The 57,215-nt window shown below is 66.8% G+C and carries 44 protein-coding genes and 2 pseudogenes; 22 read left to right on the plus strand and 24 right to left on the minus strand.

Features of this window, described 5'->3' with window-relative positions:
- Positions 1 to 249: pseudogene (locus AC3WJI_RS11640) on the minus strand (chromosome partitioning protein ParA); the annotation flags it as partial.
- A 71-nt stretch (positions 250 to 320) separates the two neighbouring features.
- Between AC3WJI_RS11640 and hflK the strand changes: the two are divergent.
- From hflK to AC3WJI_RS11670, 6 genes are all read left to right on the plus strand, one after another.
- The gene (gene hflK / locus AC3WJI_RS11645; protein ID WP_492757435.1) at positions 321 to 1,445 is read left to right on the plus strand and encodes a protease modulator HflK; all 1,125 of its coding nucleotides are present in this window, start codon (positions 321 to 323) and stop codon (positions 1,443 to 1,445) included.
- On the plus strand, positions 1,442 to 2,299 hold the full coding sequence (gene hflC, locus AC3WJI_RS11650; RefSeq protein WP_492757436.1) for a protease modulator HflC: 858 nt from the start codon (positions 1,442 to 1,444) through the stop codon (positions 2,297 to 2,299). Before hflK ends, hflC begins: the two co-directional genes overlap by 4 nt.
- 94 nt (positions 2,300 to 2,393) lie before the next feature.
- On the plus strand, positions 2,394 to 3,920 hold the full coding sequence (locus AC3WJI_RS11655; RefSeq protein ID WP_492757437.1) for a Do family serine endopeptidase: 1,527 nt from the start codon (positions 2,394 to 2,396) through the stop codon (positions 3,918 to 3,920).
- A 69-nt stretch (positions 3,921 to 3,989) separates the two neighbouring features.
- Positions 3,990 to 5,600, plus strand: a complete 1,611-nt coding sequence (locus AC3WJI_RS11660; RefSeq protein WP_492757438.1) for a helicase HerA-like domain-containing protein — start codon at positions 3,990 to 3,992, stop codon at positions 5,598 to 5,600.
- A gap of 222 nt (positions 5,601 to 5,822) precedes the next feature.
- The gene (locus tag AC3WJI_RS11665; RefSeq protein WP_492757439.1) at positions 5,823 to 7,844 is read left to right on the plus strand and encodes an OPT family oligopeptide transporter; all 2,022 of its coding nucleotides are present in this window, start codon (positions 5,823 to 5,825) and stop codon (positions 7,842 to 7,844) included.
- 50 nt (positions 7,845 to 7,894) lie between these two features.
- Positions 7,895 to 8,308: a hypothetical protein gene (locus tag AC3WJI_RS11670; protein ID WP_492757440.1), complete on the plus strand. Its 414-nt coding sequence runs from the start codon at positions 7,895 to 7,897 to the stop codon at positions 8,306 to 8,308.
- Between the two features lie 79 nt (positions 8,309 to 8,387).
- Here AC3WJI_RS11670 and AC3WJI_RS11675 read toward each other — a convergent pair whose 3' ends face one another.
- The 3 genes from AC3WJI_RS11675 to queF form a co-directional block, all read right to left on the minus strand.
- Complete coding sequence (locus AC3WJI_RS11675; protein WP_492757441.1) at positions 8,388 to 9,674, minus strand: glycoside hydrolase family 130 protein; 1,287 nt, start codon at positions 9,672 to 9,674, stop codon at positions 8,388 to 8,390.
- Positions 9,675 to 9,713: 39 nt separating this feature from the next.
- The gene (locus AC3WJI_RS11680) at positions 9,714 to 11,990 is read right to left on the minus strand and encodes a glycosyltransferase family 4 protein (RefSeq protein WP_492757442.1); all 2,277 of its coding nucleotides are present in this window, start codon (positions 11,988 to 11,990) and stop codon (positions 9,714 to 9,716) included.
- A 141-nt stretch (positions 11,991 to 12,131) separates the two neighbouring features.
- Positions 12,132 to 12,617, minus strand: coding sequence for a preQ(1) synthase (gene queF / locus AC3WJI_RS11685; protein ID WP_492757443.1), 486 nt, complete (start codon positions 12,615 to 12,617; stop codon positions 12,132 to 12,134).
- 13 nt (positions 12,618 to 12,630) lie between these two features.
- Here queF and AC3WJI_RS11690 point away from each other — a divergent pair, with 13 nt between their 5' ends.
- The 4 genes from AC3WJI_RS11690 (at position 12,631) to AC3WJI_RS11705 (ending at position 17,301) form a co-directional block, all read left to right on the plus strand.
- Complete coding sequence (locus tag AC3WJI_RS11690) at positions 12,631 to 13,464, plus strand: sulfurtransferase (protein ID WP_492757444.1); 834 nt, start codon at positions 12,631 to 12,633, stop codon at positions 13,462 to 13,464.
- Positions 13,461 to 14,645: a cystathionine beta-lyase gene (gene metC / locus AC3WJI_RS11695; protein ID WP_492757445.1), complete on the plus strand. Its 1,185-nt coding sequence runs from the start codon at positions 13,461 to 13,463 to the stop codon at positions 14,643 to 14,645. The genes AC3WJI_RS11690 and metC overlap by 4 nt, the downstream gene beginning before the upstream one ends.
- Positions 14,645 to 15,922, plus strand: a complete 1,278-nt coding sequence (locus tag AC3WJI_RS11700) for a mechanosensitive ion channel family protein (protein ID WP_492757446.1) — start codon at positions 14,645 to 14,647, stop codon at positions 15,920 to 15,922. Before metC ends, AC3WJI_RS11700 begins: the two co-directional genes overlap by 1 nt.
- Before the next feature lie 188 nt (positions 15,923 to 16,110).
- A complete protein-coding gene (locus AC3WJI_RS11705) occupies positions 16,111 to 17,301 on the plus strand; it encodes a GNAT family N-acetyltransferase (protein WP_492757447.1) in 1,191 nt (396 codons plus the stop codon).
- 129 nt (positions 17,302 to 17,430) lie between these two features.
- Here AC3WJI_RS11705 and AC3WJI_RS11710 read toward each other — a convergent pair whose 3' ends face one another.
- The 8 genes from AC3WJI_RS11710 to AC3WJI_RS11745 form a co-directional block, all read right to left on the minus strand.
- The gene (locus AC3WJI_RS11710; protein ID WP_492757448.1) at positions 17,431 to 19,119 is read right to left on the minus strand and encodes a hypothetical protein; all 1,689 of its coding nucleotides are present in this window, start codon (positions 19,117 to 19,119) and stop codon (positions 17,431 to 17,433) included.
- A gap of 61 nt (positions 19,120 to 19,180) precedes the next feature.
- Positions 19,181 to 20,710, minus strand: coding sequence for a hypothetical protein (locus AC3WJI_RS11715; protein WP_492757449.1), 1,530 nt, complete (start codon positions 20,708 to 20,710; stop codon positions 19,181 to 19,183).
- Positions 20,707 to 22,443 carry a hypothetical protein gene (locus AC3WJI_RS11720; RefSeq protein WP_492757450.1) on the minus strand — a complete coding sequence of 579 codons (1,737 nt, stop codon included), beginning with the start codon at positions 22,441 to 22,443 and terminating at the stop codon, positions 20,707 to 20,709. The genes AC3WJI_RS11715 and AC3WJI_RS11720 overlap by 4 nt, the downstream gene beginning before the upstream one ends.
- A gap of 65 nt (positions 22,444 to 22,508) precedes the next feature.
- Entirely contained in the window at positions 22,509 to 23,726 is a 1,218-nt protein-coding gene (locus tag AC3WJI_RS11725; protein WP_492757451.1) for an argininosuccinate synthase, read from the minus strand.
- Between the two features lie 171 nt (positions 23,727 to 23,897).
- The gene (locus AC3WJI_RS11730) at positions 23,898 to 25,148 is read right to left on the minus strand and encodes a class I SAM-dependent methyltransferase (protein ID WP_492757452.1); all 1,251 of its coding nucleotides are present in this window, start codon (positions 25,146 to 25,148) and stop codon (positions 23,898 to 23,900) included.
- Between the two features lie 83 nt (positions 25,149 to 25,231).
- Positions 25,232 to 25,963 carry a molybdopterin-dependent oxidoreductase gene (locus AC3WJI_RS11735; RefSeq protein WP_492757453.1) on the minus strand — a complete coding sequence of 244 codons (732 nt, stop codon included), beginning with the start codon at positions 25,961 to 25,963 and terminating at the stop codon, positions 25,232 to 25,234.
- On the minus strand, positions 25,960 to 26,667 hold the full coding sequence (locus tag AC3WJI_RS11740) for a cytochrome b/b6 domain-containing protein (protein ID WP_492757454.1): 708 nt from the start codon (positions 26,665 to 26,667) through the stop codon (positions 25,960 to 25,962). Before AC3WJI_RS11740 ends, AC3WJI_RS11735 begins: the two co-directional genes overlap by 4 nt.
- A 15-nt stretch (positions 26,668 to 26,682) precedes the next feature.
- Positions 26,683 to 27,420 carry a sulfite exporter TauE/SafE family protein gene (locus AC3WJI_RS11745; RefSeq protein ID WP_492757455.1) on the minus strand — a complete coding sequence of 246 codons (738 nt, stop codon included), beginning with the start codon at positions 27,418 to 27,420 and terminating at the stop codon, positions 26,683 to 26,685.
- 153 nt (positions 27,421 to 27,573) lie between these two features.
- On the opposite strand from AC3WJI_RS11745, the gene AC3WJI_RS11750 reads away from it, so the two are divergent.
- A complete protein-coding gene (locus AC3WJI_RS11750) occupies positions 27,574 to 28,164 on the plus strand; it encodes a hypothetical protein (RefSeq protein WP_492757456.1) in 591 nt (196 codons plus the stop codon).
- A 1-nt stretch (position 28,165) separates the two neighbouring features.
- On the opposite strand, the pseudogene AC3WJI_RS11755 reads toward AC3WJI_RS11750, so the two are convergent.
- A pseudogene (locus tag AC3WJI_RS11755) lies at positions 28,166 to 28,591 on the minus strand (SgcJ/EcaC family oxidoreductase); the annotation flags it as partial.
- Positions 28,592 to 28,759: 168 nt separating this feature from the next.
- Positions 28,760 to 29,968, minus strand: a complete 1,209-nt coding sequence (rlmN, locus tag AC3WJI_RS11760) for a dual-specificity RNA methyltransferase RlmN (RefSeq protein WP_492757457.1) — start codon at positions 29,966 to 29,968, stop codon at positions 28,760 to 28,762.
- Between the two features lie 174 nt (positions 29,969 to 30,142).
- On the opposite strand from rlmN, the gene AC3WJI_RS11765 reads away from it, so the two are divergent.
- Positions 30,143 to 30,568: a DUF4168 domain-containing protein gene (locus tag AC3WJI_RS11765; protein ID WP_492757458.1), complete on the plus strand. Its 426-nt coding sequence runs from the start codon at positions 30,143 to 30,145 to the stop codon at positions 30,566 to 30,568.
- A 45-nt stretch (positions 30,569 to 30,613) separates the two neighbouring features.
- Here the strand turns inward: AC3WJI_RS11765 and AC3WJI_RS11770 are convergent, their stop codons facing one another.
- Positions 30,614 to 31,531: an NAD(P)H-binding protein gene (locus AC3WJI_RS11770; protein WP_492757459.1), complete on the minus strand. Its 918-nt coding sequence runs from the start codon at positions 31,529 to 31,531 to the stop codon at positions 30,614 to 30,616.
- A 91-nt stretch (positions 31,532 to 31,622) separates the two neighbouring features.
- Between AC3WJI_RS11770 and AC3WJI_RS11775 the strand changes: the two genes are divergently transcribed.
- The gene (locus AC3WJI_RS11775; RefSeq protein WP_492757460.1) at positions 31,623 to 32,519 is read left to right on the plus strand and encodes a LysR family transcriptional regulator; all 897 of its coding nucleotides are present in this window, start codon (positions 31,623 to 31,625) and stop codon (positions 32,517 to 32,519) included.
- A 170-nt stretch (positions 32,520 to 32,689) separates the two neighbouring features.
- On the opposite strand, the gene AC3WJI_RS11780 is transcribed toward AC3WJI_RS11775, so the two are convergent.
- Positions 32,690 to 34,948: an NADP-dependent malic enzyme gene (locus tag AC3WJI_RS11780; protein ID WP_492757461.1), complete on the minus strand. Its 2,259-nt coding sequence runs from the start codon at positions 34,946 to 34,948 to the stop codon at positions 32,690 to 32,692.
- 344 nt (positions 34,949 to 35,292) lie between these two features.
- Between AC3WJI_RS11780 and mutS the strand changes: the two genes are divergently transcribed.
- From mutS to AC3WJI_RS11800, 4 genes are all read left to right on the plus strand, one after another.
- Entirely contained in the window at positions 35,293 to 37,875 is a 2,583-nt protein-coding gene (mutS, locus tag AC3WJI_RS11785; protein WP_492757477.1) for a DNA mismatch repair protein MutS, read from the plus strand.
- A gap of 175 nt (positions 37,876 to 38,050) precedes the next feature.
- Positions 38,051 to 38,860 carry an ATP-binding protein gene (locus tag AC3WJI_RS11790; RefSeq protein ID WP_492757462.1) on the plus strand — a complete coding sequence of 270 codons (810 nt, stop codon included), beginning with the start codon at positions 38,051 to 38,053 and terminating at the stop codon, positions 38,858 to 38,860.
- Positions 38,861 to 38,937: 77 nt separating this feature from the next.
- Entirely contained in the window at positions 38,938 to 39,951 is a 1,014-nt protein-coding gene (locus tag AC3WJI_RS11795; protein ID WP_492757463.1) for a sensor histidine kinase, read from the plus strand.
- A 55-nt stretch (positions 39,952 to 40,006) separates the two neighbouring features.
- Positions 40,007 to 42,328 carry a GH92 family glycosyl hydrolase gene (locus AC3WJI_RS11800; RefSeq protein WP_492757464.1) on the plus strand — a complete coding sequence of 774 codons (2,322 nt, stop codon included), beginning with the start codon at positions 40,007 to 40,009 and terminating at the stop codon, positions 42,326 to 42,328.
- Here AC3WJI_RS11800 and AC3WJI_RS11805 read toward each other — a convergent pair.
- A complete protein-coding gene (locus tag AC3WJI_RS11805; RefSeq protein WP_492757465.1) occupies positions 42,325 to 43,227 on the minus strand; it encodes a LysR family transcriptional regulator in 903 nt (300 codons plus the stop codon). The two genes, AC3WJI_RS11800 and AC3WJI_RS11805, sit on opposite strands and share 4 nt — an antisense overlap.
- A 95-nt stretch (positions 43,228 to 43,322) precedes the next feature.
- Between AC3WJI_RS11805 and AC3WJI_RS11810 the strand changes: the two genes are divergently transcribed.
- Positions 43,323 to 44,147 (plus strand): oxidoreductase, encoded by an 825-nt coding sequence (locus AC3WJI_RS11810; RefSeq protein WP_492757466.1) that lies wholly within the window; start codon positions 43,323 to 43,325, stop codon positions 44,145 to 44,147.
- 22 nt (positions 44,148 to 44,169) lie between these two features.
- On the opposite strand, the gene murA is transcribed toward AC3WJI_RS11810, so the two are convergent.
- A complete protein-coding gene (murA, locus tag AC3WJI_RS11815; RefSeq protein ID WP_492757467.1) occupies positions 44,170 to 45,453 on the minus strand; it encodes a UDP-N-acetylglucosamine 1-carboxyvinyltransferase in 1,284 nt (427 codons plus the stop codon).
- A gap of 151 nt (positions 45,454 to 45,604) precedes the next feature.
- Between murA and AC3WJI_RS11820 the strand changes: the two genes are divergently transcribed.
- The gene (locus tag AC3WJI_RS11820) at positions 45,605 to 46,315 is read left to right on the plus strand and encodes a Crp/Fnr family transcriptional regulator (protein WP_492757468.1); all 711 of its coding nucleotides are present in this window, start codon (positions 45,605 to 45,607) and stop codon (positions 46,313 to 46,315) included.
- A gap of 100 nt (positions 46,316 to 46,415) precedes the next feature.
- On the opposite strand, the gene clpS is transcribed toward AC3WJI_RS11820, so the two are convergent.
- From clpS to AC3WJI_RS11835, 3 genes are all read right to left on the minus strand, one after another.
- Positions 46,416 to 46,748, minus strand: coding sequence for an ATP-dependent Clp protease adapter ClpS (clpS, locus tag AC3WJI_RS11825; RefSeq protein ID WP_492757478.1), 333 nt, complete (start codon positions 46,746 to 46,748; stop codon positions 46,416 to 46,418).
- Positions 46,749 to 46,921: 173 nt separating this feature from the next.
- Complete coding sequence (locus AC3WJI_RS11830; protein ID WP_492757469.1) at positions 46,922 to 47,689, minus strand: phasin family protein; 768 nt, start codon at positions 47,687 to 47,689, stop codon at positions 46,922 to 46,924.
- Between the two features lie 115 nt (positions 47,690 to 47,804).
- Positions 47,805 to 49,535, minus strand: coding sequence for a PHA/PHB synthase family protein (locus AC3WJI_RS11835; protein WP_492757470.1), 1,731 nt, complete (start codon positions 49,533 to 49,535; stop codon positions 47,805 to 47,807).
- A gap of 131 nt (positions 49,536 to 49,666) precedes the next feature.
- On the opposite strand from AC3WJI_RS11835, the gene AC3WJI_RS11840 reads away from it, so the two are divergent.
- Positions 49,667 to 50,875: an LL-diaminopimelate aminotransferase gene (locus AC3WJI_RS11840; RefSeq protein WP_492757471.1), complete on the plus strand. Its 1,209-nt coding sequence runs from the start codon at positions 49,667 to 49,669 to the stop codon at positions 50,873 to 50,875.
- Positions 50,876 to 51,227: 352 nt separating this feature from the next.
- Here the strand turns inward: AC3WJI_RS11840 and AC3WJI_RS11845 are convergent, their stop codons facing one another.
- Both AC3WJI_RS11845 and AC3WJI_RS11850 read right to left on the minus strand, forming a co-directional pair.
- Positions 51,228 to 51,584 (minus strand): GntR family transcriptional regulator, encoded by a 357-nt coding sequence (locus AC3WJI_RS11845; protein WP_492757472.1) that lies wholly within the window; start codon positions 51,582 to 51,584, stop codon positions 51,228 to 51,230.
- Positions 51,585 to 51,621: 37 nt separating this feature from the next.
- A complete protein-coding gene (locus AC3WJI_RS11850; protein ID WP_492757473.1) occupies positions 51,622 to 52,203 on the minus strand; it encodes a nitroreductase family protein in 582 nt (193 codons plus the stop codon).
- A gap of 354 nt (positions 52,204 to 52,557) precedes the next feature.
- On the opposite strand from AC3WJI_RS11850, the gene AC3WJI_RS11855 reads away from it, so the two are divergent.
- Both AC3WJI_RS11855 and AC3WJI_RS11860 read left to right on the plus strand, forming a co-directional pair.
- Positions 52,558 to 54,351 (plus strand): peptide MFS transporter, encoded by a 1,794-nt coding sequence (locus AC3WJI_RS11855; protein ID WP_492757474.1) that lies wholly within the window; start codon positions 52,558 to 52,560, stop codon positions 54,349 to 54,351.
- A complete protein-coding gene (locus AC3WJI_RS11860) occupies positions 54,338 to 54,751 on the plus strand; it encodes a GFA family protein (protein WP_492757475.1) in 414 nt (137 codons plus the stop codon). The genes AC3WJI_RS11855 and AC3WJI_RS11860 overlap by 14 nt, the downstream gene beginning before the upstream one ends.
- 315 nt (positions 54,752 to 55,066) lie before the next feature.
- Here AC3WJI_RS11860 and AC3WJI_RS11865 read toward each other — a convergent pair whose 3' ends face one another.
- Positions 55,067 to 57,106, minus strand: a complete 2,040-nt coding sequence (locus tag AC3WJI_RS11865; protein ID WP_492757476.1) for a M13 family metallopeptidase — start codon at positions 57,104 to 57,106, stop codon at positions 55,067 to 55,069.
- Between the last annotated feature and the right edge of the window lie 109 nt (positions 57,107 to 57,215).

A 57,215-nucleotide genomic window follows, 5' to 3' on the forward strand; every position in this document is an offset into this window, starting at 1 on the left:
GCCCTTCCCACTGGCCACCGCGATCAGCCGCCGCGTGCGGCGCTCGCTGGTGAGCAGCACGCGGACCTCGGTGACGCCCGGCACGCCCTCGGCGACGCGGCGGACATCGGCCTCGAGCTCGGCCCGCGCCGCCTCGGCCAGGCCGGTCACGTCGAGCACGATGCTCGCCTTGCCGTCCTCGATTCGGGCGCTGGCGCGGCCCGCCGCGATCGGCGCGAGCGCCGCCTTCAGGTCTTGGACATGATTCATTACGCGCCAGATAGGGTCACAATCGGCGGCTGCCACTGTAAATCCGCGCATGCGTCCTTATAAAGACACGCATGGTGAACCTATCGGGCTGGCGCGGACTGGCCGGCATCTTCAAGAACGAGGCCCCCAAGAGTCCGTGGGGCAGTGGCGGCGGAAGCGGCGGCGGTTCCGGTAACGGCGGCGGCTCGGGCAATGGCGGAGGCTCGGGCCCGCGCAACCCCTGGTCGTTCCCGCCCGACGGCAAGCGCCCGCGCCCCGGTGCGACCAGCCTCGACGAATTGCTCAAGCGTGCACGAAACGGTGGCGGCCCGGGCGTTCCCGGCCTCCCCTCCGGCAGCCGGCTGTGGTCGCTGGTGCTCGGTGCCCTGCTGCTGATCTGGGTGGCTTTCACCAGCATCCACCCCATCGGCCCCCGCGAACGCGGCGTGGTGACGACGCTGGGCCGCTATTCGAGCACGCTCCCCACCGGCGTGCAGTTTACCCTGCCGGCACCGATCCAGCTGGTCGACGTGGTCGACGTCGCCAATATCCGCACCGAGAATTTCCCGACCGGGGGCGAAAATCTGATGCTCACCGGTGACCAGAACATCGTCGACCTGGCCTATTCGGTGCGCTGGGACATAAGCAGCGCGGTCGACTACAAGTTCCAGATCGCCAAGCCCGAGGACACCGTCCGCGCCACCGCCGAGAGCGCGATGCGCGCGGTGGTCGCCACGACGACGCTCAATGAGGCGATCGGTCAGGGCCGTGCCCGAATCGAGGGCCAGGTCCAGGCGTCGATCCAGCAGATCCTCGATTCCTATCATTCGGGCATCCGCATCCAGGGCGTCGCGATCCAGAAGGCCGCGGCGCCCCAGGCCGTCGACGAGGACTTCAAGCAAGTCACCGCCGCGCAGCAGGAGGCGCAGGCCAACAAGAACAACGCCAATGCCTATGCCCAGCAGGTGCTCGCCGCCGCGCAGGGTGAAGCGGCCGAGTTCGACAAGATCTACGAACAGTATAAGGCGGCGCCCGAAGTGACGCGCCGCCGCCTGTATTACGAGACGATGGAGCAGATCCTGTCCCGCACCAACAAGACGATCGTCGAGGCCCCCGGCGTCACGCCCTATCTTCCGCTCCCCGGCGTACGCCCTGGCGGCGGCGCGTCGGCTGAGGCCCAGGCCCAGCCCCGTGCCCAGGCGGGAGGCGCACGATGAACGCCGCCTGGTTCCGCAGCCCGATCGGCGTGGCCGTCGTCATCATCCTCGCGCTCGTCGTGCTGATGAGCACGATCGCGATCGTGCCCGAGAGCAAGCAGGCGGTGATCCTGCGGCTCGAACAGCCCTATCGCACGATCAATGCCTACAAGCCCAACGAGCAGTTCGGCCACACCCAGGCGGGCCCGATCTTCCGCATCCCGTTCTTCGATCGCATCGTCTGGGTCGACAAGCGCGTGCTCGACATCGACCTGCCCAACCAGCCGGTGCTCTCGACCGACCAATTGCGGCTCGAAGTCGACGCCTATGCGCGGTTCCGCGTGGTCGATCCGCTCAAGATGGTGGTGACCGTCGGCAATGAGGAGCGCGTGCGCGACCAGCTCCAGCCGCTGTTCGGCTCGTCGCTGCGCAACGAGCTCGGCAAGCGCACCTCGGCGATCCTGCTCAGCCCCGAGCGCGGCGAAGTGATGGACAATATCCAGAATTCGCTCCAGCGCCTCGCCAGCCAGTACGGCGTCGAGATCGTCGACGTGCGCATCAAGCAGACCGAGCTTCCCAGCGGCTCGCCGCTCGAGAGCGCGCTCAACCGGATGGCGACCGCGCGGCGCCAGGAAGCCGCGACGATCAAGGCGCAAGGCCTCAAGGATGCGCAGATCATCCGGGCAACCGCCTCGGCGCAGGCCGCGCAGGTCTATGCCCAGGCGTTCAACAAGGATCCGGCCTTCTACGATTTCTACCGCGCGATGCAGTCGTACCGGACGACCTTCCTCGCCCAGGGCGACGACAAGGGCGACACCTCGATCGTGCTCTCGCCGCAGAACAGCTATCTGCGCGAGTTCATGGGGCAACGATGATCCTGCAGCTTCGTTCATATTCAATCGCCGTTCAGCAATCGGGAGCGACAAGCGCACCCGACCGGTTACTCGTCCTTTGAGAGGATTCGCCCACGTGCGTTACGTCTACGCCCTTACCACTGCCCTTGCCCTTGGTGGCGCCGCCACCGCATTGACGCTGAACCACCCCGCCGGCGCGCAGACCGCGCAGAACGAGCCGGGCGCGATCCAGGCCTCGGCACCGCGCGGCGGCGCCCCGATGAGCTTCGCCGACATGGTCGCCAAGCTGCAGCCGGCGGTGGTGAACATCTCGACCACGCAGCGCATCACCGTGCAGCAGCAGAATCCGTTCCAGGGCACGCCCTTCGAGAACTTCTTCGGCGCCCCGCGCGGCGGCGGCTCCCGCACGCAGGAAGCCCAGTCGCTCGGCTCGGGCTTCCTGATTTCGGCGGACGGCTATGTCGTCACCAACAACCATGTCGTCTCGGCGGGCACGCAGGGCGCGACCGTCGAATCGATCACGGTGACGTTGCCCGACCGGCGCGAGTTCACCGCCAAGCTGGTCGGCCGCGATCCGTCGTCGGATCTCGCGGTGCTGAAGATCCAGGGCACCAACTTCCCGTTCGTCCGCTTCGGGGATTCGCGCCAGGCGCGAGTCGGCGACTGGGTGGTCGCGATCGGAAATCCGTTCGGCCTGTCCGGTACCGTGTCCGCGGGCATCGTCTCGGCGGTAAACCGCGTGACCGGCGGTGGCGCCTATGACCGCTTCATCCAGACCGACGCCTCGATCAATCGCGGCAATTCGGGCGGCCCGATGTTCGACCTGCAGGGCAACGTCATCGGGATCAACTCGCAGATCCTGTCGCCGACCGGCGGCAATGTCGGCATCGGCTTCGCCATCCCCGCCGAGCAGGCCAAGCCGATCGTCGAGACGCTGATGCGCGGCGAGAGTGTCACCCGCGGCTATCTCGGCATCGGCATCCAGCCGGTCACCGACGACATCGCCGGCGCCATCGGCGCGAGCAAGGGCAAGGGCGAGATCATCGGCAGCGTCGAGCCCGGCCAGCCCGGCGACCGCGCCGGCCTGCGCCCCGGCGACGTGGTGCTGGCGATCAACGGCCAGGACATCACTCCCGAACAGACGCTGAGCTATATCATCGCGCGGCAGAAGCCGGGCTCGCGCGTCAGCCTCGACGTGCTGCGCGATGGCCGTCGCCAGCAGCTGACCGCGACGGTAGGCACGCGTCCTTCGCAAGAGGAACTGGATGCGCGCTCCGGCCCGGGCTTTGACCCCGACGCGGACGACGGCGCCCCCGGCGCCGCAGCTTCGGCTTCGTCTACGCTCGGCCTCGCCGTCCAGCCGTTGAATGCGCAGATCGCGCGGTCGCTGGCGCTCGATCCAAGCGTGCGGGGCGTAGTGGTCACGGCGGTCGATCCGAACAGCGACGCCGCCGCCAACGGCTTCGGGCGCGGTTTGGTGATCACGCGTGTGAACAATGTGCCGGTCGCCTCGGCTGCCGATCTTTCGCGTGCGGTTCAGCAGGCACGCAGCGCCGGGCGCAAGCAGGTGCTGCTCTACGTGCTCACGCGGGGGCAGTCGCAGCCGCGCCTGATCGCCCTGAAGATCGACCCGGCGGGCTAATCGCGCGCCGCGGGGCTGACCAATGCCCGTTTCTTCCCTAAAGCAGACCTCCTGAAACGGAGTTCGGCGATGGCGGAAGAGACGGGCATTTTCATTGGCAGCGCCAACGGCGTCCGGCAGGAGCTGGTGCTCCGCCGCGCCAATCGCCACGGGCTGATCGCCGGCGCGACCGGTACCGGCAAGACGGTGACCCTGCAGGTCCTGGCCGAGGGCTTCTCGGCCGCGGGCGTGCCGGTGTTCGTCTCCGACGTGAAGGGCGACCTGTCGGGGCTCGGCATGGCCGGATCGCCGACCGCCAAGACTCACGACATCTTCGCCAAGCGCGCCGCGGAAATCGGCGACGGCGAATGGCGCTACGACGCCCTGCCGGTGCAGCTCTGGGACCTGTTCGGCGCGCAGGGCCATCCGATCCGCGCGACGATCTCCGAGATGGGGCCGCTGCTGCTCGCGCGGCTGCTCGACTTGAACGACACCCAGGAGGGCGTGCTCAACGTCGCTTTCCACGTCGCCGACGAGGAAGGGCTGCTGCTCCTCGACCTCGACGACCTCCAGGCGATGCTGTCGCATTGCGCCGAGCGCGCCAGCGAGCTCTCGACCAAGTTCGGCAATGTCACCAAGGCCAGCATCGGCACGATCCAGCGCCAATTGCTCCAGCTGCGCACGCAAGGCGCTGAGAATTTCTTCGGCGAGCCGGCGCTCGACATTGCAGAGTTCATCCGTACCGATGAGAGTGGCCGCGGGGTGGTCAACATCCTCGCCGCCGACAAGCTGATGGCCTCGCCCCGGCTGTACGGCAGCTTCCTGCTGTGGATGCTGTCCGAGCTGTTCGAGACGCTCTCCGAAATCGGCGACCCGGACAAGCCCAAACTCGTCTTCTTCTTCGACGAGGCGCATCTGCTGTTCGACGACGCCCCCAAGGCACTGCTCGACAAGATCGAGCAGGTCGTGCGGCTGATCCGCTCCAAGGGCGTCGGCGTCTATTTCGTCACGCAGAACCCGATCGACATTCCCGAGGACGTCGCCGGCCAGCTCGGCAACCGCGTCCAGCATGCGCTCCGCGCCTTCACGCCAAAGGACGCCAAGGCGGTCCGCTCGGCAGCGGAGACCTTCCGCGTCAATCCCGATGTCGACGTCGCGACCGCGATCACCGAGCTGAAGGTCGGCGAGGCGCTGGTTTCGGTGCTGCAGGAAGACGGCTCGCCCTCGCCGGTGCAGCGCACCTTGATCCGCGCGCCGGGCACGCGGGTCGGGCCGCTGGCGACGAACGAGCGTGCGGTGCTGATCACCACCGACGCGGTCGGCGACAAATACGATACGGCGATCGACCGCGAATCGGCCGAGGAGATGCTCGCCGCCAAGGCCGACGAGGCGGTCGCTGCGGCAGCCGAAGCCAAGGCCGAGAGCGAAGCCGACAAGGCCGCCGCGGCGCAGGCCAAGGAGCAGGCGCGGATCGCCAAGGAGGCCGAGCGCACCCGCCTCGCCACCCAGCGCGCGCAGGCGACCGCGACGTCGCCCTGGGCCAAGATGGCGACATCGGCGGCGCGGTCCGCCTCGTCGTCGCTGGGGCGGCAGGTGGCCAACGAAGTCGGCCGCGAGATCTTCGGCGGGCGTGGGCGGCGCTCGCAGGGCATCGGCGCGCAGCTGATCCGCGGCGTCCTCGGCGGGCTGTTCCGGGGCTGATTCTAAAATCCTCCCCCGGAGGGGGAGGTGGCAGCGAAGCTGACGGAGGGGTAGCGCGCCTCAGGCTGCGACGCTGGTGGAAAGCTACCCCTCCACCGCTTCGCGGTCCCCCTCCCCCTCCGGGGGAGGATTTGCGCAGCGACGTCGCGCCGGTAAGGCCGTTCATTGCCCGCGCGCGCTACTTGTGGCTAAGCTCGCTCAAACGTTTCCAAGGAGCGCCGAATGGCCACAGCCCCCCGCCCGACTGCCGAACTGACGCTGCGCGGCGTCGTCCTGGGCGCGCTGATCACGATCCTGTTCACTGCCGCCAACGTCTATGCCGGGTTGAAGGTCGGCCTCACCTTCGCGACCTCGATCCCTGCGGCGGTGGTGTCGATGGCGATCCTGCGCTTCTTCCGCGGCAGCTCGATCCTCGAGAACAACATCGTCCAGACGATCGCCAGCGCCGCGGGCACCCTGGCCGCGATCGTGTTCGTGCTGCCCGGGCTGATCATGGTCGGCTGGTGGTCGGGCTTCCCTTATTGGACGACGGTCGCCGTGTGCTCCACCGGCGGCGTGCTCGGGGTGATGTTCTCGGTGCCGCTGCGCCGCGCGCTCGTCACCGGCACCGACCTGCCCTATCCCGAAGGCGTCGCTGCGGCCGAAGTGCTCAAGGTCGGCTCGAACAGCCGCGCCGGCGATGTCGAGAATGCCGGCGGACTGCGCGTACTGATGCTCGGCTCGCTGTTCTCGGGCGCTTTCGCGCTGCTCGCCAAGATGAAGCTGGTCGCCGAGGAAGCGGGCAAGAATTTCGCGATCGGCGGCACGGCGACGGGCTTCTCGACAAGCTGGTCCATGCTGCTGATCGGCGTGGGGCATCTCGTCGGCCTCTCGGTCGGCGCGGCGATGTTCTTCGGGATGATCATTTCCTGGACGACGTTGGTCCCGTATTTCGCATCGTTCGGCGATGCCTCGGCCGGGATCGACGCGCTGGTGGGCGGCACCTTCCGCGGACAGGTGCGCTTCATCGGCGCAGGCACGATCGGCGTCGCGGCGATCTGGTCGCTGCTCAAGATCATCGGCCCGATCGTCGCCGGACTGCGCTCGGCGCTGGCAGCATCTCGCGCGCGCACCGCGGGCCAGACGCTCGACATCACCGAGCGCGACTTGCCGATCGGGATCGTCGCCTTGGTCACGCTGGCGACGCTCGTCCCGATCGCCTGGCTGCTGTGGAGCTTCTCGGCGGGCGGACCGGTGCACGATTACCCGGTCGCGGTGATCGGCGGCTCTTTGGTCTATCTGCTCGTCGTCGGGGTGCTGATCGCGGCGATCTGCGGCTATATGGCCGGGCTAATCGGCGCGTCGAACTCGCCGGTCTCGGGCGTCGGCATCCTCGCGGTGCTCGGCGCGTCGCTGCTGCTCGTCGCGATCTTCGGGCATGAGGCCGATCCGACGCGGACCAACGCGCTGATCGCCTATGCCTTGTTCACCACCGCGATCGTCTTCTCGATCGCGACGATCTCGAACGACAACCTCCAGGACCTCAAGACCGGGCAGCTGGTCGGCGCGACGCCGTGGAAGCAGCAGGTCGCTTTGGTGATGGGCGTGGTGTTCGGCAGCCTCGCGATCCCGCTCGTGCTCGATTTGCTCAAGGACACGCTCGGCTTTGTCGGCATGCCCGGCGCCGGCCCCAACGCGCTGTCGGCACCGCAGGCGGCGCTGATCTCGTCGATTGCCAAGGGCGTGCTAGGCGGCGACATCGATTGGGGGCTGATCGGGATCGGCGCCGCGATCGGCGCGGGCGTGATCGTGATCGACGAGCTTCTCGGCCGTGCCGGCAAGATGCGCCTGCCGCCGCTCGCGGTGGGCATGGGCATCTATCTGCCGATGGCGCTCACCCTGCTGATCCCGGTCGGCGCGGTGATCGGGCATTTCTACAATCGCTGGGCGATGCGCAGCAAGAACCCGGAGTTCGCCGAGCGGATGGGCGTGCTCGCCGCGACCGGGCTGATCGTCGGCGAGAGCCTGTTCGGGGTGGCGTTCGCGGGCATCCTCGCCTGGGCCAATCGCAATTCGCCGATCCCGCCCAACGACGCGCCGCTGGCGGTGATGGGCGAGGGGTTCGAGAGCGTGGCGCTGTGGATCGCGCCGCTGCTGTTCTTCGGGCTGATCGCGGCGGTCTATGCGGTCACGCGCCGGCTGGTCGCGAGCGTCCCGGCGGCAAGCGAATCGGCGACTGATCAGGATATCGCAAACTATCGGTGAGACGTAATAGGAACCGGCAGCGGCCGTTCAGGCTCGGGTGGAGTGTATTCATGCGACGTATCGTGGTGGTGTTGCTTGCAGGACTGTGCGCAATCACGGGCGCTCGGGGGCAGGAAGTGAAACCTGCGGACGGTGTCTGTGCGCGTCTATCGCCCCAAACTGGCTTCAAGCCCCAGGGTGACGGGTCTTGGCGCGTGAACATGCTGGGCGGCGTCGGCGCCGCCTTGTTCGGCGGTACGGCAGGCGCCAGCTTCCGAGTCGATCCGATCGAAGGGTCCACCGCGAGCCAGGCTTTGGACAAGTCCTGCCAGCAGGATGGCCAAGCGATCTCATGCCGCGTCGTGGGGCCTGCGCGCATCACGATCGGCACCAAGCGCGGAAACGCGTTCACGGACGTAGTCCCCGGCGAGCAGGCCGTGGTTGGAATGAAGGGGCGCTACTTGACCTGTCGGGAAGGCGGCTGAGCCAGTCTCGCGGCGAACGGGCCGGCGGACACACTCTGCCGCGCTGAGCAGACGGCCGATTTCCGAATGCCGATCCGCCTTACCCCATCGCCTCGAGCAGGGCCTTGATCGGTACGAACGCGAACGCCACCGAGCTGTCGGCCACGCCGTACGGGATGAAGATCTTGTCGCCGTGGCGGATCGCGCCGCAGGTATAGACGACGTTCGGCACATAGCCCTCGCGGTCCTGGTCGGCGGCGGCGAGCAGCGGCTCCTGCGAGCGCGCGAGCACCTTGGACGGGTCGTTCTTGTCGAGCAGCGCCGCGCCGATCGAATATTTGCGCATCGCGCCGACGCCGTGGGTGAGCACCAGCCAGCCTTCGTCGACTTCGATCGGCGGGCCGCAATTGCCCATCTGGACGAGCTCCCACGGATATTGCGGCTTGATCAGCAGCTCGCCGCCTTCCCAATGGGTGATGTCCTCCGAAGTGTGGAGGAAGATGTTCTCGCCGTCCTGGCGGCCGAGCATCATGTACTTGCCGTCGATCTTGCGCGGGAACAGCGCCATGCCCTTGTTGCGCGAGGCGCTGCCGCTCATCGGCACGAGGTCGATCGCGCGCCAGTCGCGCGTGCGCATCAGCTCGGACTGGATCACCGAGCCGTTATAGGCAGTATAGGTGCCGATCCATTCCTCGCTGCCGTCGTCATGCGTGAAGTGGCAGATGCGCAGGTCTTCGAGGCCGTTCGACTGCGCCTTGGTGATCGGGAAGATCACCGTGCCGGACAAAGTCGAATCGCGGTGGCGATAGACCGTCACCGGGCCCTCGGGCATCGTGTCTTCGTCCTCCTCGCGCGCATCGGCGGCGGTGGCGAAGGGCGGCTCGGGGGCGAGGCTGAGCTCGTTCTTGTCGGTGATGATGCCTTCGCGGAACGAGACCGAGGAAATGTGCCCCTCGCCCACCGCGCGCAGCGACATCAGGATGCGCATGCTGCCCTTGGGCATGCCCGACTGATCGTAATGCGGCACCGCGCTGGGATTCATCAAGGCGGCAGCGGCATAGCTATATTCGTGGCAGAAATAGGCGCCGAGCAGCTGGCGCTTCTCGTCACCGATCGCGCTGCCGTCGAGCTTGAGCATGTTCTCGATCTCGTCATAGCGAGTCATGAACACGCGGCGCGTCTGCCAGTGGCGCGCCTCGAAATCCTTGAGCACGATCTCCAGCTGCGCGCTCGCCTCGCCGGGCGACATCGCCAGGACCTCCTGGACGATGCGTTCCGAACGGCTCGGGCCCGAGCCGTTCTGCGCCCAGGCGATGTGAAACGGACGAACCACCACGCGCGAAGGATCGGCGCGAAGCCGCAGCGTGTGATTGAACAATTCCTGCATTCGTCCCCCGTAGCGTCCCGATATTGCCGTCGCGCAGGGCTACGCGGCGGCGGTGCGGGGGGTGCTTTCCACGTTTTCCGCGGGCTTTGAAAGTACGGAAATCGCGCAATTCGCCAATTGCAGCGCGAGAATCGACTCGGCGCCCTGATTTCGGTTCAAACCGCCCGGCATCAGGCCGTCGAAGCAGCCGCCATCCTGCGCGGTCGCCAGCGGAAGCTCGAGATCGTTGGCACCGAGATACCAGCGATAGGCGCGCATCGCCTCCTCGTACCAGCGCTTGTCGCCGGTCACATCATAGGCGGCGACGCAGGCCTCGACGGTGGCCTGGGCCTCCAGCGGCTGCTGGTCGAACTGGAGCGGTTCGGAATAAGGCGGCCGGCCGAAGCTCTCGCTGCCGACCGCGCGGAAGCGGCCTTCGGGCGAGGTTTGCTTCTCGACGATCCAGTCGAGCGTCTCGAGCCCGACCTGGACGAAGTCCTTGCGGCCAAGCACCTTGCCGGCGCGGAGCAGCGCTTCGGGCAGCCGGGCATTGTCATATGCCAGGACGATCTCGAACCACTGCCATTCGGGGCGGCGCGCCTCGGCGAGCAAGGCGATCAGCTCTTCGCCATAGCGCGTGAGGATCGTGCGCGAGAGCGAATGGCCCGGATGCGCCTCGATCATCGCCGCGGCGCCGAGCATCGCGAAGGCATGCGCGCGCGGGGCGAGCAGCTCCAGCGCGATCGAGGCGGTGCTGTCGAACAAGGTCGATGCCCAGTCGCGATGCTTCTGCGCGCGGGCGTCGCGTGCGGTGACGCCCAAAGCCCAGAGCGCGCGGCCGTTCGAATCCTCCGACCCGACGTCCTCGCACCAGGTGCGATCGAAGTTCATGAAGTTGCGGAAGCGGCGCTGGTCGGCGTTCCAGGCATATTGCACGAACCCGCCATAGATCGTCGTCCACTTGTCGCGAACGGCCTCGTCGATCCCTTCCATCTTGCACATCAAGATCAGCGCGCGAGCATTGTCGTCGATGCAATAGCCGTGACGGCGATCGGGGACCGAATAGATCGAATGCTGGAGCATGCCGGTCGAATCGCTCATCCGCTCGACCGCGGCGATGTCCGGAGCGAGCGTCGCGAGTTCGGCGGTCGCCTTGGCGAAGCGCCGCGGCTTGGCGGCGACGATCGCGCCCAGCTCAGCCATCGCATTCTCGGCAAGGCGCGGCCAGATCATCGTGCGGCCGCGGGCATAGGCCCGCTGCGCCAGCGCCTGACGCTCAGCCGTGTCGGTCAGCAGCCGGTCGATCTCGCGGGCAAAGGCGGCGCTATCGCCGAAATCGACGAGGACGCCATGATCGTCGGCGAGAATCTCGGTCGCGTGGACATAGGGCGTCGAGATCACCGGCTTGCCGACGCCGACGGCGTAGGACAGCGTCCCCGAGGTGATCTGCGCCGGATTGCTGTACGGCGTGACGTAGAGGTCGGCGGCCTCGAGATAGTCGATCAATTCATCATGCTCGACGAACGCGTCGATGAACTGGACGTGCCCGGCGACGCCCTTTTCCTCGGCAAGCGCCTTGAGGCGATCGCGATACGCTTCGCCCTCATGCGCGACGAGGTTCGGGTGCGTCGCGCCGAGAATGACATACAGCGCCTGCGGGTGATTCGCGACGACCTGCGGCAGCGCCGCGATCATCGTGTCGAGCCCCTTGTTCGGCGCGAGCAGCCCGAAAGTGAGGATGACCTCGCGGCCTTCCCAGCCGAAGTTCGGCTTCATGCTGTCGGGATCGGCGAAGGCGCGGTCGGGCACGCCGTGCGGGATCATGACGATGCTCTTGTCGTCGGCACCGTGCACGCGCTTGAGAATGTCGCGGCCCTTCTCGGCCATCACGATGATCCGCGACGAGCGGCGCAGCAGCGCCTCCATCACCCGGCGCTCATCGGCGCTCGGCTTTTCGAGGACGGTGTGGAGCGTGGTGATCACCGGGATCGACAGGCGATCGATCAATGCGATCAGATAGTCGCCAGCCGGGCCGCCATAGATGCCGTATTCGTGCTGGATCCACAGCGCCTGCGCACCGCTCGCCTCGATCGCGCGGGCGGTGTCGAGATAGGCGGCGCGGTCGTGCTGCGGGATCGCGCGGGTCACTGCATCTGGATAATCGTAGCGGCCAGGATGATCGTCCATCGCGAAGACGTCGACGCGAAGCTCCGGATAACGCTGCTTGAGCGCGTTATAGGTGTCGGTCGTGTAGGTGGCGAGTCCGCACTTGCGCGGGAGAAAGTTGCCGATGAGCGCGAGGTGATTGATCCCTGCTCCAATCATGAACGGCGCCATTCCTATTCCTTCGCTAATGCAAACAAGCCGGGCCGTCGAAAGCCCGTTATGTCCCTCCCAACTCTCGCAAAGGAATATGGTTTCATTCTTGTTGCAATGCAACATGCACGAATCCGACGAAGCGTGCTGTAAATGTGAGGTTCAGCCTCGGCCGCGGTAACCGGGCACATCCTGAGGCGGGATCCACACCCCAGCGGGGGATTCGCCCGACTGCCAGAACACGTCGATCGGGATCCCGCCGCGCGGATACCAATAGCCGCCGATCCGCAGCCATTCGGGCTGCATCTCGGCGAACAGCCGCTCGCCGATGCCGACGGTGCAATCCTCGTGGAACGCGCCATGGTTGCGGAAACTGCCGAGGAACAGCTTCAAGGACTTGGATTCGACGATCGTCGCGCCGGGCACGTAATCAATTACGAGATGCGCGAAATCGGGCTGGCCGGTGATCGGGCAAAGCGACGTGAATTCGGGCGCGGCGAAGCGGATCATGTAGCGGCTGCCTACGCGCGGATTGGGTACGTAATCGAGCTCCGCTTCCTCCGGCGAGGCGGGGAGCGAAGAGGTCTGGCCGAGATGCTTGGGTTCCATGCGGGCCATGTAGGTGATCGACGCGGCCTTTGCATCCATCTAGGACGAAGACATGGACGCACTCGTGACGACAGAATGGCTCGCGAACGCCTTGGGCGCAGACGACCTCGTGGTGCTCGACGCCACCTACACCTCGACCCTACCCGGATCGGCGAAGCAGGATCCGCAAGCCGAATATGCCGCCGGACATATTCCCGGCGCGCTGCTGCTCGACCTCGACACGCTGGTCGATGCGAACGATCCGCTGCCCTCGATGCTGCCCCCGCGCGACCTTTTCGAGGGGCGGATGGCGGCATTGGGGATCACCGCCGAAAGCCGCGTGGTGCTCTACGACAACAGTCCGCACCACACCTCCTGCCGCGCCTGGTGGGTTCTCGGCCGGTTCGGTCTCGCGGCGAGCCTGCTCGACGGCGGGATCGCCAAGTGGATCGCCGAGGGTCGCCCGCTGGCGCATGACGCGCCGGTCCCCGCCCGTTCGTCGTTCGAGGCAGGCATGCCGCGCACGCAGGTGCGCAGCCTCGCCGAGATGCAGGCGACCGACGAGCAGATCGTCGACGCACGCTCGGCGGCGCGCTTCTCCGGTGAGGAGCCCGACCCGCGCAAGGAATGCGCCCCAGGCCACATCCCGGGATCGAAGAATATTCCGCAGGGCCGCTTCTTCGAAGCCGATGGTACATGGAAGGCGCCCGAAGCGATCGAAACGCTTTTCGCCGATGCCGGGATCGATCTCGACCGGCCGCTGGTCGCGACGTGCGGATCGGGGATCACTGCCTGCGTGAATGCCTTTGCCGGCCATCTGATCGGCCGCGACGTGCCGGTCTATGACGGCAGCTGGTCCGAATGGGGCGCTCGCCCCGATACTGCAAAGGCACTGGGCCCGGCATGAGCGACGAGAAGGACGCGACCAAGGTCGTCCAGGCCGGGCGTCGCGAGGAATGGACGCAAGGCGTGGTCAATCCGCCGGTGTGGCGCGCCTCGACGATCCTCTACGACAATGTCGCCGAACTGCGCGCGCGCGGCGCCGCCGATACGCACCACAAGCTCTTCTACGGCCGCCGCGGGACCCCGACGCAATGGTCGCTCGCCGATGCGCTGACCGAGCTCGAGCCCGGCGCCGAGGCGACTTTGCTCTATCCGTCGGGCGTTGCCGCGATCGCGTCGGCACTGCTGGCGGTGCTCGAACCCGGCGACGAACTGCTGCTGACCGACAGTGCCTATGACCCGACCCGCGGCCTCGCCGACGGGCTGCTCAAGCGCTTCGGTATCACCACGACCTATTACGATCCGCTGATCGGCGCGGGGATCGCCGAATTGTGCAGCGAGCGCACCAAGGCGATCTTCATGGAGAGCCCGGGCAGCCTGACCTTCGAGGTGCAGGACATCCCCGCGATCGTCGGCGTCGCCAAGGACCGCGGGATCACCACGCTGCTCGACAATACTTGGGCAACGCCGCTCCTGCTTCCCGCGATCGCGCTCGGGATCGACTATTCGATCCTCGCCTGCACCAAATATGTCGTCGGCCATTCGGACGTGATGCTCGGATCGGTGACCGCGGCCGATGGGCAGTATCAGCGGCTGCGCGCCGCCACCTACCAGCTCGGCCAGACCGCGAGCCCCGACGATGCGTGGCTGGGCGCGCGCGGCCTCAGGACGATGGCGGTGCGGCTCGACCAGCACGGCCGCTCGGCGCTCAAGATCGCCGAATGGCTTGAGGACCGGCCCGAAGTGGCGCGCGTGCTCCATCCCGCGCTCCCCGACTGCCCCGGCCATATGACGTTCGTTCGCGACTTCCGCGGCGCATCGGGGCTGTTCTCGTTCGTGCTCAATGGCGGCGGCGAAGCGGCCCGCGCCGCCTTGATCGACGGGCTCAGGCATTTCGGCATCGGCTATAGCTGGGGCGGGTTCGAAAGCCTCGCGATCCCGGTCGACCCGCAGCGCCACCGCAGCGCGACCCGATGGGAAGCCGAGGGACCGCTCGTCCGGCTCCAGATCGGGCTCGAGGATGCCGACGATCTGATCGCCGATCTCGAGGCCGGACTCGAGCGCTTCGCGGCGGTGCGCGGGTGATGGAACGGCTCGGGGCGTGGCTGGCAGGACATAATCTGCCGGGCGCCGCCGAGATCACAGAGGCCGCGATCGGCGCAGGGCTGGCGGCGCTTGCGCTCGCGCTAGGCTGGGTTGCCGGGCAGCGTATCGGCGCGCGGATCGCCGCGGCCTGGGCCGAGCATCTCAACGGCGATAGCGCCACCTTCCAGCTGCGCGCCTGCGCGATCGTCCGCTGGGGCAGTGCGGCGGTGCTGCTTGCCTTGCTCCTCGCAAGCTGGCCATGGCTGCCGCTCGGCGCGCTGGTGACCGGGCTCGCCGAGGCCTTTGCCGTGGCGATGCTCGCTGCGACGATATTGCGCACGCTCAACCTGCCGCGCTGGGCGGCGTGGACATTGGCCTTGCTCGCTTTCCTGTTCGTTCTCAGCCACGCGATCGGCGGGTTCGGCGCGGTCGAGGCGACGCTCGACCGGGTCGGCATCCAGGTCGGGCAGCGCCGGCTGTCGCTGCTCTCGGCACTCACCGTCGGCATCACGGTGTTGCTGCTGTTCGCCGGGGTGCGACTGGTCAACCGCGTGCTGAGCCAGATGATCGGCCGCGCGCGCGGCTTCGATCCGACCCAGAAGCTGCTCGTCCAGAAGCTCGCGACGATCACCGCGGTGGTGCTCGCCTTCTTCATCGGCGTCGACCTGCTCCAGATCGACCTGACCGCGTTCGCAGTATTCTCAGGCGCGTTCGGGCTGGCGATCGGTTTCGGGTTGCAGAAGACGATCGGCAATCTGATCGCGGGAATCATCCTGCTGATGGACCGGTCGATCAAGCCGGGGGACGTGATCGTCGTCGGAGACAGTTTCGGCTGGGTCAACAAGATCGGCGTACGCGCCGTCTCGGTGGTCACCCGCGACGGCAAGGAGCATCTGATTCCCAACGAGAATCTGATGACGCAGGAGGTCGAGAACTGGTCCTACACCGACCGCAACGTCCGCGTCCGCATCCCTGTGACCGTCGCTTATGACTGCGACCTCCAGCTCGCGCAGGAACTGATGCTGCGCGCCGCGGCGGAAAGCCCGCGCGTGCTGGACACCCCCAAAACCAATGTCTGGCTGATGGCGTTCGGCGAGAAGGGCGTCGAGCACGAGATCCTGGTGTGGATCAGTGACCCCGAGAGCGGCGTCGGCAACGTTCGCAGCGACGTGCTCAACCGGCTTTGGCTGCTGTTCAAGGAGCATGGGATCCTGATCCCCTATCCGGTGCGCGACATCCGGGTGACGCAGTGGCCCGTGGGGGAGGCAGGTTCGTAGCGTCGTCCCGGAGTAGGCATCCAGCATTCGATCCAGGCGACCCCTGTTCCCCGGCGAAGGCCGGGGCCCAGTTGCAAACGCTTGGTTAGGTCGTGCTGCATCTGCGACTTCGCCGAGACTGGGCCCCGGCCTTCGCCGGGGAACAGGTTCGGATTTAACAGGCAGCGTGAGACTCTGGCTTCGGCACAATGACGGAATACCCCTCCCGCTCGCCGAACTCCGCCCCTATCTTGCCCCTCGTGAGTTCGCAGCCGATTACCGCTCGTATCGCCGATGGCGTCGCCTCGATCCCCTCGGCCGAGTGGGACGCCTGCGCTGGCGCCGGCAACCCGTTCGTCTCGCACCGCTTCCTGTCGATCCTCGAACGCTCGGGCTCGGCTACGGCGCGCGCCGGCTGGCAGCCGCTGCCGATCGTGGTCGACGGCGCCGACGGGTGCGCCGCGGGGATCGCGCCGGCCTATGTCAAGTCGCACAGCCAGGGCGAATATGTCTTCGACCATGGCTGGGCCGATGCCTGGGAGCGCGCCGGCGGCGACTATTATCCCAAGCTCCAGGTCGCCGTGCCGTTCACCCCAGTGCCCGGGCCGCGGCTGCTGCTCCGCGAACCCGCCATCGCGTCGGCGCTGATCGCGGCGATCGAGGCAGTGACCGACCAGAACGAATTGTCCTCGGCGCACGTCACCTTCGTCGGCGCGGACCAGTTGCACTGGTTCGAGGCGGCGGGATGGCTGGTCCGCGCGGGCACCCAGTTCCACTGGCAGAATGACGGCTATGCCGGCTTCGACGACTTCCTCGCGGCGCTGTCGAGCCGCAAGCGCAAGGCGATCCGGAAGGAGCGCGCCGCTGCGCTCGAGGGGCTGACCGTGCGGCACTTGACCGGTGCCGAGATCAGCGAAGCGCATTGGGACGCGTTCTGGACATTCTATCAGGACACCGGCTCGCGCAAATGGGGCCAGCCCTATCTCACGCGCAGCTTCTTCTCGCTGCTCGGCGCCGAGATGGCCGACAAGGTGCTGCTGATCCTCGCCGAGCGCGACGGGGTGCCGATCGCGGGCGCGCTCAACCTGATCGGCGGCGATGCGCTGTACGGGCGCTATTGGGGCGCGGTCGAGGAAGTGCCGTTCCTCCATTTCGAGCTTTGCTATTACCAGGCGATCGACGCGGCGATCGCGCGCGGGCTGCAGCGCGTCGAGGCCGGCGCGCAGGGCGAGCACAAGCTCGCGCGCGGCTATGCCCCGGTGACGACCTGGTCGGCGCACTATATCCCGAATGCGGGGTTCCGCCGCGCGGTCGCCGATTTCTTGGCGCGCGAGCGCGAGGCAGTCGAGCGCGAGCAGGAATGGCTCGGCGAAATGATGCCGTTCAAGCGCGAGGGGTGAGCGGAGTACCGTTCTTCCCCGTTCGCCCTGAGCTTGTCGAAGGGCCGTTCTTCTTGATCGGGCGAGGAAGAAGAACGGTGCTTCGACAAGCTCAGCACGAACGGATTTAGGTCTTCGCGCTGTTGATAGCTACTCTGCCGCCGGCGACGGCGAAGCCTCGGGCTCGGGCAGATTGCTGGTAAACTGTCGACCGTCGTTGAGGATGATCTGGCGCTCCCATTTGGGCAGCGGCAATTCGCCCGGCCGGATGACCGGCGCCTGCACGCTGTGGTCGACCTTGTAGAGCCCGCTATTGCTGTGGCTGTCGACATAGACAGGGATCAGCCCCTGCATGAAGCGCTGCGGGAATGCCGGCGGGCGGATCATCCAGACATAATCGAATGCATCGCGCGGGAAGCGGGCGAGCGCCCAGGGAACCGGCCGCCACCATTCGCGCGGGCACTGCACGTCGGTGACGATCTGCGACGGATCGTGCGCGAAGCGCTTCGCCGCGGCATAGCGCACGGTCAGCAACTGCGCGCCGGGCATCGACCATTGATCGTTGGTGTAGGCGAGCCGGCGTTCGAGCGCGAGCGCGGGGACGTGCTGGAGGCGCGTCATCTTCCACTCGTTATAGCAGGTCTCGCCGACGAAGCTGACCAGCCGCGCGCCCTCGGGCAGATGGTCGAGCGCCTTCAGTTCGCGGTCATAGGATTTGTCGTAGAGGAAGAAGCTCCACGTCGTCGCCGCGACCCGCGCGGTAAAGAACGCCATGCCGAGCGCCGCGACCAACGCCGCGCCGCGCATCGACATGCCCGGCTTGGGGCGGATCGCGAGGATGCCGATCGCGATCAGGAACGGTACCAGCCGCATATCGGCATAGGCCGAGCCGAACACGATCCGCGGCAGCAGCACATAGACCGCTGCGAGCAGCAGGAACGACAGGCCGAGGTTGCGCGAATATTGGAGGTTCGGGTCGCGGATCGCCTTGAACAGCAGCAGGAACAGCACGCCAACCGAGGCGATGTCGAACAATTGCCAGCGATCGCGGAAGACCTGGACGATCCACAGCATCTTGGCGCGCCAGTTGAACCAGTCCGCGGTCTGCCCGGTAACGTGGCCGCCGCTGCGCCACATCAGCATCAGCAAGACCGGCGGCGCGAGGACGAGGCACTGGATCCCCGCCTGGAACCAGGGCAGCAGCCAGGTGCGCGCGAAGCCCTGGCCGCGATTGGCGTCGTGGTGGCGGACCAGTTCGGCCGAGAAAGCGAGCACGCCGAGCACGCCCCAGCCGAAGGTATGCGTGATCCAGATCAGCACGGAAATCGGCAGGAACACCATCGCGCGGAAGCCGAACTTGCCGAGCCGGCCGAGCCGCAGCCACCAGCCGAAGGCAAGCATCGCCATCGCCATCGACAGCGCGAAATTGACGAAGCCGAAATGGAAGGGAAACGCATAGGCGAGCGGCAGCGCGAACAATGCGGTCGCCGGGATCCGGCCATGCACCTCGCGCGCGATCAGCAGCAGCCCGGCGACCGTCATCGCGGGGATCGTGATGACGATCAATTTCACCGCGAGCTCGAGCCCGAACAGCTTGGACAAGGGGATCACCAAAAGGTCGACCCCGAGATTGCCCATCAGGCTCCAGTTGAAATTATACCATTCGTGCAGGTGCGGGAATTGGTCCCAGACGAGCTGGACGCGGTAGCGCCCCATATGTCCGGGCAAGTCGACGAGCGGCGGAATGTCGGGCCACAGCAACGGCACGATCGCCAGGAAGGTGGCGAGCGCTACGAACCACCGTGTCTGCCACCAATGCGGCCTTTCGCCCCTGTTCATCGCGCCGCTTTAGGGTCCGGCCTCGATCGTCGCAATGGCCGCTTTGCGCGGTTGCGGCGCATCAGTGCGCGCGGCGGTCGATCCGATAGAGCGTGTCCGAACCGTTGCGCCAGACGATCGTCATCCCCGCGACGAGGCGCGGATCGAACGTCGGCGGGTCGATCAGCCAGACATAGTCGAAGCGGTCGCGCGGCAGATGGCTCAGCGCGACGTCGAGCGGCACGAAGCCGGGCTCGAGCTTGCACCAGTCCTGCAGCACCATCTGCGAGGGATCGCTGTCATAGTCGCGCAGGTCGGGCACGACGATCTGCATCGGCGTGCTGCCGCCGAGGCGCCATTGGTCGTTGCTGAACGCGGCACGGCGGGCGACCGCGAAACCCGAGAGATGGCTGGTGCGGCGCTGCGCCCAGGCCTGGCCGCAGGTCTCGCCGACGAAAGTGGCGAGACGCGCGCCGCGGGGGACATGGTCGAGCGCGGCGAGATGGCGTTCCCAATCATTGCCGCCGATCCACAGGCTGGCGGTGTTGCCGGCGATCCGCGCGCCGAAAAAGGCCAGTCCGATCAGCGCCATCGCCGCCTTTTCGCGAAACGGCATCGCCGCGCCGGCGCGCAGGCTGAGCAAGGCGAGCATCGCGATATAAGCGGCGAGCCGCATATCGGCATAGGCTGACATGAACAGCATGAAGGGCAGCAGCACGAACGCGGCGAGCAGCAGCAGACAGGCGATGCCGACGGGTCGCGACACAGTGACGGTCGCGCTGCGCAGCCCGCGATAGAGCAGGATGCCGACAAGCGCCGCCGACGCCATGTCGAATTCGGGCCAGCGGTCGCGGAACAGCATCGCCAGCCAGCCGGCCTTGAGGCGGAAGTTGAAGAAGCGCTCGGTGATGCTGTGGCCTTCGTTGGAGCGCCAGAGGATCAGGAACAGGAAGGGCAGCGCGAGCGGCAGGCAGGCGAGACCGGCGCGCAGGATCGCCTGCGGCCAGCGATCCGCCTCGCGCGCGCGGGCGAGTTCGGCACCGAAGACCATGAGTCCCAGCGCGCCCCAGCCGACGACATGTGCGACCCATACCACCGCCGCGAGCGGGACGAACAAGGCCGCGCGCAGCCGCGTCCGGCTGAGGCGCCCGAGCCGCAGCCACAATGCGAACGCGTTGAGCGCCAGCGCCATCGCCAGACAGTGATTCACAAAGCCGAACTGGAGCGGGTAGTTATAGGCAAGCGGCAGCGCGAGCAGCGCCCAGGGCTGGACTCGGCCATGCGCCTCGCGCGAGATCCACAGGATGCCGGTCACGGTCAGCGCGACGATCAGCATCACCGCCGCCTTGACCGCAGGCTCGAGCCCGATCAGCGGCGCGATCCCGGCGACCAGCAGGTCGACCCCGAGATTGCCGACGAAGCGCCATTCGAAGCGATACCATTGCGACAGCGTGTCGGCATCGGTGCCGAGCATCACGCGGTAGCGGGCGAGATGCCCGGCCAAGTCGGTGAACGGCGGCACCACCGGCATCACGAGCGGCACGAGCGCGAACAGGATCGCCAGCACGGCAAACCAGCGCGTCTCCCACCAGGCGTTCTCGGCACGGCTCAACGGCTCGGCTCCGCGGGAGGAACGACGGCGAACAGCGCCGGCGCTTCGCCCGGCGGCGAGATCGGCCGCAGCCATTCCGGCGGCCGGCCGGCGGCGAGCGCGCCGCTCAGCCGGGCGGGGCTCTGCGCCTGGGCGCCAAGCTCGTCGAAATCGCCGGGGCACAAGGCGACATAGTCGATCCGCCACTGGCGCGCGAGCGAAGCGGCATTTTCGGTCGGACCGAGGAAGAAGCGATACATCGCGGCATTGGCCGTGTCGTTACGATGATAGGGTGCTGCGACGACGCGGTGCGGCGTAGCCGCCAGCGCCCAGGCGCCCAGGTCGATCGGCGCCATCAGCCTGCCCGGCGGCAGCGCGGCGAGGCGCGCGAGCGCGGCGGGGCCGGTGCAGTCGGCGACGGCTGGTCCGGAGGCGGTGCGCGGCGCAACCGCGTCGCCCGCGATCGGATAGAGCAGCCCCGCCGAGACCAGCCACGCCGGCACCAACGCCAGCACACCGCGTGCCCGGGCCGCGGTGATCAGCGCCGCGAGCGCCGGCGCGGCGAGGAGGGCGCCGGCATATGCGCCGCGCAATTGGATCAGGGTCAGTGCCAGCGCAGCAAGCTGTAGCGCGAGAAGAATCAGCCAGCGATCGTCGCGCGCGCTGCGCCAGGCGAACAGGCTCGCCGCGATCCCAGCGAGCATCAGCCCGGCATAGCCGATCGCGTGCCCGAGCGGCGCGCCGAGAAGCGGCTGCGCCTCGGCGACATTGGCGAGCCAGAGCTGCGCGAGCAGCGGGTCGACCGCTCCGTAGGGCTGGAGGCAATCGGGCGACAAAGCGAGCGCGCCGAAGCCGGCGACGGGCGCGGCGAACAGAATCGCGATCGTCCGCGCGCGCGCGCCGGTCGCGGCGAAGCCAAATAGAGCGAGCGCGAGCGGCGCCAGCGCGCCGAGCTGCGCGGCGCGCCACAGCTCCTGCGTGAAGCCGTCGCAACCGGGCCAGTTCCAGCCACTGGTGCGCAGCACCGCCGAGGCCGCGGCGAGCGCCAGCACCAAGGCGACGGCATAACCGCCAAGCAGCGCCTGCCCCTCTCGGCCCGCCTTGGTCCAGCGAAAGAGGATGGCGGCACCGGCGACCGCGAGCAGCGGGGCGGTCTCGATGCCGACAACCAGAGAAGCGGTGGTCGCGACGCCGGCGGCAGCGCCCCAAACCCGCCCCCCTTTTCCAACCGCGGCCCGCACCACGACGAGCAGCAGCACCAGCTGGAGCCCGTGATGGTCGATCCGTCCCGGCATGAACAAGGTCGTCGCGGGATAAGCGAGCGCGGCGACCAGCGCAGCGAGCGGTCCCGAGGCGCCGAGCGTGCGCGCGATCCCGGCGACGAGTGCCAGCGCCGCGGCGAACAACAGCGCCGGCCAGACGATCACCGCGGTCAATTCGGCGGCATGCGTGCCAAGCAGCGGCGACAGCAAGGCGATCAGCCCGGCGGGGACAAGGTCCGCCAGCCGCGCCCAGTGCATCTCGAGCCCGGGCGGCGCGCCGAGCCGGTGCTGGGCAAGGTCGCCGAACGCCTGACCGCCCAGCCAGTCGCGGATCTGCTGGAGGCGGACGACATCGTCGGTGTCGGGAAGCCGCAGCGCGGAGAGTTGTCCCAAGCCCTGTACCGTCCACGCGCAGCTCAGCAGCCCCGCGAGGAGCAGGGCGACGCCGAGGTCGCCCCAATGCCGGTCCTGCTGCTGCGCGGGCATGGCCATGGCCTAGCCGCGCATGGTTAAGGCGGCGTTAGCCGTCGCGGCGGCCGGGCAGCCCCACGGCGCGATCAGAGATCGCGGCGACCCAGCAAACGCAGCCGCAGTGCGTTGAGCTTGATGAACCCCGCGGCATCCCGCTGGTCGTACGCGCCCTGATCGTCCTCGAACGTGACGACCTTTTCGCTGTACAGGCTGTTCGGCGAGCGGCGGCCGGTGACGATGACATTGCCCTTGTAGAGCTTGAGCCGGACGGTGCCGCTGACCTTGGCCTGGCTGTGATCGATCGCCGCCTGGAGCATCTCGCGCTCGGGCGCGAACCAGAAGCCGTTGTAGATCAGCTCCGCATAGCGCGGCATCAGCTCGTCCTTGAGATGCGCCGCGCCGCGGTCGAGCGTGATCTGCTCGATCCCGCGATGCGCGAGGTGATAGATCGTGCCGCCCGGAGTCTCGTACATGCCGCGGCTCTTCATGCCGACGAAGCGGTTCTCGACCAGGTCGAGCCGGCCGATGCCGTGCTTGCGGCCGAGCTCGTTGAGCGCGGTCAGCAGGGTCGCGGGCGACATCGCCTCGCCGTTCAGCGCCACGCCGTCGCCACGTTCGAAATCAATCGTGATGCTCTCTGGCTGGTCGGGCGCGTCCTCGGGATTGACCGTGCGCGAATAGACGTAATCGGGGACCTCCTCCCACGGATCCTCGAGCACCTTGCCCTCGGACGAGGTGTGGAGAAGGTTCGCGTCGGTAGAGAACGGCGATTCGCCGCGCTTGTCCTTCGCGACCTGGATCTGATGCGCTTCCGCGAACTCGATCAGACGGGTGCGGCTGGTGAGATCCCATTCGCGCCAGGGCGCGATTACCTTGATGTCAGGATTGAGCGCGTAATAGCCGAGCTCGAAGCGGACCTGGTCGTTGCCCTTGCCGGTGGCGCCGTGGCTGACCGCATCGGCGCCGACTTGGCGCGCGATCTCGATCTGGCGCTTGGCGATCAGCGGCCGCGCGATCGAAGTGCCGAGCAGGTACAGCCCCTCGTACATCGCGTTGGCGCGCATCATCGGGAAGACGAAGTCGCGGACGAATTCCTCGCGCAGATCGTCGATGAAGATGTGCTCGGGCTTGACACCGGCCTGCTCAGCCTTGCGGCGCGCCGGCTCGAGCTCCTCGCCCTGGCCGAGATCGGCAGTGAAGGTCACCACCTCGCACTGATATTCCTGCTGCAGCCACTTCAGGATCACGCTCGTGTCCAGCCCGCCCGAATAGGCAAGGACGACGCGGTTGATCTTGTCGGACATGAGGCAGGCGACTCCGGCTATGCTGATGGGAAAACCGGGGGCGCTCTAGGGTTCCCTGCCCGCACGCGCAACCATTGTGCTAGTCTAGCGGGTAGTGCTCCTGCGAAAGCAGGAGCCCAGGATAGTTAAGTACACCGCTTCCCAGGGCTCCTGTTTCCGCAGGAGCGGGTTTCAAGCAGACAGGCGCTTCGGCGTCTCGTCTTCGCGCAGCACCTGTTCGCGCTCGAGCATATAATCGCGTGTGATCGGCAGCGCCGTGCGCGAGCGCGACATCTGCAGCTGGTAGTTGACCAGCCCGCCGTTGAGGAACGCGGCGTACGAGCCGGCGAGGTAGAAGGTCCACATCCGGAAGAAGCGCTCGTCATAGAGCGCCACGACCTCGTCCCTCGCCGCGACGGTACGGTCGTACCAGGCCTTGAGCGTGTGCGCGTAGTGCAGCCGCAGCACTTCCACGTCGGTGGGAAACATCCGCACGCCTTCATAGCCTTGCGCGATTTCGGAGAGCGCCGGAATGTAGCCGCCGGGGAAGATGTACTTGAGCGTGAAGGTGTCGGTCACCCCCGGCCCGCCGGCGCGGCCGATCGTGTGGAGCAGCATCACCCCCTCGGGCGTGAGCAGCTCGCGGCACTTGCGGAAGAAGGCGCGGTATTGCGGCGTGCCGACATGCTCGAACATGCCGACCGAGACGATCCGGTCGAACTGTCCTCCGACCGCGCGATAATCGATCAGCTCGAAGCGGACCTTGCCGTGGACGCCGCGCTCGGCGGCGCGTTCGCGCGCGACCTTGAGCTGCTCCTCCGACAAGGTCACGCCGACCACTTCGGCGCCGGTCTTCTCGTGGATGTAGAGCGCCATCCCGCCCCAGCCGCAGCCGATGTCGAGCACGCGCATCCCCGGCTCGATTGCCAGCTTGGCGACGATATGCGCCTTCTTGTCGATCTGCGCCTGTTCGAGGCTGTTCGCCGGATCGGTGAAATAGGCGCAGCTATACTGGCGGTCGGCGTCGAGGAAGAGATCGTAGAGCCGCCGTGACAGATCGTAATGGTGCGCGACGTTCCGCTTCGACTGCCGCGCCATGTTGTAGCGGCCGATCTTGTGCATCACGCTGTTCGCAAGCCGGGCGAGCGGCTTGGGGTCGAGCGCGGCGGTGGCGTCCTCCCAGCGATTGTTGCCGGTCATCAACAGGATCAGGTCGAGGATGTCGCCCTGTTCGATCGTCAGCCGGCCGTCCATGAAGCATTCGGCCGCGCCGAGCGACGGGTTGCGGACGATCGCCGCGGCGGCGCCCGGCGCGAACCGGATCGTGACCGGGCTAATGCCCGGATCGGGTTCGCCGAAGCTGCGGCTGGTGCCGTCCGAGTGGTAAACCGTGAGATCCCCGCGCTTCACCGCGCGTTCGAAAAATCGATCAATCAACGCCATACCACGTCCCGTATCACAGCCCCCGCTCGCTTCTCAAACTAGGATCGTAACGACTTTCTGCAATGCGGAAAAAGGTTTCCGGCCTATATCCCCGCATACCATTCGTAGCCGTTCGAATCCTCCCAATAGCCGCCCTTACCCGCGCCCAGCCCGGCCAGGCTCGCCACCGCCTCGATCCGCATGATGTATTTCGCCTGCTTGTAGCCGAGCTGGCGCTCGACCCGCAGCCGCAGCGGCGCGCCATGGCCGACCGAGAGCGTGGCGTCGTTCATCGCCCAGGCGAGCAGGGTCTGCGGGTGGAAGGCGTCGATCAGGTCGATCGATTCGTAATAAGGCGCGCTGCCGAAGCGATCGGCGCAGTGGAAGACGATATAGCGCGCGGTGTCCCTGACCCCGGCGAGCCGCAGCACCGTCTCGAGCCGCGGCCCCTGCCATTTGCCGATCGCGCTCCACCCCTCGACGCAGTCGTGCCGGGTGATCTGCGCGCGCTGGGGCAGCGACTGGATCTGCGCGAGGCTGAGGCTGAGCGGCCGCGCGACCAGCCCGTCGACGCGCAGCCGCCAGTCGGCGAAGCGATTGTTGGCGAGCGCGTTATATTCGGGCGTATTGGGATTGCCGGTGCCGTTGACCCGGAAGATCGGGCTGCGCTGCTCGGGACGGAACTGGCGCGCGAGCGCGGCGCGGCCGGTGATCGAGCGCTGCAGGAAAAGATGCGCGTCCTCGGCGCTGAGCAAGGCCGGATCGTCGGTGAACGAATCGCAGCCGGCGAGCAACGTTGCGCCGGTGCCGGCGAGCAGCGTGCGGCGCGTGATCACGAATGATCCTCCTCGGGCGCGCGCCACCAGCCGGTGATCATCGACCGCACTTCGTTGACCGGCCCAGCGAGGATCACCAGCGTCAGATGCACCACCACGAACAGGGTCATCCCTGCCATTGCGAGGAAATGGACAGAGCGCGCCGATTGTCGCCCGCCGAACAGATCCGCCAGCCACGGCCACATCCCCGGGGACAGCGCCAGCCCCGAGACGATCAGCAGCGGGATCAGTCCGAACAGCACCCCGGCATAGCTGAGCTTCTGGAAGATGTTGTACGCCCTGTGATCGTGCGGGTCGTGGAAGCGCAAGGCGAGATGCGCCTTGAGGTCGATCCACAGCGCGCGCGGCGCGAGGTCGCGCGCGCGGATGCGCAGGTCGCGCTGGAGGTGACGATTGAGCAACCCGACGAGGATGTAGGCGAGCAGCCCGAAGCCGAGCACCAAGGCGAAGAACAGATGCCAGTGCCGCGCGCCCGACAGGCTGTAATGGCTCGGGATCGTCGCCCATCCGGGGAAGCGCGGCAGTTCGAGCCAGGCATGGTCGAAATTGGCGCCGTAATGCCCCCAATAGAGCCGCGGATGCGCGTTGAAGATCATCAGCCCGCTGGGAATCAGGATCAGGATCGCGAGCGCGTTGAGCCAGTGCCAGAGCCGCGTGAACAGCCGGTGCCGATAGACGCTGCGACGCTCGATGACGGGCTCCATGCCGGTCCCCATAGCCTATCCGCCATACGCGCGCACGAAGAAGACGAGCGTCGTCGCGCCGGTGACCAGCAGCGTCCAGGCGCGGATCATGCCTGGCGACAGCTTCTTGCCGATCACCGCGCCGAGCCAGCCGCCGATGACCGAACCTACCAGCATCGGCGCGCAGGCCCACCACCACACCATCGCGAAACCGATGAAGACGAACGCCGCGGCGAAATTGGCGACCGCGAGCATCAGCGTCCGGATCGCGAACAATTCGCGCGGGCGGATATTGGCGAGCAGCCCGTAGACCGCCGTGGTAATCAGCCCGACCCCGCCACCGAAATAGCCGCCATAGATGCCGAGGAACGCCTGGGTGACCAGCAACGTCCCCCGCCCGATCGTGACGCGCGCGTGGAGCCAGTCGGCGGCGCGCTGGCCGAACAGCATCACCGCGAAGGCGAACAGCAGCAGCCAGGGGATCAGCACGTCGAACACCGCGCTCGGCGTGAGCACGAGCAGCAGGCTGCCGACCAGCCCGAAGGCGAAGGTGATCGCGGTGAGCAGCTTGACCGACAGTCCCCCGACCGGGGCGAGCTCGTCGCGATAGGCCCAGGCGCTGGTCCCCGCGCCGGGCAACAAGGCGACATTCGACGTGGCGTTGGCGATGTTGGCGGGCAGTCCCAGCGCGATCAATGCGGGCAAGGTGGCGAAGGTGCCGCCGCCGGCCAGCGCGTTCATCGCGCCACCGAGCACGCCCGCGCCGGCGGCCAATGCTATTGAAAAGGGATCCACAATCAATCCGTTCGCGCTGAGCCTGTCGAAGTGCCCTAGCCATTTTCGCGCCGCTGGGAAGTTGAACAAGCGATAGACCGACACGCTCGCTTAACCCCGGCCGATTACGCTGGCAGGATCAGGGAGAGCATGATGACTCGCTACCTCGCATCCGCAATCGCCTGCACGCTGCTGATTCCGGCCACCGCACAGGCACAATCGAGCGCCGCGGCGAGCGTCGCGCAACTCAGCACCAACGCCTGCTACGCGCTGGCGAACGGCACGGTCGCGCTGCCGCCCCCCGGCCCCGATTCGCTCGATCGGGAGATCAAGACGATCGAATCCCTCGGACTGAGCTATGGCGCGCCGGGCGACATCACGTCGCATGGCCCCGCCGTCACCGCGATGGTGTCGCGCGCGACGCTGGGTTCCAAGATCCTGGCGGACGGGCAAATCGTCCTCGCCGAAGGTCCCGGCGGCTGCCGCATCCTGCTGCTCGCCGATCCCGAGCCCGGCCAGACCGAGGCGGTCGCCGCAAGCCTGATCGCCGGAGGCTGGCGCGCGATCCCGGAGATGACCGCAACGCGCGGCGCGATCGAACGCCGCGCCTTTATCCGCCGTGACAAGGCCAACGCCCCGTACCTGCTCAACCTGATGACCGTGACCGGCCAGCCCGGCAAGCTGCGTCTGTTCACCACCGTCGCGAAGATCCCGCCGAACGTGGCGCTGCCCGCCGGCTACTGACCTACTGCATCGCGGCCGGCGGCATCGCCTCGGTATTCTGCGAGGCGGCGATCAGCCAGCGCCCGTCCGATTGCTTGTGCAGCACCCAGGTGAAGATTCCGCGGCGCGGCGTCCCCGCGGCCAGGTGGCGAACGCGGTCGCCCGTCGTGCTCCACACGACGTGCGCCACTGCAATATCGGGCGCAAGCCAGCGGACCACCGCGACATCGCGCGTCGTCCAGCGGCTGTCGGCGAACATCGGGCTATGCAGCATCGCCGCATGCGCAGCCTCGAACGCTTCGCGTCCGCCGCGGCCCTGCCCCGGCGTGTCCGGACCGAGCACCGATACGAACACCACATCCTCGTCCATGATCGCGGCAAGGCCTGCCGCATCCCGCCGGTTCCAGGCATCCTGCCAGGCGGTACCGAGCTGCCGGATCGCGGCCTCATCCGCCGCGTGGGCGGCGTTCGTCTGCGGTGCGGGCTATGCCACCACGCCGATCGGCGCGAACATCAGCCATGCGGCGAGCGTATAGCGGATCATCGTCGGCTCTCCCCTCCGAGTCGCGAGGAGAATAGTCGGTCACAATGACCGCTTCATGCAAGCATCGAGCGCTCAGCCCAAGGCTGCCTGCTTCTCCTCGGCCTGGCGGTCGAGCTCGGCGCGGCTCTTCTTTTCAGAGGCCGTCTTGAGCTGGCCGCAGGCGGCGTCGATGTCGCGCCCGCGCGGCGTGCGGACCGGGGCCGAATAGCCCGATTCGAACAGGATCGTCGAGAACGTCCGGATCCGCTCGGGCGTCGAGCATTCGTAGGGCGCGCCCGGCCAGGGATTGAAGGGAATCAGGTTGATCTTGGCGGGCAGCTTGTACTTCTTGATCAGCCGGACAAGCTCGTGCGCATCTTCGTCGCGGTCGTTCTTGTCCTTGAGCATGACGTATTCGAAGGTGATCCGCCGGGCATTGTTGGCGCCGGGATAATCGGCGCAGGCCTGGAGCAGCTCCTCGATCCCGTATTTGCGGTTCAACGGCACGATCTCGTCGCGGACTTCTTTGGTCACCGCATGCAGCGACACCGCAAGGTTGACCCCGATCTCCTCGCCCGCACGCGCCATCATCGGCACCACGCCCGAGGTGCTCAGCGTGATCCGGCGCTTCGACAGCGCGAGCCCGTCGCCGTCCATCACCAGCTTGAGCGCATCGCGGACATTGTCGAAATTGTAGAGCGGCTCGCCCATCCCCATCATCACGATATTGGTGAGCATCCGCCCCTCGGGCTGGCTCGGCCACTCGCCGAGTCCGTCGCGCGCCAGCATCACCTGGCCGACGATTTCCGCCGGCGTCAGGTTGCGCACCAGCCGCATCGTGCCGGTGTGGCAGAAGCGGCAATTGAGCGTGCAGCCAACCTGGCTCGACACGCACAAGGTCCCGCGATCGGCATCGGGGATGAACACCATCTCGTAATCCTGGCCGTCGTCCGAGCGGAGCAGCCATTTGCGCGTGCCGTCAGTCGAGACCTGCGCCTCGACGACCTCGGGGCGCGAGATCACGAAGCGCTGCTCGAGCCAGGGCTGCATCGCCTTGGAGATGTCGGTCATCAGCGCGAATTCGGTGACGCCGCGATTGTAGATCCAGTGCCACAGCTGCTTGGCGCGCAATTTGGCCTGCTTGGGCTCCAATTGCGCGGTCTCCAGCGCCATGCGCAGATCGGCCTTGGACAGGCCGAGCAAGTCGATCCTGCCATCGGTGCGCGGCTTGAATTCGCGCGGCACGGGCACGGGATCGATGTGCCCCGGAATGGGCATGAGGGCGGCCGACTCTGTCTGCATGCGCGCCATGTAGTCGATTTCGGCCGGCTTTTCCACACCCGCGCGGATGCGCCGATCGTTGCGGATTCGATGCCCTTGTCCCGCGAATCGAACGACGCGCCGCGGATCGGCTTGTCATGCAGGACCTCGCCTGCCCAGCTTGCGTTCAACAGGGGCAACTATTCGGAGTGATGTATGAAGTTTCGCAATTCCACGATGATCGCCGCCGCAGCCTTGCTCGCTGCTCCAGCTGCCTTTGCGCAGACCACTCAGACCAGCCCGGCGCCCGCACAGGAGCCGCAGACCAGCGCGCCCGCAGCGCCTGCCGCCGGTACCACCGGCTCCGGCACCGCCGCGACCGCGACGGTTTCGGACAGCGAAGTGAGCCAGTTCGCCACCGCCGCGCTCGCGATCGGCAAGATCCGTCAGGACGCCGCGGTTCCCGAGGCCGACAAGAACGCCAAGTCGGTCGAAGCGATCACCGCCAGCGGGCTGACCGCCGTGCGTTTCAACGAGATCGCCCAGGCGATGGCAGGCGACGCGGCGCTCAACAAGCGCATCCAGGAGGCTGCGGCCAAGCAGACTCCGGCGGCCGGGGCCAAGGCCCCCGCCCAGCGCTGAGGCTTTGGGGCGGCGGTGCGGTCGCCGCCCCGGCCCCTCGCGGGGTCAGTGGTTTTTCAATGCGGCGAGGCTCGCCGCCAATGACTCTACCAAGGGCGTGTGCGGTTCCTCGCCGAGCAATGCGACCAGTTCGCCATTGTCGAGCCGAACCGGGTGCTGCCAATAGGGCCGCATTTCGATCAGTTCGCGGATCGTCGGATTGAACGGCGCGATCAGCGGCAGCGCCCACCAGGGCAGACCGCGCACCGGCAGATCCTTCCCCAGAGCTTGACGGATCGCGGCAACGAAACCCGTACCGTCCGCGTCCCAATATCCTTCGAAATGATAACGCGCGAAGTGCGGCAACTCGCGATCGCGATCGAGCAGCCGGGCAAAAGTCTCGCCGACATCGGGCAGATAGGCCCAGGCATGGCCGGCGCCCTTCGCTCCGGGATAGGTGATCGATCGCGGCGTCACCATGCTGGTCAGCCAGCTATTCCCCGGACGCGGCCCGTGGAAATCGCCGGCCCGCAGGATCAGCACCGGCACGCCGGCAGCTTCCAGGCTGCGCTCCATTTCGACGCGGATCGCGCCCTTGCGGGTCCGCGGCTGCTGCGGCGAGCCGGGATGCGCGACCGGCGTGGCGGCCGGATCGTAATTGTAGATCGTCCCGGGCAGCGCCAGCCGCGCGCCGTTCGCCTGCGCCGCGGCGATGCTGTTGGCGAGCATCGCTGGCACCAGCTCGGGCCAGCCGCGATAGCCCGGCGGGTTGACCGCATGGACGATCGCCGAAACGCCTTCCGCCGCGCACAGCACCGCCGCGCTGTCGAGCGCATCGCCCTCGAACCAGTGGATCGCCGGATCGAGATACGCACGCCGCGTCCGCACCAGCCCGCGCACCTGCCAGCCGTGGCGAAGCAGCGCCCGCGCCGTCTCGCCGCCTACCCCGCCGGTCGCCCCAAGCACCAAAGCCGTCTTCGTCATCTTCCGTCTCCCTTGATTACCGGACGGGAGATGCTGCGTTCGCGCCTAGAAGGAAATTGCTGCACATGTTCAGCTCGCCTATACATATTTGATGAGCGCGCTGGATACGGGGATCGATTGGGAACGCCAGCGCGCCTTCCTCGCGGTGATCACCGAGGGCAGCCTCTCGGCGGCGGCGCGGCGGATCGGGGTGGCGCAGCCGACGGTGCGGCGGCGGATCGAGGAGCTCGAGTCCGAGATCGGCACGCCGTTGTTCACCCGCAGCCCGAGCGGGCTGCTCGCCACCGCGCAAGCGCTGGCGCTCGCCGAACATGTTCGCGCGATGGCGCTGGCGGCGGAGGCGTTCGTCCGCTCGGCCTCGGCCGAGGCGCAGGAGGTAGCCGGGCGCGTGCGGATCTCGGCGAGCGACGTGGTCGCGATCGAAGTGCTGCCGCCGATCCTCGCGGAGCTGTCGCGGCTTTATCCGGCGCTGGTGCTTGAGCTCAGCCCCAGCAATCGCAACGAGGACGTGCTGCGCCGCGAGGCCGATGTCGCAGTGCGGATGGTGGCGCCGCAACAGGAGGCGCTGATCGCCCAACGAATCGGAGCAATACCGCTCGGTATGCATGCCACTGCCGACTATCTCGCGATGCACGGCACGCCGCGATCACTGGAGGAAGCGCGCGGCCACGCGCTGATCGGGGTCGAGACCGACACCCCGGCACTGCGCGCGCTCCAGGCCCAGGGGCTGCCGGTCGGACTCGACGATTTCAGCTTCCGCAGCGATCACGACCTCGCCCAGCTCGCCGCGATCCGCGCCGGGCTGGGCATCGGCTTCTGCCAGGTGCCGATCGGGGTGCGCGACGGGCTGGTGCGGCTGCTCCCCGACGACGCCTCGTTCGAGCTCGAGACCTGGGTGGTCTGTCACGAGAATCTGCGGAACGTCGCCCGCGTGCGCGCGGTATTCGACGCGCTGGTCGCGGGGCTGCGAGAGTATATCGGGGGCTAGGCGATTCGCTTTCTTCGCTTTTGAGGGGGAATGACTGGGTGGGCATGCTCCCGGCATCCGAACAGCGCGCGGCGCTGTTCCCCCGATTATCCCGCGCTATGATCGAGTGAGAAGGGTGAGAGGATTTCTCCTGCTACGACTCTCCCTCTCCCATAAGCGTGGGAAAGACGTCACCGCGCAATCCCCCCGGCCGCCAACACCGCCAGCGTCACCAACTCGCTCGCCGTCGCGGTCATCGGCGCGATCTGGACCGGCTTTTCCATCCCGATCAGCATCGGCCCGATCATCGAATCGCCGCCCAGCTCGCGGAGAAGCTTCGCCGAGATGTTGGCCGATTGCAGCCCCGGCATGATCAGCACGTTGGCCGGGCCGGAGAGCCGCGCGAACGGGTATTTCGCCATCTGGCGCGGGTTGAGCGCGACGTCGGGCGACATCTCGCCCTCATATTCGAACTCGACACTGCGCTCGTCGAGCAGCTTGATCGCGCCGCGGACATTATCGAGCCAGCGTCCCTCGGGATTGCCGAAGTTCGAATAGCTGAGGAACGCGACGCGCGCCTCGTGCCCCATCCGCCGCGCCACCTGCGCCGTGCCCTCGGCGATCGCGGCGAGTTCCTCGGCGGTCGGCCGTTCGTTGACGGTGGTGTCGGCGATGAACACCGTGTGCGACTGGCCGACCAGCACGTGGATGCCGAACGCCGTCCGGCCTTCCTCGTAATCGATCACGCGTTTGATCTGCCGCATCGTCTCGGCATAGGTCCGCGTCACGCCGGTGATCATCGCATCGGCCTCGCCGAGCTGGAGCAGCAGCGCGCCGAAGATGTTGCGGTCGCGATTGACGATCCGCTCGATGTCGCGGCGCAGATAGCCGCGGCGCTGGAGCCGCTCGTAAAGGAAGTCGACCATCCGCGGCACCAGCGGCGAATTGACGCTGTTGTGGAGCTCGAAGTCGTCCGGATTGGCGCCAAGCTTCTGCAGCCGCTCGTGCACCGATTCACGCCCGACCAGCACCGGAATGCCGTAGCCGCCTTCCTTGAACGCGATCGCCGCGCGCAGCACGACTTCCTCCTCGCCCTCGGCGAAGATCACCCGCTTCGGATTGGCGCGCGCGCCTTCATAGGCGAGGCTGAGCACCGAGGTCGTCGGGTTGAGGCGGGCGCGGAGCGACTGGCGGTACGCCGCCATGTCGATGATCGGCTTGGTCGCCACCCCCGAATCCATCGCCGCCTGCGCCACCGCCGCGGGGATCAGCTCCATCAGCCGCGGATCGAACGGCGCCGGGATGATATAATCGGGCCCGAAGCTATGCTGCGTCCCATAGGCCGCCGCGACTTCCTCGGGCACCTGCTGGCGCGCCAGCTCGGCGAGCGCGCGGGCGGCGGCGATCTTCATCGCGTCGTTGATCGTCGTCGCGCGGACGTCGAGCGCGCCGCGGAAGATGAACGGGAAGCCGAGCACGTTGTTAACCTGGTTCGGATAGTCCGACCGGCCGGTGGCGATGATCGCGTCAGGCCGTGCCGCCTTGGCAACCGGCGGGCTGATCTCGGGATCAGGATTGGCCATGGCGAACACGATCGGATTGGGCGCCATCGTCTTGAGCAATTCGGGCGGCAGCGAATTGGCCGAGGCGAGCCCGAGGAACACGTCGGCCCCGTCAATCGCATCGGCCAGGGTGCGCTTCTCGGTGGCGACGGCGTGCGCCGACTTCCACTGGTTCATGCTCTCCTGGCGGCCCTGGTAGATCACGCCGTTCAAGTCGAGCATCAGCAGATTGTCGTGCGGCAGCCCCATCGCCTTGATCAATTCCGCACAGGCGATCGCCGCCGCGCCGGCGCCGAGCATCACCACGCGCGTCGTCTTGAAGTCGCGCTTGGTCAGGTGCAGCGCGTTGATCAGCCCCGCCGCGGCGATGATCGCAGTGCCGTGCTGGTCGTCATGGAACACCGGGATGTTCATGCGCTCGCGCAAAGTCTGCTCGATCACGAAGCATTCGGGCGACTTGATGTCCTCGAGGTTGATCCCGCCGAAGCTCGGCTCCATCAGCTCGATCGCGTCGATCAGCCGGTCGGCATCCTCGGTCTTCAACTCGATATCGATCGAGTCGACGTCGGCGAAGCGCTTGAACAGCACCGACTTGCCTTCCATCACCGGCTTGGAGGCGAGCGCGCCGAGATTGCCGAGCCCGAGGATCGCGGTGCCGTTGGAGATCACCGCGACGAGATTGCCCTTGGCGGTGTAATCATAAGCCGTCGCCGGATCCTCGGCGATCGCGCGCACCGGCACGGCAACGCCCGGCGAATAGGCTAGAGCGAGGTCGCGCTGGGTCGCCATCGGCTTCGAGGCGATGATCTCGATCTTACCCGGCCGTCCCTCGGAGTGGTACAGCAGCGCCTCGCGCTCCGAAAACTGGACGTTCGATTCCTCAGACATGCAACTCTCCCATGCCAACCCTTTAGGAGCGGCATTCGGGAGCCGCAACACGCGCGACGTGCTGCAGGTGCGCAAAGATGGTAGCGGTACCAACTGCCATCTCCCCTCCCTGCAAGGGAGGGGCTGGGGGTGGGTGCGAGCCGAAGGCGAGCCCATCGAGCTGCGTCGGTGAACAGAAAAGACCGGGCATCGAGCCCGCCCTTTTCTTACCCACCCCTAGCCCCTCCCTTACAGGGAGGGGAACCGTCCACACCACTTGTCCCCAAGAATCCGCCGCCCAGGTGTTGATCCCCTCTCCGCATCGGCTACCCACTCGCGGCATGTCCTCCACCGCCCCCACTCCGATGATGGCGCAGTATCTCGCCCTCAAGGCCGAGGCCGAGGATTGCCTGCTCTTCTATCGCATGGGCGACTTCTTCGAATTGTTCTTCGACGACGCCAAGGTCGCCAGCGCCGTGCTCGACATCGCGCTGACCGCGCGCGGCGAGCATGACGGCGAGCGCATCCCGATGTGCGGCGTGCCGGTCCACGCGATGGACGGCTATCTCGCCCGCCTGATCAAGGCCGGGTACCGTGTCGCGGTTGCGGAGCAGACCGAGACGCCCGAAGCGGCACGCAAGCGGATGGGCAGCAAGGCGCTGGTCAACCGCGAGATCATTCGCGTGGTGACCGCGGGCACCCTGACTGAGGAATCCCTGCTCGACAGCCGGTCGGCGAACTGGTGCGTCGCGATCGGCGAGGCGGCCACCGGCGTGGCGATCGCCTGCGCCGACATCTCGACCGGCCGCTTCGAAGTGATCGAGACGGCGCCCGATCGCGTCACCGCCGAGATCGCCCGGCTCGACCCAGCCGAGACGATCGCCTGCGACGCCACCGCCTTCGACGATCTCGCCACCACCACCCGGCCCAAGCTCGATTTCGACAGCGTCGAAGGCGAGGCCCGGCTGAAGCGGCTGTTCGGCGTGGCGACGCTCGACGGCTTCGGCAGCTTTTCGCGCGCAGGCCTCGCCGCGGCCGGCGGGCTCGTCGCCTATCTCGAACACACCGCCAAGGGGTCGCTACCCTTCCTGCGCCCGCCGCGGATCAGCCGCACCGATGCGGCAATGGCGATCGACGCGGCGACGCGCGAGAGCCTCGAGCTCTGCATCAGCCAGTCGGGCGCGCGCAAGGGTAGCCTGCTCGACGCGGTCGACCGCACCGTCACCGGCGCCGGCGCGCGGCTGCTCGGCCAGGACGTGGCCGCGCCGCTGATGGATCGCGCCGCCGTCGAGGCGCGGCTCGATTTGGTTCAACGTTTCCACGGCGATACCGGCCTGCGCGACATGGTCCGCGGCAGCCTGCGCGCGCTCCCCGATATCGGCCGGGCGCTCGGCCGGCTCGCAGCGGGGCGCGGGTCTCCACGCGACCTCGGCCAGCTTCGCGACGGGCTCGACGGCGCATGGCGGCTCGGCGAGCGGCTTGACACGATCGACGCCTCCCCGCGCCTGCTCGCCGAGCTCGTGCCGCAATTGCGCGGCCATGGGGCGCTGATCGACCTGCTCGCCCGCGCGCTCGTCCCCGAGCCGCCGATCGACGCGTCCAACGGCGGCTATGTCGCCGAAGGCTATGACGCCGCGCTCGACGACCTGCGCAATGCTGGCGCGGGTGGCCGCCGCGCGATCGCCGCGCTCGAAGCCGATTATCGCAGCCGCACCGGGATCGGTGCGCTCAAGGTCCGTCACAATGGCGTACTCGGCTACCATATCGAAGTCCCGGCGCGCGTCGCGGACTCGCTGATGAAGCCCGACAGCGGCTTCACTCACCGCCAGACGCTCGCCGGCGTCGTGCGCTTCAACGCCCCCGATCTCCACGATGTCGCGCTCAAGGTGACCCAGGCCGGCGCGCACGCGCTAACCGCCGAAGCGGCGCATCTCGAAGACCTTACCGGTCGCGCGCTCGAACGGCGCGAGAGCATCGCTGCCACCGCCGACGCGCTCGCCCGGGTCGACGTCGCCGCCGCGCTCGCCGAACGGGCCGCCGAGGGCGGCTGGGCACGTCCGGCCCTGGTCGACCATGCCTGTTTCGAGATCGTCGGCGGGCGCCATCCGGTGGTCGAGGAGGCCATCGGCAAATCGGGCGGACGCTTCGTCGCCAACGATTGCAGACTCTCCGAAGATTCGCGCCTCTGGCTTGTCACCGGCCCGAACATGGGCGGCAAGTCGACCTTCCTGCGCCAGAACGCACTGATCGCGGTGCTCGCCCAGGCCGGCAGCTACGTCCCCGCGGCCTCGGCGACGCTCGGCCTGGTCGACCGCCTGTTCAGCCGGGTCGGCGCCTCGGACAATCTCGCGCGGGGTCGTTCGACCTTCATGGTCGAGATGGTCGAGACCGCCGCGATCCTCGCCCAGGCGACGCCGCGCAGCTTCGTCATCCTCGACGAAGTCGGGCGCGGCACCTCCACCTATGACGGGCTGGCGATCGCCTGGGCAGTGGTCGAGGCGATCCACGAGGACAATCGCTGCCGCTGCCTGTTCGCGACGCATTATCACGAGCTGACCCGCCTGGCCGAGCGCTGCGACGCGCTGACGCTTCACAATGTCCGCGCGCGCGAATGGAAGGGCGAGCTCGTCCTGCTCCACGAAGTCGCCGAGGGCCCCGCCGACCGCAGCTACGGCCTCGCTGTCGCGCGCCTCGCCGGCCTGCCGCCGCTGACGATCAAGCGTGCCAAGGCAGTGCTCGACAAGCTCGAAGCGGGCCGCGCCAAAACCGGCGGGATCGCGGCCGGGCTCGACGACCTGCCGCTGTTCGCCGCGGCAGCCGACGCCGAAGAGCAGAAGGTCGACGCGCTGCGCGACGAGTTGGAGGGCCTCGACGTCGACGCGCTCAGCCCGCGCGAGGCGCTCGACGCGCTCTACCGGCTCAAGGGGCTGGCGTCCGAAAGCACCTGAGCGGTCGTTTAGCGACGACGCGACGCCCTCTCTCCGTTCGTGCTGAGCTTGTCGAAGCACCGTTCTTTTCTTCATCCATAAGGAAAAAGAACGGCCCTTCGACAAGCTCAGGGCGAACGGGAGATAGCGCCGCCACCACTCCCCTCTTCGGCATTTTGGGCTATAGCCCGCCGCGATGACCGACCCCCTCCTCCGCATCGCCGAAGCCCTCGAACGCCTGGCGCCCCCGCCGGCCCCCGCCGCCGATCCGCTCGCGCATCCGGCCTATGTCTGGCGCGGGCACAGCCTCGCCGCCGCACGCGCCTTCGCCCCCCTTCCGCTCGCCATACTGCGCGGCATGGAGCCCCAGCGCGATGCTCTGCTCGCCAATCTCGAACGCCTTGCCAGCGGCAATGCCGCACAGGACGTGCTGCTCTGGGGCGCGCGCGGCACCGGCAAGTCGGCGCTGGTCAAGAGTGCGGTCGCAGCGATTCAGGCGAATGGCGGCAAGCTGGCCTTGGTCGAGGCAGTCACCCAGCACCTCGATGCGCTTCCCGAGCTGTTCGCACTGCTCGCCGCCGCAGATCGCCCCTTCGTCATCTTCCTCGACGATCTCGGCTTTGATGCCGCCGGCGACGCCCGCGCATTGCGTTCGCTGCTCGAAGGCGGCGCCGAGGCGCGCCCGGCCAATACCCGGCTGATCGTCACCTCGAACCGTCGCCACCTGATCCCGCGCGACATCGCCGAGCAGGCCAGCGCGATCAATCCGCGCGATTCGGTCGACGACAGCCTCGCGCTTGCCGACCGCTTCGGGCTCAGTCTCGGCTTTCACGCGATCGATCAGGACACCTATGTCGACATCGTCCGCGGCTATGCCGAAGCGCACGGCCTCGCTTTAGATCCTGCCGAAGCGATCAACTGGGCGACGCGGCGCGGCAGCCGCTCAGGCAGGGTCGCGTGGCAATATGTCGTCGACCTTGCGGGGCGTTCGGGCAAGTCGCTGTAAAATAAAGTTGATCCACATCAACTAGTGGTGGGACCGTGCTTGACACCGGCAGGACGAACGCGCCTGTTTCTCCTGGGATGGGGCGAATAGGCGAACTCGATCTGCCCGAAAGACTGGCGCCATTCGCGCCGGCCTGGGTGACGCAGCTGCTTTTTGCGCTTCTCTGCGCCGCAGCGGCAGTCGTCGCGCGTCTGCTCGTCGACATTTTCGCGCCCGGCGCCGGTCCCTTCGCATTGGGCTATCCCGCGGTTCTCGTCGCCGCCTTGTTCGCGCGCTGGCAGTCGGGCGCGTTCACGGCGCTGCTGACCCTGCTCCATACCTGGTATTTCCTGTTGCCGCCGGTGAACGCGTTCGTCGGCAAGAGACCGGAGGACGGGCCTCGGTTGCTCGTGATCGTCCTGGCCTATGTGATCATGATCGCGATCGCGGAGACCTTCCGCCGCGCGGTGCGTCGCGCCGCGGCCGAGCGCGACCGGCAGATCGCCGACCGCGACCTGTTCCTCGAGGAATTCGACCACCGGGTGAAGAACAATTTCGCGCTCGTCGCGGCGCTGCTCGACATGCAACGCCGCCGCGCCGGCGAAGGCGAGACCGCGGCGGCGTTGGGTAGCGCGCTGGCGCGGGTGGAGAGCATCGCGCGTGCGCACCGCCACCTCTATCGCGGCACCGCCGCCCCCGGCGAAGTCGACATGGCGACGTACATCCGCGAGCTCTGCACTGCGCTCGAGGAGGCCTTGTTCCTACGCGGCGCGATCACGCTGACTTGCACCGCGGATCACGCCGCGCTCCCGCGCGACCGCGCGGTGTCGATCGGGCTGATCGTCAACGAACTCGTCACCAACGCCGCGAAGCATGCGTTCGGCGAGCGCGAGGGCGGCGCGATCGACGTGCGCTTCGAGGCGCGGGCGACGGGCTGGCGGTTGACCGTCGCTGATACCGGCGCCGGGATACCCGCGCCCGCCGAGGGAACGCGCCGCAGCGGCGGCCTCGGCCAGCGACTGATCGAGGGTTTCGTCCGCCAGGCGCGTGGCGCGATCCGCACCGAAAGCGGCGCGACGGGAACGACGGTCACGGTCGATCTCGAGGTCTGATCGTCGCCGAAAAGATCATTGGAAGTCGGGCAAAGCCATGCTTTAACCCCACGCCATGCCCAGTAGCCTTAGCCGCGCATTGGCCGCGCTCGCCGCCCTGTCGCTCACCGCCGCGCCGCTCGCCGCCCAGACGACCTATGACAGCGTCGACCCCTTCATCGGCACCGGCGGCGAGGGTCATACCTTCCCGGGGGCGGTGGCGCCGTTCGGAATGGTGCAGCTCAGCCCCGACACCGACACCGGCTGCGTGATCCGCGACTGTTACGGCCACGCCGCAGGCTATCGCTATGACGACCCGACGATCCAGGGCTTCTCGCACACCCATTTCTCAGGCGCGGGACATTCGGACCTCGGCGATTTCCTGATCATGCCCGCGGGCGACAATGTGCTGCTCGAACCCGGCGACCCCAAGCAGCCCGGCTCGGGCTATCGCTCGCGCTTCGATCACGCCACCGAGACAGCCCAGCCCGGCTATTATGCCGTCACGCTGTCCGACACGAAGATCCGTGCCGAGCTCACTGCAGGCACGCGCATCGGCGTCCACCGCTACGCCTTCGCCGCGGGCCAGAGTGCGCACGTCATCCTCGATCTACGCAGCGGACTCTACAATTACCCCGGCAAGACCTTGTGGTCGTCGATCCGCATCCGCCCCGACGGCACGATCACCGGGATGCGCGAGACCCGCGGCTGGGCGCCGGCCCGCAAGCTCTTTTTCGCGATCCGCCCCTCGGCACCGCTCACCGGCCACGCCTTCCTCAACCGCGAGGAGAAGGTCGAGTATCGCGGCTTCCAGGGCCCCGGCCGCGGCCGCGACGATCTCGACCAGCTTGCCGGCCGCGCGCTCGTCGCCCGGCTCGATTTCGGCAAGCTCGACAAGCCGCTTGAGCTCAAGGTCGCGCTGTCGAGTGTCGACGAGGACGGCGCGATCGCCAATCTCGACAGCGAGCCCGGCAATTTCGACGCGGTCCGCGCCGCTACCCGGACGGCCTGGGAGCAGGCGCTCGGCGCGATCGAGCTCGACGCCCCCGCCCCGACCAAGACGACCGTCGCCACCGCGCTCTACCACGCGCTGATGGCACCGAGCACCTTCTCCGACGTGGACGGACGATATCGCGGCCCCGACGACCAGGTCCACAAGGCCGAGGGCTTCACCTTCCACTCGACCTTTTCGCTCTGGGATACCTTCCGCGCCGAGCATCCGCTGCTGCTGCTCGTCCAGCCCGAGCGCCGCAACGCGGACTTCGTCCAGTCGCTGATCGCCAGCCAGCAGCAGAGCCCGTTCGGGATCCTGCCGGTCTGGCAATTCCACGGCCGCGAGACCTGGACGATGATCGGCTATCATGCCGTGCCGGTCATCGCCGACGCCTATCTCAAGGGTATCCGCGGCTTCGACCCCGATGTCGCGCTCGACGCGATGGTCAAGAGCGCCACCTACGGGCCCTATGGCGGGCTCGATCAATATATGAAGCTCGGCTACGCCCCGATCGACAAGGAGCCGGAGGCGGCGTCCAAGACGGTCGAATATGCCTATGACGACTGGACGATCGCCCGCATGGCGCGCGCGCTGGGCAAGGATGACGTCGCCGCCACCTTCGAGAAGCGCGCCGGCAATTGGCGCAACAGCTTCGATGCCAAGACCGGCTTCCTGCGCGCCCGCAAGGCCGACGGCAACTTCCGCACGCCGTTCGATCCCACCGCGATCAACTATGGTTCGGACTATACCGAGGGCAATGCCTGGCAATATTCCTGGTTCGTGCCGCAGGACCAGGCCGCGATGTTCGCCCTGCTCGGCGGCGACAAGGCCGCAGTACGCAAGCTCGACGCGATGTTCGATTTCGACAATTCGAAGCTCGATTACAGCCATGCCGAGGATATCGCCGGGCTGATCGGCCAGTACATTCACGGCAACGAACCGAGCCACCACGTCGCCTACCTCTACAGCTATGCCGGCCAGCCCTGGCGGACGCAGGAGCGGCTCAAGCAGATCGTCGAGAGCCAGTACAAGACCGGCCCCGCGGGGCTTTCGGGCAATGACGATCTCGGCCAGATGTCGTCCTGGCTCGTGTTCACCGCGCTCGGCTTCTATCCCGTTGCCCCGGGCTCGAACCAATATGTCATCGGCCGTCCCTTCGCGAACCGGGCAACGCTAAACCTGCCGAACGGCAAGCGCTTCGTCGTGCTGGCGAACGGGCTGTCGGCAGCGAACGGCTATGTCGGCAAGATCACGCTGAACGGCAGGCCGTTGACGCGCAGCTATCTCACGCACGACGACCTGATCGCCGGCGGCGAACTGCGCTTCACGATGCAGGCCAAGCCGAATAAGGCCTGGGCGACGTCGCGCGCAGCCCGCCCGTTCTCGACCAGCACCGCGCGCTAGGCGCCGCGCCGAACTGCGTCGATGAACGCCCGCAGCGCCGGCGCCATGTGGCGCTGCTGCGGATAGCAGAGATAATGGCCAGGAAACGGCGCCGACCATTGCTCGAGCAGCGGGACCAGCCGGCCTGCCGCAATATGCGCGCGCACCTTGGGTTCGGCGGCGAAGGCGATGCCGATACCCTGGACTGCGGCTTCGATACAGGCCTGCTTGTCGTTGAGGATCAGCGGCCCGTCGACGGCGACCTGGAACCAGCCCTTGTCCCAGAACTCCCAGTGATAGGGCGCGGCATTGCCCGGCCAGCGCCAGCGGATGCAGCGGTGACGCAGCAATTCCTGCGGATGCTCGGGCGCGCCATGCGCGGCGATGTAATCGGGAGTGGCGACGGCAAGCTGCCGCATCTCCGCGCCGAGCGCCAGCGCGACCATGTCCCGCTCGATCACTTCGCCGATGCGGATCGCTACGTCATAGCCTTCCGACACGATGTCGACCACCGCGTCATCCAGCGAGATGTCGAGCACGATGTCGGGATGCTCCTCGGCGAAGCGCGGCAGGATCGGCAACACGTGCAGTTCGCTGGCGAAACGCGAGGCATGTACGCGCACCCGGCCGGCAATCCCCCTTCGCCGCGCGCGCGCCTGGACCATAGCGTCGCCCAGCTCGGCCAGCGCGGGCTCGGTCCGCGCCAGCAATGCCGCTCCGGCGTCGGTGAGCGAAACGCTGCGCGTGGTGCGGTTGAGCAAACGCGCGCCGAGACGTTCCTCCAGCCCGCGGACGAGTTGGCTCAGCGCCGAGGGCGACACGCCCATTTCGGCGGCGGCGCGGCTGAAGCTGAGCAGGCGCGCGACGGCAACGAAGCCGCGAAGCTGCTGATAGTCGGCGGGCAGGAGCGTCGGTTCCATCATCACCTGTTAGCAGCGCTAACAAGACCATGGCAAAATGCCGTCATTATCTCACCTCGTCCGGATGCCCATCTTCGCCGCGAAGGAGAATGATCATGAAGACGTGGTTCATCACCGGCATTTCGCGGGGGCTCGGCCTTGCTTTGGCTGAGGCGGCACTGGCGCGCGGCGATACCGTTATCGGCACCGTTCGCGGCGAGGCCCCCGCGCTCGATACCGGTACCGGCACGCTGCACGTGCTGTCGCTCGACATGGCCGACCCCGCCGCCATCGCACCGGCGGTCGAGCAGGCCTTCGCGCTGGCAGGATCGATCGACGTGATCGTCAACAATGCCGGCTATGGCCTGATCGGCGCGATCGAGCAGGCGAGCGACGCCGACGTCGCCCGGCTGTTTGACGTCGACCTGTTCGGCCCATTCCGCCTGATCCGGGCGGCGCTGCCGCGCCTGCGGGCGCAGGGCGCGGGACACATCATCAACATCACCTCGATCGCCGGCCGCGCGCCTAACTCGGGATCGGGGCTCTATGCCGCCGCCAAGTTTGCGCTCGAAGGGCTGTCGGCGGCTTTATCGCAGGAAGTCGCGCCACTCGGCATCCACGTCACCGCGGTGGCGCCGGGGGCATTCCGCACCGATTTCCTGTCGGACCATTCGATCCGCAAAAGCGGCGCCGATACCGCTTATGCCGACTCGGCCGGCCGCTCGGCGGCTGCGCTCGCGACGATGGCGGGGAAGCAGCTCGGCGACCCGCGTCGTGCCGCCACGGCGATCCTGACGCTGGCGGATTCGCCCAACCCGCCGCTGCACCTGCTGCTCGGCAGCGACGCGCTCAACCGCGCACGCACCAAGCTCGACGCAGTGATCGACGAGATCGGCAGCTGGGAAGCGGTGACCCGCAGCACCGACTTCGTCGAAGATTGATCAGGACCGAAGCCTGATCCGGTCAGCCGTCGCCGGCACGCTCGATGTCGGCGCCGACTGCCTGAAGCTTCTCCTCAAGCCGCTCATAGCCGCGATCGAGGTGATAGACTCGCTGGACCTGGGTTTCGCCCTCGGCGACCAGGCCGGCGAGGATCAGGCTCATCGAGGCGCGCAGGTCGGTCGCCATCACCGGCGCGCCGGTGAGCTTGTCGACGCCGCGCACCACGGCGGTGCGGCCATGGACTTCGATGTTCGCGCCCATCCGCGCCAGCTCGGGCACGTGCATGTAGCGATTCTCGAAGATCGTCTCGGTGAGCACGCTCGCGCCGTCTGCCTTGCACAGCATCGCCATGAACTGCGCCTGCATGTCAGTGGCGAAGCCGGGGAAAGGCGCGGTCGACAAGGTCAGCGGCTTGATGCCGTTGGGCGCGGCGATGCGCACGCCGTCCTTGGTCTCCTCGACGGTGATTCCCGCCTCGACCAGCGCGTCGAGCGTGGCGCGCATGTCGGCGGCATTGGCGCCAACCAGTTCGACGTCACCGCCGGTGATCGCCGCGGCGCAGGCATAGCTGCCCGCCTCGATGCGATCGGGCATTACCGAATAGGTCGCGCCGTGGAGCCGCTCGCGGCCCTCGATCACCAGCCGCTCGGTGCCGATCCCTTCGATCGACGCGCCCATCGCGACCAGCAGGTTGCACAGATCGACGATCTCTGGCTCGCGTGCCGCATTGTCGAGCACGGTGGTGCCGCGCGCGGTGGCCGCGGCCATCAGCACATTCTCGGTCGCGCCGACCGAGACCACCGGAAAGCGATATTGCCCGCCCGACAGCCGCCCACCCGGCGCGCTCGCCTTCACATAGCCAGAGGCCAGCTCGATCTCGGCACCAATCGCCTCGAGCGCCTTCAAATGCAGGTCGATCGGGCGGTTGCCGATGGCGCAGCCCCCCGGAAGCGACACCGTCGCCTCGCCCGCCCGGCCGACCAGCGGACCGAGCACCAGGATCGAGGCGCGCATCTTGCGCACGATGTCATACGGCGCGACCGTCGAGCTGAGATTGCCCGCGCGCACCGTCATCACCCGGCCGAAGTCGTTGGGGCGGGTGCCTTCGATCGAGGTCGAGGCGCCTAACTCATTCAGTAGATGTCCGAAGCTGTCGACGTCGGCCAATCGTGGCAGGTTGCGCAGCGTGAGCGGCTCGTCGGTCAGCAGTGCGCACGGCATCAGCGTCAAGGCAGCGTTTTTCGCGCCCGAAACGGCAATTTTTCCCGAGAGGCGGTTTCCGCCGCGGATGAGGATACGGTCCATGACCGAGCTTCTAGCCGCTCGGGACGCGGGCGCAAGCGCGACGGGTCGTGACTCGGATTGATCGACTTTAATGCATTGATTCCGCGGCACTGCTTTGCATCGCGCGTGGGGGGAATACCAATTCGTGTCGGGTAGTTGTTTTGCGGATATCTTGAGCGAACTCGTCGATCTCACCCAAGGGGAGAAAGACGCGCTCGAAAAGCTGGAGGAACGCCAGCGGCCGGTGCGCCGCGGGGCGGTGCTGCAGCGTGAAAACGAGCCGTGCAACGAGCTGTTCATCCTCCGCAAGGGGCTGATGATGAGCTATGTGCTGCTCGACGACGGCAGCCGCCAGATTCTCCGCTTCCTGTTTCCCGGCGACATGCTCGGCGTATCGAGCGCCGTCTATCAGGAGGCGCCCGAGTCGCTCGCCGCGCTCTCCGATTGCGTGGTCTCGCCGTTCGACCGCGCGGCCTTGTCCGACATCATGGACCAGCATCCGCGGCTCTCCGCGCTGATCCTCGTCTATTGCCAGATCGAACGCGTCGCGCTCACCGATCGGCTCGCGGCGCTCGGCCGCACCAGCGCCAAGGCGCGCGTCGCCGCGTTGCTGCTCGAGTTGCGCAATCGCCTGCGCCATACCGACAAGAGCATCGCCAGCGCCTTCGCACTCGGCCTCACCCAGGAAGAGATCGGCGACGCGACCGGGCTCACCGCGGTCCATGTCAACCGGATGCTGCGCCAGCTTGAGGAAGACGGGCTGATCAAGCGCGAATCGGGCCGCGTCACGCTCAACGACGAACGTGCGCTGGTGCGGGCCGCGAATTACGTGAACCGTTATCAGGGGCTAGACCTGAGCTGGCTTCCCTCGCCGCGGAGCTAGGCCGTGTTTCTGCGAAAGCAGGAGCCCAGAGTCGCGAGCGACGCACTTGGTAACCCCGGGCTCCTGCTTTCGCAGGAGCATCGGCCGAGAACTCAGCCCCTCACGCCTTCTCCAGCGTGCATTGCAGCGGATGCTGGTTCTGCCGGGCGAAATCGATCACTTGGCTGACCTTGGTCTCAGCGACTTCGTAGCTGAACACCCCGCAGACCCCCACGCCGCGCTGATGGACGTGGAGCATCACCTGCGTCGCCTCCTCCATGCTCATCCGGAAGAAGCGCTGGAGGCAGAGCACGACGAATTCCATCGGCGTGTAATCGTCGTTGAGCATCAGCACGCGGTACGGCGTCGGCTTCTTGGTACGCGTACGGGTACGCGTCGCGAGCCCGACCGAAGGATCGCGCGTCCCCGTGTCGTCGTCGCCGTCCTCGGCCATTCGAATTCGGTGTTTGCTGGTTTCGGACATCGTGCTGAAAATATGGGCTCATCGGAAGCGAGGCAAGGCCGCAGCCGCGCCATTGATCCCGAAACCGCCCGTCGCGAGCCAAAAAGAAAGGCGGCCGCCGTTCGGCAGCCGCCCCGATACGCATTTACTGGAGCGCCAAGCGCTCAGGCGGTGACCTTCACCTTCTCGGCAGCAACCGCGAAGCGGCTGGAGATCGGCTGCGCAGCGTCGCCGGCGAGCTTGAGAACGGCTTCGGTGTTCTTCGAGGCTTCGGCGACATACGCATCGAACGCGCCGCGGACGAAGTCGCTCTGCAGCTTGAAGAACTCGGTCGGCGACTTGACGGTCGCGAGGGTCTTCATCGCGGCGGTCGCGCTCTCGAACGACTTGCGGCCATATTCGGCAGCGTCCTGGCCGAGGGTCTCGAGACCCTTGGCAGCAATACGGCCCGACTCGACGACGGCTTCGAGGTTGCCCTTGGCGAACTCGTTGGCCTCTTCGACCAGCTTGGTCGACTTCTCGACGGCGGTCTTGGTGCGGTCGTTCCACTCGCCGAACAGGGCCTGGGCCTTGTTGACGTTGGCAGTGGTGGTGTTCTCGAAATTGGTAGCCATGGTGGTGGTTTCCTTGACGGTTGCATCCGCGGCGGTCTCGGCGACGGCCTCGGCGACGTTGACGGTTTCCGCGACGGCGGCTTGGGCCTGCTCTGCTGCGGGTTGAACGATTTCGACTGCTTCCTGCGACGCGACTTCCACGATCGGAGCCGGTCCCGACGCGTTCACCGGAGCGGCTGCTTCGATGACGACGGGCGCGGTTTTCTTCTCGATCTTGGCTGCGGCAGCGCCAGCCTTGGGCGCGGCCGGCTTGCTGGCGCGCGCCGCAGGCTTCGGAGCGATCGGCTGTGCCGACGCTTTCGGTCCCTTGGTGGCCATGTGACACGGTTCCCTGACTATTGCTGCAACGCAGCATATAAGGGACCGTTGCGCGCATTGCAAGCGAACTTTTGTGCACTGCACAAAAAGTCATTTACGCTACGGAACGAGCATTTCAGCGCGCCCGAACGTAGCTCCCCGGAGCGTCTTCGAGCGCTTCGAGCTTGCCCCCGCCTGGGACACGTGCGCCTTTTGCATCCACTTTGGCGGCATCGATCTCCTCGATCCATGCCGCCCAATCGGGCCACCAGCTCCCCTTGGTTTCCTTCGCGCCTGCGATGAACTCGGCGAGCGTCTCGACCTTCTGGTCATTGACCCAATATTGGTACTTCCCCGCCGCGGGCGGATTGACCACGCCGGCAATGTGCCCCGAGCCGGCCAGCACGAACTTGAGCGGCCCCTTGAAGTGGTGCGTGATCTTCCACACGCTCGCTGCAGGCGCGATATGATCCTCGCGGCCGGCCTGGACATAGGTCGGCGTCGTCACCTTGCCGAGATCGATCGGCGTGCCCCCGATCGACATCAGGTTCGGCACCGCCAATTTGTTGTCGCGGTACAGGTCGGTCAGATAGCTCAGATGCCAGGTCGCGGGCAGGTTTGTGACGTCCGAATTCCAGTGGAGCAGGTCGAAGGGCACATAATCCTGCCCCATCAGGTAATTGTTGGTGACGTAGTTCCAGATCAGGTCGCGGCCGCGCAGCAGGTTGAACGTCATCGCCATGTAGCGCCCGTCGAGGAAGCCCTCGCCGCCCAGGCTCTTGATCATGCCGAGCTGATCATCGTCGACGAACATGGTCAGGTCGCCGGCCTCGCTGAAATCGACCTGCGCGGTGAAGAAGGTCGCGCTCTTGACCTTCTCGCTCTCGCCGCGCGCTGCGAGCACCGCCAGCGTTGCCGCCAGCGTGGTGCCGGCAACGCAATAGCCGATCGCATGCACGCCCTCGACGCCGAGCAGGTCGCGCACCGTGTCGATCGCGTCGATCTGGCCGCGCTCGACATAATCGTCCCAAACGACATGCTTCATGCTCGCATCGGCCGACTTCCACGACACGACGAACACGGTAAGCCCCTGCGCCACCGCCCAGGCGATGAAGCTCTTCTCCGGCGTCAGGTCGAGAATGTAGAAGCGGTTGATCCAGGGCGGGAAGATGATCAGCGGTGTCGCAGTGACCTGTTCGGTCGTGGGCGAATATTGGATCAACTCGTAGAGCGGCGTGCGCTTGACCACCTTGCCGGGGGTCATCGCAAGGTTGCGGCCGAGCTCGAAGGCGCCCTCGGCGGTCTGCGTCATCTGCCCCTTGGCGATGTCCGACAGCATATTCTGCAGGCCCTTGAGCAGGCTCTCGCCCTTGGTCTCGACGATTTTCTCGAGCACCTGCGGGTTGGTCGCCGGAAAGTTGGTCGGGCTCACCGCGTCGATGAACCCCTTGGTGGCGAAGCGGATCTGCTCCTTCTGCTTGGGATCGACTCCGTCGAGCGCGTCGACGCCCTTCAAGAGATTGTCGGCAATGACAAAATAGCTCTGGCGCAGGAAGTCGAACACCGGCTCCTCGCGCCATTGCGGTGCCTTGAAGCGCTTGTCCCTCGCCTGCTCGGGCGTCTCCTCGAACGGCGCGGCGTGCGCCGGATCGAGGAAGCGCTGCCACAATTGCATCGTGTCGGCCCAGAAGCTCGCACCGGTGCGCATCGCCGCGGTCGGATCAAGCATCGCGCCGAAGGGGCCGGCGGCGGGCAGCTTGGCCATGTCGAAGCCGTGCTCGAGCATCATCTGCTGCGCCTTGCCCAGCACCCAGGTCCAATGCTGCAGGTCCTCGAGGCTCGGCTTGGGAGTCGGGGTATCGGCCATAGGTTCCTCTCCAGCCTCGCTTTTGGCCGCTTTAGCGCCGACAAGCCAAGACGTCATTCCCGCACGCGCCGGAATCGCGTAGGAACGCTTCACGGCGCAATGCAGCGCCCAAACCCGAGAGAGAAGTGGAAATGTCCGAAGAGTTCTACCGCATCAAGCGGCTGCCGCCCTATGTCATCGCCGAAGTCAACGGCATGCGGGCAGCGGCGCGGGCGGCGGGCGAGGACATCATCGATCTCGGCATGGGCAATCCCGACCTGCCGCCGCCGGCGCATGTCATCGAAAAGCTCTGCGAAGTCGCATCGAAGCCCGACGCGCACGGCTATTCGCAATCCAAGGGCATTCCCGGGCTGCGCCGCGCCCAGGCAAATTATTACGGCCGCCGCTTCGGCGTCGATGTCGATCCCGAGACCGAAGTCGTGGTGACGATGGGCTCGAAGGAAGGCCTGGCCAGCCTCGCCACCGCGATCACCGCGCCGGGCGACGTGATCCTCGCGCCGAACCCGAGCTATCCGATCCACACCTTCGGCTTCATCATCGCCGGCGCGACGATCCGCGCGGTGCCGACCACGCCCGACGAGGCCTATTTCGAAAGCCTCGAGCGCGCGATGAATTTCACCGTCCCGCGCCCCTCGATCCTGGTCGTCAATTATCCGTCGAACCCGACCGCGGAGACCGTCGACCTCGCATTCTACGAGCGGCTTGTCGCCTGGGCGAAGGAGAACAAGGTCTGGATCATTTCCGACCTGGCCTATTCCGAGCTCTATTATGACGGCAACCCGACCGTCTCGATCCTGCAGGTCAAGGGCGCCAAGGACGTCGCGATCGAGTTCACGTCGCTGTCGAAGACCTATTCGATGGCAGGCTGGCGGATCGGCTTCGCGGTGGGCAACAAGGATCTCATCGCGGCGATGACCCGCGTGAAGTCGTATCTCGACTACGGCGCCTTCACACCGGTCCAGGCCGCCGCCTGCGCCGCGCTCAACGGCCCGCAGGACATCGTCGAGAAGAATCGCCAGCTCTATCACAAGCGCCGCGACGTGCTGGTCGAGAGCTTCGGCCGCGCCGGCTGGGACATCCCCAGCCCCCGCGCGTCGATGTTCGCCTGGGCGCCGCTGCCGCCGGCACTCGCGCATCTCGGCAGCCTCGAATTCTCGAAGCAGTTGCTCAGCCACGCGAAGGTCGCAGTCGCGCCGGGCGTTGGCTATGGCGAGAATGGAGAGGGCTTCGTCCGCATCGCGATGGTCGAGAACGAGCAGCGCCTGCGCCAGGCGGCGCGCAATGTGCGCAAGTACCTCCAGTCGATGGGCGTCAACACGCCGAGCGCCAAGGCGGGTTAGACAATTACGGACGTCACCCCGGCCTTTGGCCGGAGTCCACGGTCCGCGAAGGAAAGGCTGGAGGTTCGGGCCTTTCGCCCGGTTGCACCGTGGCCCCGACCCAAAGCCGGGGTGACGAATTGGTTGAGATTTGGGATAAGACCGTCCGCCGTAGCACGCCGCCTGCGGACGAAAGGTCACACAAAGGTCACACTATCGCGCACCCTCCGGCGCGAACGGGATGCGTCGAATTCAGGCAGGCCCGTTCAATACGCACCTTACGTTGCGGCACAGATCGACAGAGTCAAAGAGCGGCGGCCGACCGGCAGCGCATCGATCTCAGCAAATCAAATCCTACATCGCAAGCAGGACCTCAGGCCGTCTCGCTCTCGAGCAATTCGCGCACGTCGAGCCCGAGCAATGCGATATGCTCGCGCACCCGCGGCCAATGCCCGGTCAGGAAACGCTCGCGCTCGGCGATGCGGAGCCGCTCGACTGCGCCCGGCAGCACGAACATGCCGACGCCGCGGCGGACCTCGACATAATCGTCGTCCTGGAAGCTCTGATAGGCCTTGGCGACGGTGAGCGGGTTGGCGCCGTGCTCGGCGGCGAGCGCGCGGACCGAGGGGAGCTGGTCGCCAGCCCGATATTCGCCGCGCAAGATCGCCGCAGCAATCGTGGCACGCAGCTTGAGGTAAACGGGTGAGTCTTCGTGCTCGAGCGCTGTCATGCTGACTTAATACACCAATTGGCGATCAGGTCCATAGTCAGGGATTCCACTGGTGTACGACTTCGGACAGTTCGCCGCGCGGCCGCTCCTCGAGTTCGCGCCCCGGCGTGCCGATGAAGACGAAGCCGGCGATCCGCTGCGGCGCCGCGCCGAACAGGTCGCGCACCGCATCCGAATAGGCCGCCCAGCCGGTCAGCCAGCTGCCGACGAAGCCAGAGGCATGCGCCGCGTGCAGAAGGTTCATGCACGCTGCCCCGGCGGACAATTCCTGCTCCCAGAGCGGGATCTTGTGCGGGATCACCGGCGCCGACAGCACCACCACCAGAGCGGGCGCCTGGGTGACGAACTGCGCCGCCGCCTCGTCGTCGCGTGGCGTACAATCGGGTTTCTCGGCGCGCTGGATCTCGACCAGCTTGAGCGCCAGTGCCGGCCGTGCCGCTTCGGGCACGATCACGAACCGCCACGGCGCGAGCTTGCCGTGATCGGGCGTGCGCGCGGCGATCGCGACCATCTCGTGCAGCTGCTCGAGGCTCGGCCCCGGCGCGACCATGTCGCGCGGCTTGCCCGAGCGGCGGGTCTTGAGGAGATTGAGCGGCGTGGTGCGGTCATTGAAGGTCATGCCGACGATCTAGGCATCGATCGAACGGGCGCCAACCGCGATTGCGACCGATCGCCCCGCGGCGCGCCGACGCGACGGCGCTCGCTTAAATTGACTAAGTTGACCGAAATGCGATTCATCTCGCAACTTTCTTTCGCGGCAAATGCGCGTCCGAAGCGCTGCGACGAGGGGATGAGCGGCTGAGTCATGGCGCCGCGAGCCCAGCAGGCGAAATCCAATTTTGCAAGCGTACGCGCGGACATCGGCCGGGAGCACCGACGCCCTTGCGCTTTACACAAGCGCGGTTCCGTCTAGTCTCGCCGCCCATGCGCCGGGCAAGTCCCGGAAACCAAACTATAAGGTCACTCTTTCCGCATGGTCGAAACCCCCACCGCCGACAGCCCGGCCGAACCCGATATCAGCCACGTCAATCCCGCCGCGGAGAAGACGTGGTTCGGCCACCCGCGCCAGCTCGCGCGAATGTTCAGCACCGAAATGTGGGAGCGCTTCGGCTTCTACGGCATGCGGGCGCTGCTGACGCTTTATCTAACCCAGCACTTCATGTTCGGCGACCGCCAGGCGACGGGCATCTATGGCGGCTTCACCGCACTTGTCTATCTGACCCCGCTCGTCGGCGGCTATCTCGCAGACCAGTTCCTCGGCTCGAAGCGGGCGGTCAAGTTCGGCGCGATCGTGATGTCGCTGGGCTATCTGATCCTGTGCTTCGGCGGCCCGACCGCCAAGCCGCACGCCACGGTCGACGGGCAGCGCTACGAAGTATCGATCGAAAAGGCCGGCGACCGCGAGATCCGCTACGTCGTCGACGGCGCCCGCAAGCTCGAGATCAAGGGCAATGACGACGGTACCGTCGACCTGCTCGAGAACGGCGCATCGGTGCGCAAGGTCGCCAAGGGAAGCTTCGAATCCGATGCCGATCGCAGTCCCTTCTACGTGATGGTGATGCTGATCGGCCTGTCGATGGTGTCGACCGGCAACGGCTTCTTCAAACCCAATATCTCGACGATGGTCGGCGAGCTCTACGAGCCCGACGACCGCCGCCGCGACGCCGGCTTCACGATCTTCTACATGGGGATCAATATCGGCTCGCTCTTCTCGCAATTGCTCTGCCCGTGGCTCGCAGTGGCGTTCGACTGGTGGGCGGGCTTCGGCCTCGCGGCAATCGGCATGATGATCTCCTGGGCGCTGATCCAATTCAACGGCAACACGCTCAACGGCTATGGCGAGCCGCCTGCGCGGCCCGAGGTCGAGCGGCAGCAATGGTTCATCTATGCTGGCGCGCTGCTGATCGTGCCCGTTTTCTATTTCCTCTACGTCAACCTGATGAACTCGGTGGAGCCGGCGGCCGGATCGGGGATCATCGGCTACATCGCGTCGCTGCCGCTGATGGGCAAGTTCCTGTTCGGCACCTTCCTGCTCTCGGTCCCCGGCATCCTGATCTGGTCGTTCGTCGCGGGCAGCCGCCAGGAATTCCAGATGATGCTCGCCGCGATGATCCTCATCGTGTTCAACGTGGTTTTCTGGACCTTGTTCGAGCAGGCCGGCTCGTCGCTGACCCTGTTCGCCGACCGCAACACCGACCTGTCGGTGTTCGGGCTGTTCAGCATCACCGCGGGCCAGACCCAGTTCTTCAACGCCGCATTCATCGTATTGCTCGCGCCGTTCATGAGCGTGATGTGGACCGGCCTCGCCCGGCGCGGAGTCGAGCCGTCGATCCCGGTCAAGTTCGGCATCGCCTTGATCGGCGTCGCGGCGGGGTTCCTGTTGCTCGTCTGGGGCTCGAATTTCGCCGATGCCGGGTTCCGCGTGTCGGTCTGGTGGCTCGCCGGGCTCTATTTCGTTCATAGCTTCGCCGAATTGTGCATCTCGCCGGTCGGGCTCTCGATGGTCACCAAGCTGTCGATCGCCCGCGTCGTCGGGCTGATGATGGGCGTGTGGTTCCTGTCGATCTCGGTCGCGCAATATTTTGCCGGAATGATCGCGCAGATCGCCAGCGTCGATACCGTCGGCGGACAGGTGACCAACCTGAAGGTCAGCCTCGACACCTATGTCCACGTGTTCACCTTGATCTCCTATTGGGCGATCGGGCTGGGCGTACTCCTGCTGCTGCTCAGCTGGCCGCTCAAGAAGTGGATGCATGGCGTCCAATAGCCCCGTCGCCGAGGGCGGCTGCCGCTGCGGCGCGGTGCGCTACCGTGTCGCCGGCACGCCCGCGGCAACGTCGCACTGCCATTGCAGCGATTGCCGCCGCATGACCGGCGCGCCGACACTCGCCTGGGCGATCTTCCCCGAAGACCGGGTGGCGATCGTCTCGGGCGAGCTGGCGGTACACGAGACCTCGCCGGGCGTCGAATGGGGATTCTGCGCGCAATGCGGCAGCACCCTCACCTATCGGCGCGCCAGCCGGCCCGGGCTGTTCGACGTCACCACCGCGACGCTCGACGATCCCGAGCTGTTCCCCCCGGCGAAGGAGATCTGGACCGGCGAGCGGCTGTCGTGGATCCGCTCGAACCCGGACGTTCCGCATTTTCCGAGGACCGGCGCGGGTTAGCTCCCGTTCCCAATTATTGCGATCAAGCTCAATACGAAAAAGGGGAGCGTCGCCGCTCCCCTTTTTCCTTCGCAAAAAGCTGCGAGTGCTTCAGGCGGCGTTGCGGCGCCGCGCGACGAAGAGCGCGATCAGAGAGAACATCGGAAAAATCCTTGGAACGATAGTGCTGCAATGCAGCATAGAACGCATTTGGGTCGCGCGTGCATTTCCCGCAAATGCAATGTTCCCGAGGGCAAGTTGCACGAATTGCAACCGCACAAACAAATCGCCCCGGCATTGCTGCCGGGGCGATCGTGTTTCGCCAGGGATCAGTGCTTACCAGATGTGCACGCGCTGCGCGGGCGCGAGGTAGAGCGCGTCGCCCGGCTTGACGTCGAACGCCTTGTACCAGGCGTCGACATTGCGGACGATGCCGTTGACTCGGAACATCGCCGGCGAGTGCGGATCGGTGAGCAATTGCTGGCGCTGCGCGCCTTCGCGCACCTTGGTCTGCCATGCCTGGGCATAAGCGAGGAAGAAGCGCTGGTCGCCGGTCAGCCCACCGATCACCGGAGCCTTGCCATGCTTGGCCTGGTATTTCTGGTAGGCAGCATAGGCCGCCTCGACTCCGCCGAGATCGCCGATATTCTCGCCCAGGGTCAGATCGCCTTTGATCTTGGTGCCGGGGATCGGCTCATAGGCGTTGTACTGAGTCGAGAGCGCGGCGGTGCGCTCCTTGAAGCCCTTCTTGGCGGCGTCGGTCCACCAATTCTCGAACTTGCCGCTGGGCCCGAACTGGCTGCCCTGATCGTCGAACCCATGGCCCATTTCGTGGCCGATGATCGCGCCGATCGCGCCATAATTGACCGCCGCGTCGGCCTTGGGATCGAAGAAGGGCGGCTGAAGGATCGCGGCGGGGAAGGTGATCTGGTTGGCCAGCGGATTGTAATAGGCGTTCACCGTCTGGGGCGTCATGTTCCACAGGGTGCGATCGACCGGCTTGGGGAAGCGCTGCAGCTCGAGCTGGTGCTGGAACTCGCCCGAGCGGATCGCGTTGCCGAGCACGTCGCCGCGCTGCACCTTGAACGGCGCATAATCGATGTACTTGTCGGGATGGCCGATGCGCGGCTCGAACGCGGCGAGCTTGGCGAGGGCCGCCTTGCGGGTGGCATCGTCCATCCAGGTCGAGCCGGCGATCCGCTCCTGATAGGCGGCGCGCAGATTCTCGATCAGCTCGCCCATCTGTGCCTTGGCGGCGGGCGGGAAATACTTCGCCACATAGATCGCGCCGACCGCCTCGCCCAAGGCGCCGTTGGTGAGCTGGACGCCGCGCTTCCAGCGGTCACGCTGCACCTGCACGCCGTTGAGCGTGGTCGAATAGAAGCCGAAGCGCGTGTCGTCGAACGCCTTGGGCAGATACTGCGCGTGATCGCTGACGAAGCGGTAGGCGAGATAATCCTTCCACGTCTGGAGCGGCGTCGCGACCAGGGTCTTGCCGATCGCGGAGATCGCGGTGTTCTGCGTCATCAACACCGTCGGCGAGGAATCGAGACCGGCGGTCTTGAGCATCAGCGCCCAGTCGAATTCGGGCGCCTTGGCCTCGAGCCCAGCGAGCGGCTGCGGATCGTTCAATTTCGCGATGTCACGGCTCTGCTCGGGCGACCATTGCTGCTTGGCGATCACGGTCTCGAGCGCGACGATCGCATCGGCCTTGGCGCTGGCATCGGGAATGCCGGCGAGTTCCTGGATCTTCTGGACATAGGCGCGGTAGGCAGTGCGGAAGGCGACATACTTCTCGCCGTCGAGCAGATAGTAATCGCGCGGCATGCCGAGATCGCCCTGGCCTGCCACCGCGGTGTAGCGCGTCGGATCGGCGAGGTCGGGGATCACGCCGAGCTCGACCGGCGCGGCATAGCCGGGCGTAGCGAACAGGACTTGCAGCGCGGCGAGGTCCTTCACCGCCGCGATTCGCCCGAGATACGGCTTGAGCGGCGCAGTCCCGCGCGCCTCGATCCCCGCTTGATCCATCCAGCTGGCATAGAAATCGCCGACCTGGCGGCCCGAGGCGCCATAGGCCTTGGGGTTCTTCGCCATGTCGTCGAGGATCGCGCGGACGTTCGCCTCGGCTTCGATCGAGAGCTGGGTGCCGAAGCCGGCCGAGGCGCGATCCGCCGCGATCTCGGTGCGCTCGTTCCAGCCGCCATTGGCGAAGGTCCAGAAGTCGTCGCCCGGCTTGACCCCGGTCTTCTGGGCAGTGAGGTCGACGCCGAAGGCACCGTAGCGCGGGCCGTTCGCGGTCGACTGAGTGAACCCAGGCGCCGTCGCCACGACGAGCGCGACGCCTGCTGCCAGACGCGCCAAAGCCTTGATCTTCATCCGATAATTCCCCCGTATCAGGTGTGTTATCGGAATGTATCGCTGGGTTGTAACAGACGCAACGATCAAATCACCGATATTCCCCTCCCTGCCAGGGAGGGGTCAGGGG

It is taken from the genome of Sphingomonas sp. FW306-1B-B10E, from assembly GCF_058782005.1.

What these genes read in the sequence shown, in the direction of transcription:
- hflK (WP_492757435.1), top strand. Translation starts at nt 321, where the DNA reads ATGGTGAACCTATCGGGCTGGCGCGGACTGGCCGGCATCTTCAAGAAC.
- hflC (WP_492757436.1), top strand. Translation starts at nt 1,442, where the DNA reads ATGAACGCCGCCTGGTTCCGCAGCCCGATCGGCGTGGCCGTCGTCATC.
- AC3WJI_RS11660 (WP_492757438.1), top strand. Translation starts at nt 3,990, where the DNA reads ATGGCGGAAGAGACGGGCATTTTCATTGGCAGCGCCAACGGCGTCCGG.
- AC3WJI_RS11665 (WP_492757439.1), top strand. Translation starts at nt 5,823, where the DNA reads ATGGCCACAGCCCCCCGCCCGACTGCCGAACTGACGCTGCGCGGCGTC.
- AC3WJI_RS11670 (WP_492757440.1), top strand. Translation starts at nt 7,895, where the DNA reads ATGCGACGTATCGTGGTGGTGTTGCTTGCAGGACTGTGCGCAATCACG.
- AC3WJI_RS11675 (WP_492757441.1), bottom strand. Translation starts at nt 9,674, where the DNA reads ATGCAGGAATTGTTCAATCACACGCTGCGGCTTCGCGCCGATCCTTCG.
- AC3WJI_RS11680 (WP_492757442.1), bottom strand. Translation starts at nt 11,990, where the DNA reads ATGGCGCCGTTCATGATTGGAGCAGGGATCAATCACCTCGCGCTCATC.
- queF (WP_492757443.1), bottom strand. Translation starts at nt 12,617, where the DNA reads ATGGATGCAAAGGCCGCGTCGATCACCTACATGGCCCGCATGGAACCC.
- AC3WJI_RS11690 (WP_492757444.1), top strand. Translation starts at nt 12,631, where the DNA reads ATGGACGCACTCGTGACGACAGAATGGCTCGCGAACGCCTTGGGCGCA.
- metC (WP_492757445.1), top strand. Translation starts at nt 13,461, where the DNA reads ATGAGCGACGAGAAGGACGCGACCAAGGTCGTCCAGGCCGGGCGTCGC.
- AC3WJI_RS11700 (WP_492757446.1), top strand. Translation starts at nt 14,645, where the DNA reads ATGGAACGGCTCGGGGCGTGGCTGGCAGGACATAATCTGCCGGGCGCC.
- AC3WJI_RS11705 (WP_492757447.1), top strand. Translation starts at nt 16,111, where the DNA reads ATGACGGAATACCCCTCCCGCTCGCCGAACTCCGCCCCTATCTTGCCC.
- AC3WJI_RS11710 (WP_492757448.1), bottom strand. Translation starts at nt 19,119, where the DNA reads ATGAACAGGGGCGAAAGGCCGCATTGGTGGCAGACACGGTGGTTCGTA.
- AC3WJI_RS11720 (WP_492757450.1), bottom strand. Translation starts at nt 22,443, where the DNA reads ATGGCCATGCCCGCGCAGCAGCAGGACCGGCATTGGGGCGACCTCGGC.
- AC3WJI_RS11725 (WP_492757451.1), bottom strand. Translation starts at nt 23,726, where the DNA reads ATGTCCGACAAGATCAACCGCGTCGTCCTTGCCTATTCGGGCGGGCTG.
- AC3WJI_RS11730 (WP_492757452.1), bottom strand. Translation starts at nt 25,148, where the DNA reads ATGGCGTTGATTGATCGATTTTTCGAACGCGCGGTGAAGCGCGGGGAT.
- AC3WJI_RS11740 (WP_492757454.1), bottom strand. Translation starts at nt 26,667, where the DNA reads ATGGAGCCCGTCATCGAGCGTCGCAGCGTCTATCGGCACCGGCTGTTC.
- AC3WJI_RS11750 (WP_492757456.1), top strand. Translation starts at nt 27,574, where the DNA reads ATGACTCGCTACCTCGCATCCGCAATCGCCTGCACGCTGCTGATTCCG.
- rlmN (WP_492757457.1), bottom strand. Translation starts at nt 29,968, where the DNA reads ATGCAGACAGAGTCGGCCGCCCTCATGCCCATTCCGGGGCACATCGAT.
- AC3WJI_RS11765 (WP_492757458.1), top strand. Translation starts at nt 30,143, where the DNA reads ATGAAGTTTCGCAATTCCACGATGATCGCCGCCGCAGCCTTGCTCGCT.
- AC3WJI_RS11770 (WP_492757459.1), bottom strand. Translation starts at nt 31,531, where the DNA reads ATGACGAAGACGGCTTTGGTGCTTGGGGCGACCGGCGGGGTAGGCGGC.
- AC3WJI_RS11775 (WP_492757460.1), top strand. Translation starts at nt 31,623, where the DNA reads ATGAGCGCGCTGGATACGGGGATCGATTGGGAACGCCAGCGCGCCTTC.
- AC3WJI_RS11780 (WP_492757461.1), bottom strand. Translation starts at nt 34,948, where the DNA reads ATGTCTGAGGAATCGAACGTCCAGTTTTCGGAGCGCGAGGCGCTGCTG.
- mutS (WP_492757477.1), top strand. Translation starts at nt 35,293, where the DNA reads ATGATGGCGCAGTATCTCGCCCTCAAGGCCGAGGCCGAGGATTGCCTG.
- AC3WJI_RS11790 (WP_492757462.1), top strand. Translation starts at nt 38,051, where the DNA reads ATGACCGACCCCCTCCTCCGCATCGCCGAAGCCCTCGAACGCCTGGCG.
- AC3WJI_RS11795 (WP_492757463.1), top strand. Translation starts at nt 38,938, where the DNA reads ATGGGGCGAATAGGCGAACTCGATCTGCCCGAAAGACTGGCGCCATTC.
- AC3WJI_RS11800 (WP_492757464.1), top strand. Translation starts at nt 40,007, where the DNA reads ATGCCCAGTAGCCTTAGCCGCGCATTGGCCGCGCTCGCCGCCCTGTCG.
- AC3WJI_RS11805 (WP_492757465.1), bottom strand. Translation starts at nt 43,227, where the DNA reads ATGGAACCGACGCTCCTGCCCGCCGACTATCAGCAGCTTCGCGGCTTC.
- AC3WJI_RS11810 (WP_492757466.1), top strand. Translation starts at nt 43,323, where the DNA reads ATGAAGACGTGGTTCATCACCGGCATTTCGCGGGGGCTCGGCCTTGCT.
- murA (WP_492757467.1), bottom strand. Translation starts at nt 45,453, where the DNA reads ATGGACCGTATCCTCATCCGCGGCGGAAACCGCCTCTCGGGAAAAATT.
- clpS (WP_492757478.1), bottom strand. Translation starts at nt 46,748, where the DNA reads ATGGCCGAGGACGGCGACGACGACACGGGGACGCGCGATCCTTCGGTC.
- AC3WJI_RS11830 (WP_492757469.1), bottom strand. Translation starts at nt 47,689, where the DNA reads ATGGCCACCAAGGGACCGAAAGCGTCGGCACAGCCGATCGCTCCGAAG.
- AC3WJI_RS11835 (WP_492757470.1), bottom strand. Translation starts at nt 49,535, where the DNA reads ATGGCCGATACCCCGACTCCCAAGCCGAGCCTCGAGGACCTGCAGCAT.
- AC3WJI_RS11840 (WP_492757471.1), top strand. Translation starts at nt 49,667, where the DNA reads ATGTCCGAAGAGTTCTACCGCATCAAGCGGCTGCCGCCCTATGTCATC.
- AC3WJI_RS11845 (WP_492757472.1), bottom strand. Translation starts at nt 51,584, where the DNA reads ATGACAGCGCTCGAGCACGAAGACTCACCCGTTTACCTCAAGCTGCGT.
- AC3WJI_RS11850 (WP_492757473.1), bottom strand. Translation starts at nt 52,203, where the DNA reads ATGACCTTCAATGACCGCACCACGCCGCTCAATCTCCTCAAGACCCGC.
- AC3WJI_RS11855 (WP_492757474.1), top strand. Translation starts at nt 52,558, where the DNA reads ATGGTCGAAACCCCCACCGCCGACAGCCCGGCCGAACCCGATATCAGC.
- AC3WJI_RS11860 (WP_492757475.1), top strand. Translation starts at nt 54,338, where the DNA reads ATGGCGTCCAATAGCCCCGTCGCCGAGGGCGGCTGCCGCTGCGGCGCG.
- AC3WJI_RS11865 (WP_492757476.1), bottom strand. Translation starts at nt 57,106, where the DNA reads ATGAAGATCAAGGCTTTGGCGCGTCTGGCAGCAGGCGTCGCGCTCGTC.